Source organism: Frigoribacterium sp. AC759, from assembly GCF_979256015.1.
This window is the reverse complement of the sequence record NZ_CEEDMT010000005.1, coordinates 56,645-114,315: the sequence shown is the minus strand read 5'-3', so window position 1 is coordinate 114,315 and position 57,671 is coordinate 56,645. Positions and strand designations below refer to the sequence as shown.

Below are 57,671 nucleotides of genomic sequence, written 5' to 3'. Positions count from 1 at the left end.
TCGGGCGTCTACGGATCGCCCTGCGGCGCCTGGTCGCACTCGCAGGCCGTCAACTGGTACTGATCCCGTCCCCGTGCACCGGACGGGTCGTCCGGGGCACCAGGGCGGCACCGGCAGCGGCTCAGCCGCTGGAACCCGCGGCCGGACTCTGACGATGCCGACCGCCCCGCCGCGATACGGTGGTGGTCATGCCCCGAAGCAATCGACCGCGACGCCCTCGCGACACACGTCGACCTGACGAGCCCGCGAACGACATCACCAGGGCGATCCGGGGCGGCGCGGTGGTCGAGACCCGACACGGCAGGTCGTTCACCGTCCAGTCCATCGGTGCGTCGTCGTCCGTCAAAGAGTACGTCTGCCCCGGCTGCTCGCTGATCGTCGCCCCCGGCACGGCGCACGTCGTCGTCTGGCGTGCCGACGGGCTCTTCGGCGACGCCGACGACCTGGCGTCCCGTCGTCATTGGCACACCCACTGCTGGAGGATCTCGTGACCGACCCGACCCGTTCGACCGACGCGACCGACCCGACCGGGTCCATCGAGGTGCGGGGCGGCGTCCTGCTGCCCGCGCGCCGTCGCGACGTCGAACTCCGCACCGACGACGGTCTCCGCCTCGTCGGCGAGCTGTCCGTTCCCACCGACCGCCCACCGGTCGGCACGCTTGTCGCCCTGCATCCGCTGCCGACGGCGGGCGGGTTCATGGACTCTCACGTGATCCGCAAGGCCGCCGCGCGCCTCCCCGCCCTGGCCGACCTCGCGGTGCTGCGCTTCAACTTCCGTGGCGTGTCATCGCCGAGGGGGCGGTCCGAGGGCGAATTCGGCGAGGGGATCGCCGAGGCCGCCGATCTCGCGGCCGCAGTCGCGTTCGTGCACGGAGAGGGTCTGCCCACGCCGTGGCTGGTCGGCTGGTCGTTCGGCACCGAGGTCGCCCTGAAGCACGGGCGCGGCGTCGAGACGGCGGGTCTGCTGCTGCTGTCACCGCCCCTCCATCGCACCACCGACGCCGAGCTCGCCGCCTGGAACGACGTCGCGACCCCGATCGTCGCCGTCGTGCCCGAGTTCGACGACTACCTCCGACCCGAGGAGGCGCGGCGCCGCTTCGCCGTCGTGCCCCGCGCCGAGGTCGTCGCCGTCGAGGGCGGCAAGCACCTCTGGGTCGGCGAGAAGCAGACCACGCGCGTGCTGTCGGAGATCGTGCAGCGGGTCGCCCCGCAGGCGCTGCCGCTGCCCGCTACCTGGCCCTGAGCCGCTGCCCGAGCGGACGTGACCGCAGAGCGCGTGCGACCGCACGGCGCCTGGAGCGGCAGTGGCAGCGGCAGCGGCTTCGCCAGGGTCAGAGCGTGTTCTGCCGGGGGACGAGCACCTCGCGGATGATGAGCAGCACCGACGCGGCGAAGGGGATCGCGATCAGTGCCCCGAGGACTCCGAGCAGCGTGCCGCCGACGAGCGCCGCGATGACCACGATCACCCCGGGCACCCTGACCGCACGGCGCATGATGCGCGGGCTGAGGAGGTACGCCTCGATCTGCATGTAGACGAGGTAGTAGACGGCGGCGGTGATCCACGTCGAGGGCGAATCGGGCAGCAGGGCGACCTGGGCCAGCACGATGATCGCCGAGCCGCTGATGGTGCCGACCAGGGGGATGACCGACCCCACGAAGGCGATGGCCGCGAAGACCGCGGGCTGCTCGGCGCCGATGATGCTCAGGAAGATGAAGCTCAAGATGCCGTTGATCGCGGCGAGGGTGAACTGGCCGATCACGTAGCGACCGACGGAGTCGCCGATCTGCTCGGCGATGACGATGAACTTCGGGCGCTTCGAAGCCGGCACGAGCTGGTAGACCGCGCGCTTGACGCTGTTGATCGACGACGTGAAGTACAGCGTGAGGATCAGCACGACGATGGTCGCGAAGAGCCCGTTGCCGATCGCGACGCCGACCGCCAGGACCCCGCCGCCGATCGTGACCACGTTGTCGGGGTCGCCGAGGAACGCCACGACCGAGTCGAGGCCCTGCTGCACGTCGAAGACGTTCTGGGGCACCAGCTCTTGCAGGTTGTCGACGAACTGCTGCGTCGTGACGCTCTGCAGGTAGGTCACGAGGTTCGTGATCAGCGCCGTGGCCTGACTCACGATCACCGGGACGATGGCGAAGACGACGCCGACGACGGCGCCCAGCAGGGCGACCATGACGAGGGTGATCGCGAGGGTCCGAGGGACGCGCCGCTTCTCGAGCCACGACACGATCGGGTCGAGACCGAGGGCGATGAACAGCGCGGCGCCCACGTACGTGATGATCGTGGACAGCTCGCTGACGGCACCGCCGATCACCAGGGCGACGAGCACGCCGAGCCCGGCCAGGAGGCCCAGCCGGAACGGATTGTGGATCTTCACGCGGGCTTACTCCTCTTGGGCGGCGGAGTCGTTCAGCACGGGACCGCCGCGTGACTACTCTGGCGCAACCTTCGCGGCTTCGCTCAACATCGCGCGGAGGTTCTCGAGGTACGAGGCGACCGCGTCGCGCTCCTCCCGCAGCTCCGAGAGCCGGCGCTCGGCGTCGGAGACGAGGTCGCGGGCCCTGTTCTCGGCCTCCGTCACGATGTCGCGACTGCGCACCTCGGCGTTGGTCAGCACCTCGTGCGCGGTCGAGTCGGCCTCGCTGCGCACCGTCTTGGCGTGGTCGTGAGACGAGCGCTCGAGCTCGTCGGCCTCGCGGCGCACGTCGACGGCGCGCTGCCGGGCCTCGTCGAGCTGCGAGTGAGCGTCGTCCAGGTAGTTCTGCGTCTCGGCGACGGCCGCCTGATGTCGGGCGACGAGGTCGCGCTCGAGCTCGTCGAGTCGGGTCGTCCGTTCGAGCGCGAGAGCCGTCCGGGCCTCGTCCGTCTCGCGGGCGACGAGCGCCTCGGCGCGGTCGCGTTCGGCGGCGAGCCGGGCGCGGGTCGTCTCCGCCTCGTTCTCGAGTCGTGCGCGCTGCGCCTCCTCGTCGTCGAACAGCCGCGCCTGGCTCTCAGCCACCTCGGCGTCGAGGTCGGCACGGGCGTTCGCCGTCTCGGCCTCGACCTGCGCCCGGTGCTCGGCGGCGTCGCGCTCGAGTCGCTCGGCCTGCTGCTGGACGTCGCGGGCCAGGCGCTCACGGGTCTCGACGGTGGTGCGCTCGATCTCGTCGCGGGTCGTGGTGCGGTCGAGCTCGATCTCGTCGCGGGCGGCTCGGGCCTCGCGCTCGAGCTCCGCACGGGCGGTCTCGATCTCGAGCTGGAGCCCGGCTCGCATCTCGAGGGCCTCGGTCGCCAAGGAGGCGCGGGTCGTCTCGACCTCGCGGCTCAGGTCGTCGCGGCCGGCGTCCACCTCGCGCTCGAGCGCCGCGCGCGTCTCGGAGACGTGGCGGGCCAGCTCGGCGCGCTGCTCGGCGATGTCCCGGTCGAGTTCGGCGCGACGGTTCGCGACGTCGTCGTCGAGGTCGGCGCGAGCGCCGGTGATCTCACGCTCGAGATCGGCGCGACGGGTGGTCACCTCGACCTCGAGCTCGGCGCGGGTGGTCTCGTCGAGACGGGCGAGCTCGGCGCGGAGCGTGTCGCCCTCGCGGTCGAGGTCGGCGCGCTGGCGTTCGCTGTCGCTGATGAAGAGGGCGCGGGTCTCGGCCGTGGTGCGGGCCAGCTCGGCGGCGTCGGCACGGGCCTCGGCGACCTCGCGGCCGACGATGTCGCGCTGCTCGGCGACGTCCCGTTCGGCGTCGGCGCGGAGCGCGGCGGCCTCGTGGCGGGCGGTCGACACGTTCTCGGCGGCCTCGGTCGCCGCGGCGCCGCGCATGGCGGACGAGTCGCGCTGCGCCTCCTGGAGGAGCGAGCGGGCCTCGTTGCGGGCTCGGGCGACCATGCGGTCGGCGTCGGCACGGGACTCGTCGATCTGGGCGGCGGCGCGACCCCTGGCGTCGCCCAGCACGGCGTCGGCGCGCTCGGTGGCGTCGGCGACGAGTCGTTCGGCCTCGGTCGTCGACGAGCGTCGCAGCTCTTCGGCGTCGATGTCGGCCTGGCTGACGAGTCGGGTGGCCTGCTGCTCGGCGAGGCGCAGGGTCTGCTCGAGCTTGCTGCCGAGACCGGCGTAGGTCGGGGTGCCGGCCTCGTCGAGCTCGGACTGCAGCTCGTCGAGGCGACTCTGCAGACGCTTGAGGTCGTCGACCGTCTCGGCGCGGTCGGTGTTCGACTTGATCAGCTCGCGCCGCAGGTCGCCCAACGCGCGGTCGACCTCTTCTTTGCGGTACCCGCGGAGTTCCGTCCCGAATTCCGATTCGTCAGCGGCCACGGTGTCTCCTCTTGCTCGGCGGCGGGAACGAGATCGCTCGGCCCGGACCCGACGATTTTAGCGGGCGAGGGAGTGGTCGCCACCCGGCCTGAGATGACTTCTCGTCGGTCACGCGCCTCCCAGGTCTTTTCGGATACGCTGAGCCGTCTTAAAATCTGCTGCCGCGCCCGGCCATCCGGCCAGGCCCGCGCCGGCGTGGCCGTCCCGAGCGGTTCGTCGCGACCCGACCGGGATGGTGGCACGGAGGGAGAGAAACGTGCGTTTCATCGTCGCAGTGTTCGTCGTCGTCCTGGCGGCGCTCATGGTGGCCCTGGGCTTCGCTCAGCGGACCGTCTTCGCGCCACCTCCCAGCGTCTCGTCGACGGTCTCGACCTCCGACTCCGAGGCCCGCATCACCGTCGTGCCCTCCGAGGCGCTGCACGGTCACGACGGCCGCCAGACGGTGAGCATCTCGGGTGCCGACACGGCCTTCGCCGCCACGGGCCGCACCTCCGACGTCCTCGGCTGGGTCGGCGACTCGGCCTACAACGAGGTGTCGTTCGACGAGACGAGCGGCGAACTCGTCAGCACGGTGGTCGACGGCGACACCGCCGACGTCCCGAGCCCCGCCGACTCCGACCTCTGGAACGCCGAGTACGCCGGGGCCGACCCGACCTTCTCCCTCGACGCCCCCGACGACGTCTCCCTCGTCGTCGTGTCCGACGGCGCCGCGCCGGCACCCGACACGATCCGGGTGACCTGGCCGCTCTCGACGGCGACGCCCATGGCCGGTCCGCTGATCGCCGGTGGTCTCCTCATGCTGCTGATCGGCGTGCTGCTCTACATCTGGGCGATCGCCCACCACCGCCGCAACCGCGGTCCGCGCCGGCGCTCCGGTCAGGGCAAGCCCCTCCGTCCGACCCGTCGGACGCGGCGCGAACCGTCGAGCATCGGCGACGGCGGCGCGGGCGACCGTCGAGCGATCCGCCGTTCCGTGGCGATCGTGCCGGTCGTGCTGGTGGGGGCCCTGGCGCTCTCCGGCTGCACCCCCGACTACTGGCCGAGCGCCGTCGGGGGCACCGGGTCGGGTCCGTCCGCGACGCCCACCCCGACGAGCACCGGCGCCGCGTCCGACGACGAGCAGGACGACCTGCAGCCCCCGGTCGTCAGCGTGGCGCAGGCCGAGCGCATCGTGCAGCGCATCTCCGCCGTGGCCTCGCAGGCCGACGGGACCCTCGACGCCGAGCTCGCCGCCACCCGCTTCACCGGGCCGGCCCTGGCCCAGCGCGAGGCCAACTACGCCCTGCGCGACAAAGACGCGGCCGCCGCCGAGCCCATCGCCATCCCCGAGGGCGACGTCACCCTGACCCTGCCCCAGCAGGCCGACACCTGGCCCCGCAGCGTCTTCGCCATCGTCCAGTCCGACGACACGGCCGTGGCGCCCATCGCGCTCACCCTCGTGCAAGAGGAGGCGCGGGCCAACTACCAGGTCGAGTACCTGACCAGCCTCGAGGCCGGGGCCACGCCTCCCACGGTCGCGCCCGCCAGCATCGGCGCCGCCCGGCTCTCGCCCGACGTCAAGCTCCTGACCCTGCAGCCGGACCAGCTCGCCACCGCCTACGGCGACATCCTCGCCAACGGCGACGAGAGCGAGTACGCGCCGCTCTTCGAGCCGGAGGGCGACACCCTGCGCGAGAAGATCGGCAAGCCCTACAAAGACGCCAAACGTGAGGCCCTGCCCGAGACCGCGTCGATCGACTTCGCTTCGAACCCCGACGACGACCCGGCCGTCGCGTTCGCGACGAACGACGCCGGTGCCATCGTGTCCGTCGCCCTGAACGAGGTCGAGACCGTCAAGCCCACCGCCGAGGGGGCCGAGGTCAACCCGGCCGGTGCGGTCAAGACCCTCACCGGCATCGAGAAGACGACGAAGGGCATCGAGGCGACCTACGGCGTCGAGCTGCTCTTCTCGGTGCCCGCCGTGGGCAGCGACCAGAAGATCGTCCTCCTCGGATTCAGCCAGGCCCTCATCAGCGCTAAGGAGCTGCCATGACCAACGTCCCCCCTCTGCCCGCCGGTCTCCGCGGAGCCGTCGACCTGTCGTCGCTCGTCGAGCGGCCCTCCGCGGGCGGTGCCGGCCGACCGGCGCCCGCGACCGGGGGAGCACCCGGCGCCCCCGACGGCGGGGCCGCTGCCACCGTGGGCGTCCCGTCGCTCGTGATCGACGCGACCGACGAGACCTTCGCGCAGTTCCTCGAGCTGAGCAACACGGTGCCCGTCATCGTCGACCTCTGGGCCGAGTGGTGCGGGCCGTGCAAGCAGCTCTCGCCGGTGCTCGACAAGCTGGTGACCGAGTACGCCGGTCGTCTCGTGCTCGCCAAGGTCGACGTCGATGCGAACCCCCAGCTGACCCAGGCGTTCCAGGCGCAGTCCATCCCCGCGGTCGCCGCGGTGGTCGGCGGTCGACCCGTGCAGCTGTTCGTCGGGGCCCTCCCCGAGGCGCAGGTGCGCGACGCGTTCGAGCAGGTGCTCGAGCTCGCCGCTCAGAACGGCGTGACCGGCCGGGCGGTCGTCGACGGCGCCCCCGACGTGGAGGGCGAGGCGCCCGAGCCCGAGCCCGAGCCGCTGCCCCCGCACCACCAGGACGCCTACGACGCCATCGACCGCGGCGACTACGACGCGGCGATCGCGGCCTACAAGACGGCCATCGCGCAGGACCCCCGCGACCAGCTGGCCGTCGCCGGTCTCGCGCAGGTGTCGCTGATCGCCCGTCTGCAGGGGGTCACTCTGGCCGAGGTCCGCGAGGCGGCGGCGGCCGACCCGGCGGATCTCGACGCGCAGCTCGCCGTGGCCGATCTCGACGTGAGCGGCGGACATGTCGACGACGCGTTCGACCGGGTGCTCACCGTGTTCCCGACGCAGGACGCTGCGGGGCGTGATCGGGCCCGCGCGCGCCTCCTCGAGTACTTCGAGATCATCGGGGCCGACGACCCCCGGGTCGTCGCCGCACGCCGCCGCCTGACGATGCTGCTCTACTGAGCCGACCCCAGACGCCGACCCCAGACGCCGACCAGGGCGCCGGTGCCGTGAGAACGATGAAGGCCCCCGTCCGAGAACCGGACGGGGGCCTTCCGCTGTCGCGAGCGGTTCCGAGGAGGCGCGGGTCGTCACGACCCCGCCGCCTCGGGACTCAGGGGCGGCGCTTGAGCCAGAGCACCCCGAGCGGCGGCAGCAGGACGTCCGCCGAGGCGGGTCGCCCGGCCCAGGGACTGTCCGTCGCGACGACCGAGCCGTAGTTGCCGACCCCCGAGCCGCCGAACTCGACGGCGTCGGTGTTGAGCACCTCGTGCCAGGTGCCCGCCTCGGGGAACCCGAAGCGCATCTGCACGGGCTGACCCGACCAGTTGGCGAGCACGGCCACGCTCTCGCCGTCGCCGGACTTCCGCATGAAGGCGACGACGCTCTGCTGCGCCGCGCCTCCGTCGATCCACTCGAAGCCCTCGGTGTCGAAGTCGTGCGCCCAGAGCGCCTTCTCGGCGCGGTACACGCTGTTCAGCTTCGAGACGAGGTCGAAGATCTGCTGGTGCTCGTGGCGGTCGAGCACCGACCAGTCGAGACCGGCCTCCTGGCTCCACTCGGTGGGCTGACCGTACTCGGAGCCCATGAAGAGCAGCTGCTTGCCGGGGTGGCCCCACATGTAGGCGAGGTAGGCGCGCAGGTTGGCTCGCTTCTGCCAGTCGTCGCCGGGCATCTTCTCGATGAGCGAGCCCTTGCCGTAGACGACCTCGTCGTGCGAGATCGGCAGCATGAAGTTCTCGCTCCAGGCGTAGTGGAACGAGAAGGTGATCTCGCCGTGGTGGTACGAGCGGTGGATCGGGTCCTTCTCGACGTAGTCGAGGGTGTCGTGCATCCAGCCCATGTTCCACTTCAGACCGAAGCCGAGGCCGCCCTCGCTGGTCGGACGCGAGACGCCGGGCCAGCTGGTGCTCTCCTCCGCGATCATCACGATGCCGGGGTGGCGCTTGTAGGCGGTGGCGTTCGCCTCCTGCAGGAACGAGATCGCCTCGGTGGCCTCGCGGCCGCCGTGCTCGTTGGGCAGCCACTCGCCGTCGTTGCGGCTGTAGTCGAGGTACAGCATCGAGGCGACGGCGTCGACGCGCAGTCCGTCGATGTGGAACTCCTCGAGCCAGTACAGGGCGTTCGCGACCAGGAAGTTGCGCACCTGCGAGTCGCCGAAGTTGAAGACGAGCGTGCCCCAGTCGGGCTGCTCGCCGCGACGCGGGTCGGAGTGCTCGTAGACGGCGCGCCCGTCGAAGTTGCCCAGGGCCCATTCGTCTTTCGGGAAGTGCCCGGGCACCCAGTCCATGATCACGCCGATGCCCGCCTGGTGCAGGCGGTCGATCAGGTAGCGCAGGTCGTCGGGCGAGCCGTAGGTGCTCTGCGCCGCGTAGTAGCCGGTCACCTGGTAGCCCCACGAGCCGCCGAACGGGTGCTGCGCGAGCGGCATGAACTCGACGTGCGTGAAGCCGAGGGCCGTGACGTAGTCGACCAGCGGGTCGGCCAGCTCGCGGTAGCCGAGCCCCGGACGCCACGAGCCGACGTGCATCTCGTAGACGCTCATCGGGCCGGCGTGCTGGTCGCTCGCGGCGCGCTTCTCGAGCCACGCGTCGTCCGACCAGGTGTGCTCCGAGCGGGTGATGAGGGAGGCGGTGGCCGGGGGGACCTCCGACCGGCGCGCCATCGGGTCGGCGCGTTCGACCCAGACGCCGTCGGGCGTGAGGATCTCGTACTTGTACGCGCCCTCGGTCACACCGGGCACGAAGATCTCCCACACGCCGTTGCCGTCGAGGCGACGCAGAGCGTGCAGCGCGCCGTACCAGCCGTTGAGCTCGCCGATCACACGGACGGCGTGCGCGTGCGGGGCCCAGACGGCGAACGAGGTGCCGGTGACGCCGTCGTGCTCGCGGACGTGCGAGCCGAGCACGTTCCAGAGCTGCTCGTGGCGGCCCTCGCCGAACAGGTAGAGGTCGAGCTCGGAGACCGTGGGGGAGAAGCGGTACGGATCGTCGGCGACCCAGGGCGCGCCTCCTTCGTAGCTCGCCTCGATCTCGTAGCCGCCGAGCGGCGCGTCGGCGACGCCCTGCCAGAGTCCGTGGCCCACGTGCTCGAGGGTCACGACCTCCGAGGAGGCGCCGGTCACCGTGACCGTGGCGGCCAGCGGTCGGACTACGCGAACGACGGTCACCCCGTCGCGGGTGTGCTCGCCGAGCAGCGCGTGCGGGTGGCCGTGACGACCCTCCGCGGCGGCTGCGACCTCGGCGTCGTCGAGGTCGGGTGCGGTCGGCGCCACGGTGGGCTGCTCGACGGGCTCCTGCGCGGCGGGCTCCTGCGCGGCGGGCGTCTGCTCCGACGGCGTCTGCTCGACGGTCAGGTCGACCGGGACGTCGGCGGGCGTCGGGTCCTCCGCGGGCGCGGGGGTGAAGGGGGAGGTCATCTCGGGTGCTCCTACGGTGCGCGGTTGAGGTCGACGGTCAAGACGTGCACGGGCTCGACGAAGGCGTCGAGGCGGACGTAGTTGTCGTCGCCCCACGTCCACGACTGGCCGGTGATCAGGTCTCGGACCGTGTACGTGCCGCCGGGGGTCAGGCCGAACTTCGTCACGTCGAGGTGCACGGTGGTCTCGCGGGCCGAGTGCGGGTCGACGTTGGCGACGACGATCACGGCGTCGGCGCGACCGCTGCGGGTGTGGGCGCGTGACAGGTACTTCGAGTAGACGAGCACGGCGTCGTCGTCGCTCGAGTGGACCTCGAGGTTGCGCAGCTGACGCAGCGCGGGGTGCGACGCGCGGATGCGGTTCAGCTGGGTGAGGTACGGCGCGATCGAGGCGCCGGCCGCCTCGGCGGCGGCCCAGTCACGCGGCTTGAACTCGTACTTCTCGTTGTCGATGTTCTCTTCGCTGCCGGGGCGCGCGACGTCCTCGATGAGCTCGTAGCCCGAGTAGACGCCCCAGGTCGGCGACGCCGTCGCGGCGATCGCCGCACGGATCTTGTACGCCGACGGGCCGCCGTACTGCAGGTACGGGGTGAGGATGTCGTGGGTGTTGACGAAGAGGTTGGGTCGGAGCCAACCGCTCGTCTCCTTCGACAGCTCGGTGAGGTACTCCTCTAGCTCCCACTTCTCGTTGCGCCAGGTGAAGTACGTGTACGACTGGTGGAATCCGACCTGGGCGAGCGCCTGCATCATGGCGGGCTTGGTGAACGCCTCCGACAGGAACACCACCTCGGGGTTCGTGCCGCGGATCTCGTGCAGCAGCCACTCCCAGAAGCGGACCGGCTTCGTGTGCGGGTTGTCGACGCGGAAGATGGTCACGCCGAGGTCGATCCAGTAGCGGACGATGCGGAGCACCTCGCGGCTGAGACCGTCGTAGTCGTTGTCGAAGTTCAGGGGGTAGATGTCCTGGTACTTCTTCGGCGGGTTCTCGGCGTACGCGATCGTGCCGTCGGGCAGGGTCGTGAACCACTCGGGGTGCTCGGCGACCCAGGGGTGGTCGGGCGAGCACTGCAGCGCGAGGTCGAGGGCGAGCTCGAGGCCGCTGTTCTTCGCGGCCTCGACGAACCAGCGGAAGTCGGCGACCGTGCCGAGCTCGGGGTGGATGGCGTCGTGCCCGCCGTCGGGCGAGCCGATGGCGTAGGGCGATCCCGGGTCGTCGGGCCCGGCCGTCAGGGTGTTGTTCGGCCCCTTGCGGAACGTGGTGCCGATGGGGTGCACGGGCGGGATGTACACGACGTCGAAGCCCATGCGGCTGATCGCGGGCAGTCGGCGGGCCGCCGTGCGGAACGTGCCGCTCTTCCAGCTGCCGTCCTCCTGCTTCTTCGCGCCCTCGCTGCGGGGGAAGAACTCGTACCAGCTGCCGAGCCCGGCCCGGCTCCGCTCGACGCGCAGGGTCTCGGTGCCGCTGCGGGTGCGGAGGCTGGCGAGCGGCTTGCTCGCGAAGACGGCGGCGAGGCGCGGGTCGGTAGCCACCCGGAGGCGCGCGCCGGCCGAGAGGGAGGGGTTGCCGAGGGCCGTGGCCGCGTCGCGGACGAGGACCGTCTCGGGGTAGTCGTCGATCGCCGCGGTCAGCAGCTCGCTGCCCAGCGCGAAGGTGACGTCGACGTCGATCTCGGCGGGGATCTTGATCTCGGCCGTGTGCAGCCAGGTGGCCCAGTCGTCGGTGTAGGCCTCGACCTGCCAGGTCCAGTCGCCTTCGATCTCCAGCTGGACCTCGGTCGTCCAGCGGTCGGTGCCGGGGATGCCCGCGGTGAGCGGGTGCCTCGTCGTCGCACCGTTCGGATCGACCAGGAGGAGGTCGGCACCGATCAGATCGTGGCCTTCGCGGAACACGGTGGCGCCGAACGGCACCACCTCGCCCGAGAAGGCCTTCGTCGGGAACACCCGGTCAGGGGTGGTCGGGGTCAGTGCCGTGACGGGGATCCGTCCGACCTTGGGCTCGTATGCAGTCGACACGCCAGCGACGCTACCCGGTCTGAGGCGGGGTCGGCCCTGGTGATGGGCGGCGTCCCCCGAGATCACCTGAAGAGGACCTTTCGGGGTACAGAATCATGTCCGCACCGGTGGGGACAGACCGCCGCGTTCGTTTTGCCCCCCGTTCTGGGTCAGTGCATATGCATAAATCGCCGTGTCCGCACTTTGGGGGACCGCTAGTGTCGTACGAGTCAGCACGGCCTGCCCGCCCGGTCATCCCACCGAGAGCCCGGCGCCGCCGACACAGACTCCGGTCGTCACCGACCGGTTCCCCCTCTCACCCGCCCCGCTGGGCGCGTCCTCCCGACGGACGCCGCCCGCGGTGCTCGTCGCGCCCTCCCGAGGGCTGATCGGATCGTCATGAACAAGCTCGTCAAAGGCTCCATCGCCGCTGCCGCCGGTATCGCCCTCCTCCTCGGCGGCGCGGGCACCTTCGCGCTGTGGAACGCCAACACCGAGGTCGCCGCGGCGAGCGTCACCTCGGGCACGCTGGCGCTGACGCCGAGCGGGACGGGCACCTGGACGGACATCACGAACGGCCGGAACGCCGCGATCTCCGACGTGTCGCAGTTCAAGATCGTCCCCGGCAACAAGCTCCGCTTCACGCAGACCATGAAGATCGACGCGTCGGGCAACGACCTCGTCGCCGACCTCACCTACTCGGCCGCCTCCATCACCGGTTCGCTCAAGAACGTCGCCGTGACCACCATGGGCGTCTCGAGCGCCGCCGGCTCGTCGGCCCTGCCCGCCGGCGTCACCGCCGACACCGCGACCGCCGGCAGCTTCGTCGTCCGCCCCGTCGCGGCCGGGAGCACCACCGCCGTCGTCACCTTCGTCGTCGAGCTGCCGCAGGCCACCGACGGCGCCGCGAGCATGAACGGCACCCTCGACCTCAGCAAGCTGACCTTCACGCTCAAGCAGCGCGCCATCGCCTGATCCCATACGATCACGACCACCACCGAGACGGGAGCCGCGCGATGAGCCGACACGGGACGACGCAGCGTCGTCACCGCGCCGAGCCCGTCCGCGGCGCCCGCGGCCTCGGTGGTCTCGTGCGTCCGCTGTGGTCCGCGACCGGGATCGTCGTGATCGGACTGCTGGCGATCGTCGCGACCGCCGGCGGCACCTACGCCCTCTTCGGCACCTCGGCCACCACGTCGGCGTCGGTCGTGACCTCCGGCTCGGCCGGGGTCGCGGTGACCAGCGTGTCGGCCCTCGACGTCGCGAAGCTCGGCCCCGGGCGCTCGGTCTCGGGCACCTTCATCGCCAGGAACACCGGCACCGTCCCCCTCGCCCTGCGTCTCACGGGCACCGCGCCGACGTCGACCGACGCCGCGGTGGTCGGCGAGCTGCGTGCCACCGCCGCCGTGCTGCGGAGCGGCACCGCGTGCACGATCACGACGGCCGGCACCTCGGCCCGTGCGGCGAGCCTCGACACGGGCTCGTCCTGGACGACGCTGCCCGCCGGTCAGTCCCTCACGGGGTGCCTCGTCCTCACCCTCGACTCCGACGCTCCCGCCACCGTCCAGTCGAAGAGCGCCCCCGTCGGCTTCGTGCTGGCCGGTACGCAGGTCGCTCCGTGACCGGCCGTCGCGCTCAGCGCCGCCGTCGGCCCGTCGCCGCCGGTCGGCGTCTCGCGCTCGCCGTCGTGGCCGGCGTCGTCATCGGCTCGACCCTCGCCGCCGGGGGCGCCGCCGTCGCCCTCTGGACGACGAGCGCGCCGGTCTCCACGAAGGCGGCGACGGGGGCCGTGGCGCTCAGCACGACCGACCCGACCTCGCTGCAGCGCGACTACACGGCGTCGGTGCCGGCGATCACGGGAACCTGGTCGTTCACGAACACCGGCACCGTCGACGCCGACTACTCGACCACCGGGTCGCTCGCCTCGGGCAGCTCCGCCGACCTCGCCGCCTCCGTCTCCGTCGTCGCCTGGCCCGTGCCTCGCGGCTCGACCGCGGGCGCCTCGTGCACGGCGTCCGCCGCGGTCGGGTCGGGGTCGGTCTCGGGGACCTGGTCCGCGCCTCCTCGTCTGACGGGCTCGCTCGCCGCCGGCGCCTCGGCCGCCTGGTGCATCCGCTCGTCCACGTCGACGACCTCGCCCCTCGGTCGCGTCACCCCGGTGCTGCGGGCGACCCTCGCCACCGGTTCGTGGACCGCCTCCCCGCAGCAGCGGAGCTTCGTGCAGAACAACACGGTCGCGCCCCGCAAGACGGCGACCTGCTCGACCACCGACATCTACTACGCCCGCCTGCACTTCGACCCGTCCGATCGCCCTCTCGAGACGACGTACGGCTCGTTCGTCGGCTCGACCCGGGTCGGCACGGCGACCGAGACCGGGCACTACCCCGAGTTCGGCTTCACCCGCGAGACGCTGCCGAAGGACCCGTACGGCGACGGGCCGATCACCGTCGACATCCGCGTCGTCGTGAACGGTGCGCCGGGGGCGATCGCGGCCACCGGCGTGGTCGTGGGCGGTTACGACCCGAACGGCCTGAGGAACATCCAGTGCCCGTGATCGGGCGGCCCGCGCTCCGTAGGGCGACGATCGGGGCGGCCCTGCTGGTGTCGCTCACCGTCGCCGGCGCCGTCGCGCTGCCGTCTCTCGCCGCGGCACGCGCCACCGGGGCGGCATCCGCCTCGAGCACGGCCTCCGCGCCACGGCTGATGGTGAGCGACGACGGGCGGCTCTGGCAGGCCCGTCTCGACTCCGGGCTGTTCGCCGACGGCCTGCCGCTCGTGCCCGGCGGCTCGACCTCGGGCACCTTCTGGGTCAAGAACACGACCTCGGAGCCGGCCATGCTCGGCGCCCGCATCGTCGGGATCACCTCCTCGACGACCGAGTTCGCCCGGGACGTGTCCGTGACGGCGTGGGCCTCGGGGCTCGACGACGGCGATGCGGTCGACGGCGAGACGCTCGGCGGCGAGGCGGAGCCGGACGGCGTCGCGCTCGACGGCTCGCCGTCCGTGCTGCCGCTGGTCGAGGAGGCGCCCGTCGCCGCTGCCGCGCCCGTCGCGCAGGCCGTGCCGCTCGTCACCCTCGACTCCCCGTCGTGCTCGGTGGTCATGCCCTCGACCCTGCTGCCGGCCGGTGAGGAGGCGCCGATCACCGTGGCCCTGCGGCTCGCGGCGGACGCATCCGAGGCATCGGCGGCGCAGTCCGTCGGAGTCACCGTGCTCGTCACGCTCACCGGTCAGGGCGGCGAGACGCTGGATCCGTGCGTCTCGACCGGCGGTTCGGAGACCGGATCGGGCGGCGGGCCGGCCGGCGACCGGGTGGACGACCAGGAGGCGCGCTCCGCTGCGACCGGCGGCTCGACGTCAGCCGGATCCGCATCGTCGGGCTCCGTGACGAGTGCCGTGAGACCGGCGACCGGGGCGGTCTCGATCGAGGCCGCCTCCGGCGGGGAGGGCGGTGACGGCGGTGCGACGGCGGACGAGGGCTCGGATGCCGTCGCTGGAGCGATCCCGTTCGTCAGCGTCCCGCTGCCGGGGGAGTGGCTGCCGATCGCCGTGGGCGTGCTGGCCCTGCTCGGCGGCGGGTACGTCGCCCTCGGGCGTCGTCGTCGCCGCGACCGCGGCGACGCGGACGACGCCGGCGACCGGGCCGACTCGGGCGAGCACCCCGTCGAGGCGCCGAGCCTGCTCGTCGGAGGGCCCCGCATGACCGACCGGAGGCGTCTGTGACCGCGCGCCGCGCCTCCTCGGCGGAACGGGGGCTGCTGCACAGCATCGGCGTCGGGCTCAGCGCGGGGCTGCTGCTGGTCGTCGTCGCGCTCGCCGTGCTGCTCGTCATCGTGCCCAAGGCGACCGGGTCGACGCCTCTGACCGTGCTGACGAGCTCGATGGAGCCGAGCCTCCCGCCGGGGACGCTGCTCGTCGTCCGCCCGACGTCCACCGAGGATGTGCGGGTCGGCGATGTCATGACGTATCAGATCGAGTCCGGTCGGCCCGAGGTGATCAGCCACCGGGTGATCGAGATCGTGTCGGCGTCGGACGGCACCACGTCGTTCGTGACGAAGGGCGACAACAACTCCGCCGCCGACGAGAAGGCCGTGCTGCCCGTCCAGGTGCGCGGCACCCTCTGGTACAGCGTCCCGTGGCTCGGCTTCGTGAACCAGGCCGTCAACGGTCAGGCGCGGGCCTGGATCGTGCCCCTGCTGGCGGTCGCCCTCTTCGGCTACGCCGGGTACATGATCACCTCGGGTCTCGTCGCGCATCGCGCGGAGCGGCGGCGCGGGCGGGGTCGCGGGCGGCGGTCGGCCGGCCGGTCCGAGGACGCGTCCGAGGGTGCGTCCGAGGGGCGGTCCGCAGGGTCCTCCGAGGGTCGATCCGAGAGCTGATCCGACGGTCGATCGATGGTCGTCCGATGGTCGAGTCGGGGTCGTGCCACCGGTCGTCCGAGCTGTCTCGGGGTGACCCCCCGGATTGGGGTGCGAGTGCGCGACCGGACGTGCTTGTCGGCCGTTTGGGGGACCGCTACAGTCGGGGACGACGACGCGGCCTGCCCGCCCGGGGCGACATCCGCCCCGAGAGCCCGGCGCCCGTCGATCGGCGGTGTCGCACTGCTGACACCCCGCCGGATGCAACGACGGCCCGGACCCGAGGCCGTCGCGTGCGACGACGAACACGACGAGCGACGGCGCGCGCCCGGACCCGGCCCGAACCGGTCCGGTCGCCGCCGGTGCCCGTGCGTGCGGTGCTCCCGACCCGGCTGCCGTGACTCGGGCGCTCGCCGCGCTGGCCGCGCTCGCCGTTCTCGCTGCGTTGGCCGCTCTCGCCGCGTCGGCCGCGGCTCAGGCGATCGCTGTGAAGGCTGCGGCGACGGCCGCCACGGCGACGAGGTTCAGGGCGACGGTCGCGGCGAACACGCGCCGGAACGCGGGCTTGCCCGTCTTGTGCCGCAGCAGCTGCTGTGCGACGACGGCGGCCGGCCAGCCGCCGAGCAGACCGCAGAGCAGCAGGCTCCGCTCGGGGATCCGCCGGAGCCCCAGTCGGGCGGCCCGCTTGTCGACGGCGTAGGCGACGGCGGTCGCGAGGTTCAGCAGTGCGACGGTCCCGACGACGGCGAGGCGACCCGCCAGCGCCGGCGGACCGAGCGACCACACGTCGGCTGTCCCGGCCGGCGACCCGGTGGACCACACGCCGGCGATCGGCCACAGGGCGACGACGGTCAGGGCGAGCGCGACGACGACGGCCCCGGCGGCGGCGACACGACCCCGCGAGGAGGGGCGCGCGGGTCGGGCGCGCGGCGCCGACCAGGTCGTGCCCGAGGGAGCCACTCTCACCGCCTCGGGCCCGCGGTCGCCGTGGCGGTCGACCGCGTACGAGTACCGCTCGCCGACGCGCGGTCGCGCAGATCCGCCGCTGAAGGCCGTGATGTGGACGAAGACCCGGCCGTGGCCCGCGTCCGGGGTGAGGAACCCGAAGCCGCGGTCGTCGTTCCAGCTCGTCAGCGTGCCCTCGATGCGACGTTCCGACACGGCAGCCGCCCTAGCCGACGCGGTACACGACGACCGTCGGGCCCGAGATCGACACCGTCTCGCCCGGTCGGCCGGCGTCGGGCAGTCGGCGGTCGTCGCTCGACCAGAGGGGCTCGTAGCCCTCCACGCCGTCGACGGTCGGCAGGGTCACCTCGATGATCGTCTCGGCGCCGTGCACGACGACGAGCACGCTGTTCGGCGCCTCGTGCTCCGGGGTCGAGGTGGCCAGGTACTGGAGCGTGCGCACCGCCGCGTCGTTCCACTCGCCGGGCTGCATCTCGGCGCCCGAGGCCGAATGCCACGACATCTGGGTGGCGCTCAGGGTGCAGGCCCCGTCGACGCCGAACCGGACGGGCCGCAGCGCGGGGTTCTCGGCCCGCAGCCGGGCGAGCGCGGCGACGTCGTCGCGGAGCGCGACCTGCCACGGTTCGTCCGACCAGTCGACCCAGGTCAGCTCGCTGTCGATGCAGTAGCCGTTGTTGTTGCCGTGCTGGGTGCGTCCGCGCTCGTCGCCCGCCGTCAGCATCGGGATGCCCGCCGAGACGAAGAGCGTCGCGAGCAGGTTCCGCATCGAACGCCGGCGGGCGTCCGAGATCCAGGGGTTGTCGCTGTGGCCCTCGATGCCGTGGTTGAACGATCTGTTGTCGTCGGTGCCGTCGCGGTTGCCCTCTCCGTTGGTCAGGTTGTGCTTCGCGTCGTACGACACGAGGTCGAGCAGCGTGAACCCGTCGTGCGCCGTGACGAAGCCGACCCCGGCGAGCGGCCCCCGCTCGTGGGCGAAGATGTTGCTCGAGCCGCTGAGCTTCGAGGCGAAGCTGCCGAGACCCGAGGGCGGCAGGCCGTTCGCCCGCGCGGCCGCGACGTCGGTCAGCCAGAACTCGCGGGTGCGGTTGCGGAACCGGTCGTTCCACTCGATCCAGCCGTGGGGGAACGCGCCCGTCTGCCAGCCGCCCATCCCGACGTCCCACGGCTCGGCGATCATCTTCACGCCCTCGAGCGCCGGGTCGGACACGATCGCCGCGAGGAGGGGGTGCTCGGGATCGAAGACGTGATCGGCCCCGCGGCCGAGGGTCGCCGCCAGGTCGAACCGGAAGCCGTCGATCTGCACCTCGTTCGCCCAGTAGCGCAGCGAGTCGAGCACCAGTCGCGACGCGGCCGGGGTGCTCGTGTCGATCGAGTTGCCGCAGCCGGTGACGTCGACGGGTCGGCCGTCGGCGTCGTGCCGGTAGTAACCGGACCCGTCGAGCCCGCGGAGGCTCGTGATCGGGCCGTCGTCAGCCCCCTCCTCGGCCGTGTGGTTGTAGACGACGTCGAGGTAGACCTCGATGCCCGCCTCGTGCAGCAGCCGCACCATGCCCTTGAACTCGCGGAGGACGGCGGAGGCGCCGGCCAGCTGGGCGTCGCGACTCGCGTACGCCGTGTGGGGAGCGAAGTACGACAGGGTGTTGTAGCCCCAGTAGTTCTCGATTCCCTGGGCGACGAGACGCTGCTCGTCGACGTGCTGGTGCACCGGGAGCAGCTGCACGGCGGTGACGCCGATCGACTTCAGGTACTCGATCGTCGGCTCGGCGGCGAGCCCCGCGTAGCTGCCGCGCAGCTCTTCGGGGACGAACGGCGCCAGGCGGGTCAGCCCCCGCACGTGCGCCTCGTAGACGACCACCCGGTCGAGGGGCGTGCGCGGCTTGGCGACGCCGCCCCAGTCGAACGACTCGTCGACGACGGCCGACTGCCAGCCGCCGCGCCCCGTGCGGCCGAGCCCGCGGGCGTAGGGGTCGAGCAGCTCGAGCGACGGGTCGAAGGCGTCGCCGCCGCCCGAGGGGCCGTCGGCCTGGAGCCAGTACCGGCGGCCGGGCGTAAGTGAGGGGTCGGTCGCGCTCCACACGTCGCCGTCGCCTCGGGTCAGCGGCACGACGCGGTCGTGCGGCGCGTCGTCGATCACGAGGTCGATGCGGGTGGCCGAGGCGGACCACACCCGGAGGGTCGGCCCCTCGGGGCCCTGGGGCAGGCCGAGGTCGCGCAGGGGGTCGATGTCGGACACGGCACTTACAGTAGATGACGGGTCGGCACCGGCTCGACCCGCGCCTCCTGCCTGCGCCCTCCCGCGCCGACCCTCGCCCGCCCTCGATGCTCGAAGAACCGACATGACCGTCTACCTCGACCACGCCGCCACCACGCCGATGCACCCGGCCGCCATCGCGGCGTACACCGAGGCCCTCGGCGCGGTCGGCAACCCCTCGTCGATCCACAGCGCGGGCCAGAACGCCAAGCGCGTGCTCGAAGAGGCCCGCGAGCGCGTCGCGGCGACCCTCGGCTGCGAACCCATCGAGGTCGTCTTCACCTCGGGCGGCACCGAGTCGGTCAACCTCGCCGTCAAGGGCCTCTGGTGGGCGCGGCAGTCCGATCGACCCCGCCCGCGCCTCCTCGTCGCCGCCGGCGAGCACCATGCCACGGTCGACACCGTCGAATGGCTCGAGCGCTATGAGGGCGCCGTCGTCACGTGGATCCCGCTCGACGCCGTCGGCCGGGTGCGCCTCGACGCGCTCGCCGAGGCGCTCGACGCCCACGACGACGTGGCGCTCGTCAGCCTGCTCTGGGCCAACAACGAGGTCGGCACGATGCAGCCGGTATCCGAGGTGGTGGCGCTCGCCGGGGCGCACGGGGTGCCGGTGCACTCCGACGCCGTGGCCGCGTACGGGCAGGTGCCGATCGACTTCGGCGCGTCGGGGCTCGCCGCACTCAGCGTCAGCGCCCACAAGATCGGCGGCCCGATCGGCATCGGCGCGCTCGTGCTGTCACGGGCGGCGACGGTCGTCCCCCTGATCCACGGCGGCGGGCAGCAGCGGCAGGTGCGTTCGGGCACACAGGACGCCCCGGCGGCCGTGGCCTTCGCCGTCGCGGCCGAGCAGCCGCATGTCGACTACGCGCCGCTGCGCGACCGGCTGATCGACGGGGTGCGCAAGGCGGTGCCGGGGGCGGTGCTGCGCGGCGATCCCGTCGACCGGCTGCCCGGCAACGCGCACTTCACGTTCGAGGGGTGCGAGGGCGACTCGCTGCTGTTCCTGCTCGACGCCGCCGGGGTGAGCGTGTCGACCGGGTCGGCGTGCCAGGCGGGGATCCCCGAGCCGTCGCACGTGCTGCTGGCGATGGGGCTGAGCGACGACGAAGCACGCGGCGCCCTGCGCATGACCGTGGGGCACACGTCGACCGCGGCCGACGTCGACGCTCTGCTCGCGGCGCTGCCGGACGCGGTCGCGCGGGCCGGACGCGCGGGCTACGCCGACCGCGCGCCCGCCCTCGGCGCGCGGTAGCGCTGCGCTGCGCCGCTTCATCGAGGTGACGCGAAGCGGGCCTCTCACGGCTCGGAGGGCGCGTTTCGCGTCACCTCGACGTGGTGTGCGGGGTGCGCGCGGTGCCGCATCGCCGCGGGCTCCATCGAAATGACGCGAAGAGGGCCCTGTGCGGCTCGGAGGGCCCGTTTCGCGTCACTTCGATGTGGTGTGCGGGGTTCGCTGTACGGCGTCGCCGCGCCCCGTTCATCGATGTGACGCGAAGCGGGCCTTCTGCGGCTCGAAAGGCGCGTTTCGAGTCACATGGACGTAGCGCTCGGGGTGCGGAGAGGGTCGTCTTTTTGCGCCGTTCGTCGAGGTGACGCTGAGCGGGCCTTGTGCGTCTGAAAACGCGCGTTTCGCGTCACCTGGACGTGGCGCGCGTGGGGAGCGGATCGCGGCGTCGCCGCGCGTTCAATCGAGGTGACGCGAAGCGGGCCTTCTGCGGTGCGGAGGGCGCGTTTCGGGTCACCTCGACGTGGTGTGCGGGGTTAGCGGTACGGCTTCGCCGCGCCCCGTTCATCGAGGTGACGCAAAGCGGGGCCTGTGCGGCTCGGAGGGCCCGCTTCGCGTCACTTCGATGCGGCGGGGGCGGCGCGGGCAGCCGACGCGCGTCCTCCACAGGGGGCGCGATGCTCGGGCCATCCACAGCACCGGGCCCCACCCCCCGAGACGCCGCGGGGCGGGAGCGAGCATGGCCCCATGCACCCACGTCCTCTGCCTCCGCCACTGGCCCGGGGCCCGTTCTCGACGGCGACGGCGCTGTCGCACGGCGTCGCGCCCCACCGCCTCCGGGCCCACGATCTCCGCTCGCCCTTCCACGGTGTCCGGTCGCCGTCGCAGGCCGAGGGGCTGGTCGGCCGGTGTCGCGAGTTCGCACCCCTGCTGCGCCTCGACGAGTACTTCGCCCATGAGACGGCGCTCGCGCTCGCCGGGCTGCCGACTCCCCGCCGCTCCGAGCCCGGGCCTCTGCACATCGGCACGACTCGATCCCGCCAGCGTCGTCGGGCCGGTGTCGTCGGCCACCGCCTCGTCCCCGCCACGCTCCACGACATCGGCGGTCTCCCGGTGGCCGACCCGGTCGACGCGCTCGTGCAGGCGGCGAACGACATCGGCCTCGACGACCTGGTCCGTCTCGGTGACGCGATGGCCGGGTCGTGGTCGAGCCACGCGTTCGCGCGTGAGCTCCCCGTCACGACTCTGCAGGCGGCGGCGTCGGTGCGGGGTCGCCCTGGCATCCGGCGGCTCAGGGAGGCGCTCGAGCTCGTGCGGCCGGGGGTCGACTCGCCGCAGGAGACGGACCTCCGGCTGCTGATCGTGCGGGCGGGGCTGCCCGAGCCCGAGGTCAACGTCAAGCGGTACGCGGCGGACGGGTCGTATCTCGGCAAGCCCGATCTCAGCTACGGGTGCTGCCGACTCGCACTCGAGTACCAGGGCGATCACCATCGCACCGATCTGGAGACATGGCGCTACGACCTGGCCCGCCGCGAGCGCTTCGAGGACGAGGGCTGGCGCGTCGTGCTGGTCAGTCGTGACGACCTGTACGGCGCAGCCGCGGCCGTCCTCACGGCCCGGATCCGTCGATACCTCGCTCGCTGCGAATCGAGGTGACCCGTCGGAACCCCTGCGGGGCGTCGGATGGCCCGGTCGGGTCACTTCGATGGTGGTGTGGTGCCGGGGAGGTGCGGGGCAGTGCGAAGGCGGGGAGGTGCGGTGCGGGGAGGTGCGGTGCGGTGCCGGGCGGTGCGGTGCCGGGCGGTGCGGTGCGGCGCGTATCGCGGCTACCTCGCTCGCCGCGAATCGAGGTGACCCGTCGGGACCCCTGCGGGGCAGCGGATGCCCCGGACGGGTCACTTCGATGCGGGGGTGGCTCGCCGCGGGGCGCGGGGCGCGCGGCGCGCGGCGCGCGGAGCGCGAGAGCGCGCGCACGCGCAGGGCGGGCAGACTGGGGCGATGCAGCTCTATTCGGCGTCGACGGCGGTCCGTGCGCGTCAGATCACCTCCGACGTCGTGGCGCTCGCGCTCCTGGTCGCGGCGGTCGTGGCCGGTCTCACGGCGGCGGCGTTCGTCCGGACGTTCGCCGAGCTGGGGCGTCGGGTCGAAGACGCGGGGCTGGGCTTCCAGCAGTCGATGGGCGATGCGGCCGAGTCGATCTCGGGTCTGCCGCTCGTGGGCGAGGCCGCGGGGCGCCCGTTCATCGGTGCGAGCGACGCGGCGTCGACGCTGGTGGCTGCAGGGCGGGACCAGCAGGAGGCGGTGGGCACCGCCTCCCTCGTGGTCGGCCTCCTGGTCGCGGGTCTGCCCGTCGTGGTGATCCTGCTGACGTGGCTGAGGCGACGGATCGCGTTCGTGCGCCGCGCCTCCTCGGTGTCGGCCCTGCTGCGCGGCCCTGGCGGCGACGACCTGCTCGCCCTGCGGGCGCTGTCGACGCTCGACGCGCGCGAACTCGCGGCCGTGACCTCGAACCCGGTCGCCGCCTGGCGGGCGGGCGACGTCGACGCGGTGAGGCGACTGGCCGACCTGGCCCTGCGAGACGCGGGTGTCGGCCGCGCCCGGTAAGCTCGGTCACCATGATCGCACTGGATTTCTCTGAGCAGATTGCCGCCCTCCGGGCCACGTTCGAAGACATCCGCGCGGTGATCGGGCAAGACCGTCTGGTGGCCGAGATCGCCGAGCTCAGCGAGAAGGCGTCCGCCCCCGACCTGTGGGACGACACGGAGAACGCGCAGAAGGTCACGAGCGCGCTCAGCCACCGCCAGGCCGAGCTGGAGAAGCTCGAGACGACCGAGCAGCGCCTCGACGACCTCGGGGTGCTGGTCGAGATGGCCAACGACGGCGACGATCAAGAGAGCGCCGACGAGGCGCAGGTCGAGCTCAAGGCCCTGCAGAAGATGATGGACACCCTCGAGGTGCAGACCCTGCTCGACGGCGAGTACGACCCGCGGCCCGCCGTCATCACGATCCGCGCCGGCGCCGGCGGGGTCGACGCCGCCGACTTCGCCGAGATGCTGCTGCGCATGTACCTCCGCTACGCCGAGAAGCACGGCATGTCGGCGACCGTGATGGACACCAGCTACGCCGAAGAGGCCGGCATCAAGAGCGCCACCTTCGAGATCGACGCGCCCTACGCCTTCGGCACCCTCAGCGTCGAGGCGGGCACGCACCGGCTCGTCCGCATGAGCCCGTTCGGGGCCGCGGGCAAGCGTCAGACGAGCTTCGCCGCGGTCGAGGTCATCCCTCTGATGGAGGAGACCGAGTCGATCGAGATCCCCGAGAACGACATCCGCGTCGACGTCTTCCGGTCGTCCGGGCCCGGTGGTCAGTCCGTCAACACGACCGACTCGGCCGTCCGCCTGACGCACATCCCCACGGGCACGGTCGTCTCGATGCAGAACGAGAAGAGCCAGATCCAGAACCGGGCCGCCGCCATGCGCGTGCTGCAGTCCCGACTCTTGCTCCTCCAGAAGGAGGCGGAGAACGCGAAGAAGAAAGAGCTCGCCGGCAACATCACCGCCAGCTGGGGCGACCAGATCCGCAGCTACGTGCTCGCGCCGTACCAGATGGTCAAAGACCTGCGCAGCGAGCACGAGGTCAACAACCCGTCGAACGTCTTCGACGGCGACCTCGACGGCTTCATCTCGGCGGGCATCCGCTGGCGCAAGCGCGACGACTCCTGACGCACGCTCCTGAGCCGCCGCCGCTGCCCGCCGACCGGCACCGCGCCTCCTCGGCATCCCAGGGGATTCATAGCCCCCGGGCGTGCGCGTCGCTGCGGTGATCACCGGGGCTGGCGCTTAGGGTAGCCACCGTCATGATTCGGTTTGATGAAGTCACCAAGGTCTACGTCGGCAATCCCCGACCGGCGCTCAACGCGGTCACCCTCGAGATCCTCAAGGGCGAGTTCGTCTTTCTGGTCGGGGCCAGCGGCTCTGGCAAGTCGAGCTTCCTCCGGCTCGTGCTGAAGGAGGAGAAGCCGTCGGCGGGGCAGATCCACGTGCTCGGGCAGCGTCTCAGCACGCTCTCGAGCCGCAAGGTGCCGTACTTCCGTCGCAACATCGGCGTGGTCTTCCAGGACTTCCGGCTGCTGCCGCAGAAGAACGTGTTCGACAACGTCGCGTTCAGCCTGCAGGTGATCGGCAAGAGCAAGGGCTTCATCCAGGAGGCCGTCCCCGACGTGCTGAAGATGGTCGGTCTGGTCGGCAAGCAGCACCGTCTGCCGCACGAGCTCTCCGGTGGCGAGCAGCAGCGCGTGGCCATCGCCCGGGCGATCGTCAACAAGCCCGCCGTCCTCCTCGCCGACGAGCCGACCGGTAACCTCGACCCCTCGACCAGCGCCGGCATCATGACTCTGCTCGAGCGGATCAACTCCGGCGGCACCACCGTCATCATGGCCACCCACGACGCCGGCATCGTCGACCAGATGCAGCGTCGCGTCATCGAGCTCAGCGCTGGCAACATCCTGCGCGACGAGCGCGAGGGCGGCTACCAGACGCAGGCGGTGCCCATCCAAGCCATCGGGGTCGAAGACCTGAGCCTGAGAGGGGCCGACGAATGAGACTCGGACTCGTCCTCAGCGAAGTCGGCAGCGGCCTGCGGCGCAACGTCTCGATGGTCGTCGCCGTCGTGCTCGTGACCTTCATCTCGCTGACTTTCGTCGGTACGGCGGCGCTGCTGCAGATGCAGATCAATCAGATGAAGGGCTACTGGTACGACAAGGCCCAGGTGGCGGTGTACCTCTGCACCGACACCGACACGACCGGCAACTGCACGGGCGCGAAGGCCACGCAAGACCAGATCGACGCGGTGCAGGCGCAGCTCGACTCCGAGGTGCTGCAGCCGTTCGTCGACCGTTCGTACTTCGAGACGCAGCAAGACGCCTACGACCGCTTTACGACGCAGTTCGCCGACAGCCCCGCGACCGAGTTCGTGCAGCCGTCGTACCTGAACGAGACCTTCTGGGTCAACCTGAAGGACCCGACCCAGTCGGACGTCCTCACCGAGAGCCTCTCGAGTCTCGCCGGGGTGCAGAGCGTCGTCGACCAGCGGGCCTACCTCGACCCGATCTTCTCGGTGCTGAACGCCGCCAGCTACACGGCCATCGGCATCGCCGTGCTGATGCTGATCGCCGCCGTCCTGCTGATCGCGACGACCATCCGGCTGAGCGCCTTCAGCAGGCGGCGAGAGCTCGGCATCATGCGGCTGGTGGGTGCGTCGAACACGTTCATCCAGACGCCGTTCATCCTCGAGGGGGTGATCGCCGCGCTGATCGGATCCCTGCTCGCGGGCGGTGCGATCGTCGCGATCGTCAACTTCTTCGTGAAGGGCTATCTGGCGGTGAACTTCGTGGGCACCCCGTTCGTCGGCCTGCGCGACACCGCACTGGTCGTCCCGCTGGTCATCCTGGTCGGCATCGTGCTCGCGGCCCTCTCGGCCAACATCGCCATCCGCCGGTACCTCAAGGTCTGATCCGCTAGCGGAGCCCCAGAAGCAGATGCCTGCAGGAGGCACCTGTGGCGAAAGAACGCGGCGAGAAGGTCGTGGCCACCAACCGCCGCGCGCGCCACGACTACACGATCGAAGACACCTACGAGGCCGGCATCGTGCTGAGCGGCACCGAGGTGAAGTCGCTCCGGCAGGGCAGGGCGTCGCTGGTCGACGGCTACGCGTTCGTCGATGCGAACGAGGCCTGGCTCGACGCGGTGCATATCCCCGAGTACACCGAGGGCACCTGGAACAATCACGCGCCGCGGCGCAAGCGCAAGCTGCTGCTGCACCGCCAGGAGATCGACAAGATCGGCCAGAAGACCAAAGAGGGCGGGTTCACGATCGTGCCGCTCAAGATCTACTTCAGCGACGGCCGGGCCAAGGTCGAGATCGCCGTGGCCAAGGGCAAGCGCGAGTACGACAAGCGTCAGACGCTGCGCGAGCGCACGGCGACGCGTGAGGCGCAGGCCGCGATCTCGGCGCGCAAGCACCTGGGGGAGTAGCCGAGGAGGCATGGCGTGCCTTACACTGGAAGGCCGCAGAACACCGCGGTCGGCTCCATCACGACAACTCCACAGAGTGTGACAACGGCCCCTCATGGGGATGATCGGTTTCGACATCGCCTGTGTGCGAACGAGAAGCGGGCCGAGGATCCAGGGTTATCTCGTAAACGATCTCTGGAAAACAATAAGTGCCAATAACAAGCGCACTGACTTCGCTCTCGCTGCGTAAGCAGTAGAGCCACATGGAGTCCGTCAGTCTGGTGACCGCCTTCTAACCAGAGCCTGACGTCATCTAGAGGGCTTGCTGCGTGACTACGCCTGAGGGTCACGCGGGACTTTCACTCGGGCTGGGCCCGTCGACCTAGAAGCCAGTAGCAAAGGTCGGGGCCGAGCAGAACGTCTCATCTGGCTACGCCCGTAGAATGCGTGCAATCTCAGCGATGGACGGGGGTTCAATTCCCCCCATCTCCACCATCGGCCGCTGTCACACTCCGTCGGATCACGAACGCCCCGCCTGACTCAGGCGGGGCGTTCGTCGTCCCGTCTTCGAAGATCAGTCGCCCTCACGTTATAGTCGTGAGAGCTCGGGCCGAGATCCGTGACCACGAGCCAGGGGAGCCGTAAGTATGAGCGACATCTTCACGCTGACGTCGAACGACGAGAACGATCCCGCTCCCGTCGGCAAGCGCAAGCGCAAGCGTCGGCTGTCGAAGGTCGCGGTCTTCTTCATCGTGGTGGCGGCGGTGCTCGTCGCCGCTCTGGTGGCCGTCGGTGTCGTCGGAGGCGTGTACGCCTCCCGCCTCGCCGACTCGTTCAACGACAACGCGACGAAGATCCCCCAGGCGTTCCCGGAGGAGTCCACGCGGCCCGAGGCGACGACCGACGGCGCCATGAACATCCTGCTGATGGGTTCGGACTCCCGGGCAGACCCTACGACGATCGATGACGACACTGGATCGAACCAGCGGACTGATTCCATGATGCTGCTCCATGTCGACGCCGACCGCGAGAATGTATACGTCATGTCGATAATGCGCGATTTGTACGTTGACATCCCTGGCTATGGTCCAAATAAAATTAACGCTGCCTTCGCGTATGGCGGTTCCCCGTTGACAGTTCAAACGGTCGAGCAGCTCCTGGGTGTGCGAATCGACCATGTGGCCATCATCGATTTCGAAGGATTCAAGGGCATGACGACGGCCTTGGGCGGAGTCGACGTCGTCTCGGAGCAGGCATTTAGTTCTGGCGAATTCTCCTACCCCGCTGGTTCCACGAGACTTGAGGGTGATGCAGCGCTCGCCTTCGTTCGTGAAAGACACGCCTTCGCTGACTCTGACTTCACGAGGGTCAAGAACCAGCAGGCGTTCGTCCGAGGTCTGGCAAATACCATCCTCAACCGCTCGACCCTGACCGACCCAGGTAAGGTTTCGGACTTCGTTACTGCAATGTCGCCGTACCTGACAGTCGATAGAGAGTTCGACGTCGGAACGATCGCCTCGCTGGCGCTCAGCCTTAGATCGATGGATCGGGCGAACATGCACTTCTTCACCGTGCCAACTGCTGGAACAGGGTCCGTCGGGGGCCAGTCGATCGTCAACGTCGACCAGGCTGGCCTAGACGCTCTCAAGGCGGGGCTCGCAGATGACTCGTTGGCTGATCTGCCGATAGCGCAGTAACCAGTTACCTCCACCGTACCTACACCACAACCCGTATAAGGTGCGTCGCCGTCGCGCGGCCACCTCTACAGAGAGCAATAATATGAAGACAGTTGTCGTCGGCCAAGGTTATGTCGGGTTGCCAGTCGCCATGAGGGCGGTCGAGGTCGGCCACGATGTCGTCGGCATCGATCTCGACAAAAACCGTATTGACCTGTTGCAAACCGGATTCTCCTACGTTGACGACATTTCAGACGCGACTCTCGCTTCCGCGTCCGCGAGTGGGCGCTATCTCGCGACGACGGACTACGCCGATGTGGAGGGCTTCGACATAGCGGTCATCACCGTCCCGACTCCTCTCCGCGACTCACTTCCCGACTTGAGCTTCATTGAGCAGTCAGCTGCGTCATTGGCGCCATTCCTGCGTCAGGGTGCCACCGTCGTTCTTGAATCGACCACCTACCCGGGAACGACGGTCGAGTTGCTTGTTCCTATTCTTGAAGACGGATCTGGCCTTGTTGCGGGTTCTGATTTCTTCGTCGGATACAGCCCCGAACGGATCGACCCTGGCAACAAGGTTTGGGGTTTCCGAGAGACACCGAAGGTGGTCTCTGGCATCAACCCAGTCTCGCTGAAGTATGTGCAGGCTTTCTACGATCAGCTTGTTGACACGACTGTTCCTGTGTCGGGCACCAAGGAAGCAGAGCTGACGAAACTACTCGAGAACACCTTCCGGCATGTCAACATCGCACTGGTCAACGAGCTGGCCATCTTCGCGCACCAACTGGGTGTCGATGTCTGGGAGAGCATCGAGGCTGCTTCCTCCAAGCCCTTCGGGTTCATGAAGTTCACTCCTGGCCCCGGCGTGGGTGGCCACTGCCTTCCCGTCGACCCCAGCTACCTCTCGTGGCAGGTGCGCAAGCAGCTCGGTAAGAGCTTCCGCTTTGTCGAGTTGGCGAACGATGTTAACGACCATATGCCCGACTATGTCGTGCAGCGCATTATGACGATGCTGAATGAGCGATCCAAGTCGGTTCGTGGAGCAGAGATCAGCCTGATCGGTCTGGCTTACAAACCGAATACCGGTGACATCAGAGAAGCTCCGTCTATGCGGGTTATCGAACTTCTTCTGGAGCTTGGAGCAAAAGTGACAGCAGTGGATTCACATGTGGAGGATCATCGCTGGCCCGCCCTTGTAGGGAGACCGCTGTCGGTCGGCGACGCGGTAAGCGGCGCGGACCTAGTCGTGATTTTGACGAACCACGACGATGTCGACTTGGAGGTCGTTTCGGGTTCGGGAATTCCGGTCTTTGACGCTCGAAATGTTACCTCCGGCGGCAACGTGGAGAGATTGTAACCGTGTTCGTGGCGGCTGAGACGACGTCGGCAGGGATAACTGCATGAATAACAACGTGGTCCGTGAGGTGTCCGGCTCGGTCTTGCCGCGCCAGAACAACTTCGACTTTTTACGACTACTGGCCGCGATAACGGTTGTCGTTCATCATGTCGTCTACTACTTGGACACAACGTTTCTATGGGTTACTCGCGATAATAACTTCTGGTTTTCAGGGGGCGTGCCGCTCTTCTTCATTCTCAGCGGGATGTTGGTCTACGCATCTGGCGAGAAAGCAGCGTCTACCGGACGTCGATGGAGGGAATTTTACCTCAATCGGTTCTTGAGGATCGCGCCGGCCCTTTATCTCTGCCTCGCTGGTACTTTTATCATTCTTGCAGTTCTAGGGGTTCTCACTGACTGGACGCCAGCAGATTTTCTAGCCGTCACTGCGTCTTATGCGATATTTGCTCCAGTTTACAATCCTTCAGCCGTAGGGGATTTCGGCTCTGGTATTATCAATAGCAGTTTGTGGACAATACCAGTGGAAGTCTCCTTCTACGTGATAGTGCCTCTTCTTGTCAGGCTAAGTAAGAAGATTGGCTGGACGAGGATGATGATCATCGTTATAGTCCTAGCCTTTTGCAGCCTATTTGCATATTCGGCGGCGGGTGGCAATGCGGCAGGCTCTCGTGTCTGGCTTTTGTTTGGTTTGACATTTGCGCCGTATCTCATCTATTTCGCTATTGGAATGCTTCTATTGCGTGTAGCTGATCGTTTTGTCTGGCGAGGTGACGTCGCATTGCTGGCTGTCGCACTTTATTTTGTAATCACTGTCAACGGACTGGGGGATTCGCCTCGGCTGGATCTGCTCGTCAACGCAGCATCGGCGATTCCCCTCGCATATGCGGCTATGTGGCTGGGAATTAAGGGCCCCAAAGTGCTGAGCCGTTTTACAAGCAGGCTCGGTGACTTGAGTTTCAGTGCCTACCTTTGGCATCAAGTTTTGATTAATACAGTAATTTTCTTGGGTGTAGATTCACTACTAAGCGGGGAGGCGGCAGTGGGGCTGCTGCTGTCTGGCACTGTAGCCGTAGCACTTGGTTCATGGTGGCTTGTTGAGCGACCAGCCCTGAAGCTAAAAAGGTACTCACTTCGAACAGCCGATATTCCCATTTAGGGAAGCAAACTCAATTACGGTAACTCTCTACCGTGTAAATATGCCTTGACGAAGATGTGGTCACCGTGGGCTGCGGCGATCGTGCCACCCGAGGGGCTTCTCTCTTCGGTGCAGGTGATGGTTACAGAGTGTTCGTAATTCCAGACCATCCATACGAAGTCCTCACTGAGGACAGCGGAGCTACTAGTTGGTATGTAACCGCGGCGCGGTAAGCAACCCGGCTCAGTCACGTACCGGCAATTCGGGAACGACGAGGCTGAATCGGCCGATGAAACTCCTTCTCGTTCTCTGAGTGTTCGGCTTATGCCGGACCCGGGTTAATTAGCTGCACCAGCCAGGCCCCCATCCCACGCAGAAACATCCCCGACTGCGAGAACGAACTCATAGCGACATCGCCTTCTCGGCCTGCCGACCAATTGGATTGCAACCTAATTCCGGCAAGTTGCTTGCTCTGCTGCCAACGGAGAATAGTCGTGCGGTTGATACGGTTGAGGACGACTCTGAGGTCGTCATCTACGTGGTCCGAGGACGGATGATGGCGTTGCCCGCTATTTGCCCCCGACGTTCGGATTGCAAGAGCGATTGTGACTGCCTCAGGTCTTCTAACGTTTTTGTCCTTGGCGTTGACTATTTCGGGGCCCTAGAGCGACCGGCCGCATGTCCAGCAGCGATGTCGGTCTGGAGCAGATCACGTCATCGCTGGCTACGCCTGCTCGCTGCCCACGCCCGCACCAGGGTGTCAACGAAGACATGGACCGACCCATTCCGGGTCACCACGGCGACACGACAAAAATCAAGGATTAAGTCGAGACCATGAGGCCCGTCCGCGTGAACCTGGAACTGCTGGGACCTCGCAGACCACAACACCGCGGTCACGGTGCACACGGAGGGAATCCATACCTTACGAGGCTTGCAATCAAGCAGGTCCAGTTTCCTGCCCGAACGCCTCGGGCAGCCCCCAGGCGACGCAGTCGAGTGTCCCGCCGAGCAAGGCTCGCGGGGCCAGCTGTTCGGTCAGGCATTCGCTCCACGGTCTTGGAGCAAGAAGTGGCGCCCGAGACACGCCGGGTCAAAACCGAGCGTCCGACTCCTCTCCCGCAAGACCCTGAGAGACATCGCCGTTGATGCGCAGCCGGCGTTAGATCTCTCCGAAGCTTGCAAGCATGGAGCGCAATTCTTGAGCTCGAACCAGCCCTTCGCTAAGTGGTTCAACGTATCCTGAAACTAGGTTACATCGGCCGTGCGGATCGATTGAAACGTTGACCACAACCATGTGATCACCCCCACCCGGGTTCGATTGACCAGATTATGAAACATCGGACCGGATCGTAGGCCGAGTCGACACGCAACTAAGGACATGGGGTCCGGAGAGCTGTTCAGATGCAAGCCCGTTCGAAGGAATGTATCTCTAACAGTCACGAACTGGGCAAGTCGGAGAATAGGTTCTAGACGACTGATGACGAAGGGGAAATGCGCAGACTCGCCGAGCTTCGAGAGTTATGGGCATTGGAGTCGTCTGCATCGCTCTGCCGACTCAAGAGGCCCTGTCCGAGGACTATCGAGAACAGCAGGACCTTGGCAAGGCCCACATAAAAGCCATCGGGTTCCAACAATGAAGTCAGCAACATGATGATCGCCATGCACCTGACAGCAAAGACACGCTCCATGCCGGGTCGAGAACGTCTGAAGAGCACGATCAAGAGAGCACAAGTCAAGACAGTCGTGACAAGAAGACCCAGTATCCCTGCTTCGATGGCGAATGTCAGAAACGGGGTATGAGGGTTGAGAGAGGCTAGTTGCTCAGGCGTCGCGCCAAAAATAGGCTGCGATAGGAAAGCTTGCCAAGCTGAAGCGTTAAGTTGGCCCCTTCCAGTCGTCACGTCCGACGAATCCGACCTAAGTATTAGGATCTCCAAGTCAGCCCTGAACCGCACGAGTATAGCTACAGATACCACTGCCAATAGGACCACTCGTAGGCGACTCTTTCTACTCTTGTGGATGAGCATAGCTACCAGAGCAACAGCCAGGGAGAGAACGCCCCCGCGCCCCTGACTCTCATAGAGACCAGCCAGAAGCAAACCGAAGACAACAAGTCTCAGCAAAAAAAATAAAGCCCACGCCTTACTGCTGCGGCTAGGCCACAGCCAAGATGAGAGCGTCAGGACTGCCGCCGTAGCAAGAAGAGGGGCAAGCGTCGTGCTATTAAAGCTAAAACCGGAGTAACGGAACCCGAATGCGCTGGGCATCCCGAGGAAGGGTAGCCCGGATACTTGCAACATAATGTCTACAGCGCTTGCAGTCATGCCGATCACGAAGCCCCGCAAAAAGTCAACGTGCAGAGCTTGCCGTTGGGCGAGCATGAGGCCGGCGATGGCGGACAGAATACCAATCACGCCTCGTACAAGTTGTTCCCCGTTCCCATCCGTGCCCTTGAGAACGGATACAAGACCAACGAAGACGAGGCCAGCAAAACACGCGTACAGAAGTTCTCGACGGTGTCTATTGGTATCTCGTCGCGACCGGATAAAGAGTGCAAATAGAAGACCATATCGGAGGCCATCAAGAGCGAGTGGATCCACTCCTGTGATGTAATCAATAGGCAGAACTAGGCCCAAGACCAGGACGACAACACGTCTTGGTAGCAGAAAAGCCGCCACGATTCCAACTGCGGCGAGTGGTATTGCGAACATGTTAGTTCTTCTCTATCGATACAGGCTTACGTTCTCGGTGCATACTTCGTGACGATACTCGGATCACGGCAGATACGAGGTGGCATCCCATACGAGCCCGAGTCGCAAGAACAGGACCCATGCCGCGCCGACTTCTGGGCGAAAGATTAGTCGCATGTATTCTACGAAGGAGAGTGGCCTTCGGAGCATGGACGAGATCAGTGCTTACGTTGCCTAGAATTGCCAGCCAATGATCGTGTGCTCGTGTCTTAGCGGGGAATGGCAAAGCAAGTTGAACGAATCGTTTTGAGAATGCCATCGTGCAGCCGTAGTACGGGACTTTTCCAAGTCCTAAACCAATAAGATTTTGCAGGCCACTCGACTGTCCGGAGAGTCGGAGCTCCTTGCCGACCTGATGAGCCGGGGGTAATAGATCAAAGTTGGATGCCACCATTTGTCCCGACTTCAGTGCATCGAGTAGGTAATCAACGCGTCCGGCAACCCAGATATCGTCCTGATCGCTAAGCATGACAACGTCTCCCGACGCGGATCTCATGGCTCGTTCAAACGATAGGACATGTCCGAGGTTGCTTGAGTTTCTTAGGATGATTATCCGTGCATCTCTAAACGACTCGAGCACTTCAATAGTGTTGTCTTCAGACATGTCATCGACAACGACGACCTCATCTCCAGACTCAAGTTGCTGCAGAATAGATTCAACTTGTGCTCTAAGGTATCGCGACCCATTGTAGGTGGCCATACAAACACTGACGCGGACACGGTCGCTCATAGCTCTTTTCCCCCCAAGTTTGCCGACGCTTTGGCTCGTTGCAATGTCAAAATTACCAGAACGGCCGCTTGCGTGATGTATGCGAAGCTGAGGCCCGTAGATGCACCAATGGCATCGAATGTCGAGGCCCCGACGAGAACTGCAGTAAGGCACAGAAGAGTGAATCCAGCGGCGACAAAAGCAGCAATGTTTGCCTGGCCCCAGCCTTGGAGAGCAGATGTCAGTAGAGCTGAGAGTGAGGCAAAGGGTAGACCAACAAGGATGATCTGAATGACGCCTATGGAGGGCCTGTAGGCGTTACCAAGGACTAGTGGCACCACCGCCGGCACAACGAGTGCCAAACAGATGTAAATTATGCTAGACGCAACGAGAAAGAACAGTGATGCATGAACAACGCGAAGTCGAGCCTGACTTCGCGTTGCGAAAGGCAAAAGAACTGTCGCTGCGGCGCTTGCTACAAGCTGTAGGGGTCCGGTGAGACGGGTAGCAGACGCATAAAATCCAGCCTGGGTTGTTCCCGTAGCAGCCGAGACTATTACTACGTCAAAGTTGCGTGCCTGAACAGCCAGGGAGTTAGACCAGAAGGGCAGACCTACCCGAGCCACTTGAGAGAACCTGACCGTGGGGGGTGCGCTAACTGCGCCTGCCACGTATCGGCGCGCAAGTACGGCGCCAACGAGGGCTGCTAGGAGTTCGCTGGCGGCAAACGCGAGCAGCGCGTCGATGTCTAGGGCCAACATCACTAGGAATGATATAAGTGACAGACCGCGTCGCGTGATTAGATTGACTGTATTGATCAGGGCGCGCTCATTGGCGATAGCAACACTCAGAAATGTATCTGCATTTTTCTCTGCCGCCGCGGCGATCGACAATGGTAGGAGTGCGTAGAAACGGGGATCTACCACCGTCCCGGCAGTGAATAGGATTAGGAATGATGTTATGGCTAAGACAATTGACAGCCGCGTATTGATTCGGAGAGCAGAAGAGACAATTTTCGCCCCGTCTAGTTTGCTCTGCTCTCGAAGTATGAGTTTGGCCAGTCCAAGATCACAAACTGCCTGCAGTATGACTATTGCTGCTGCTACGGCGGCATAGAATCCGAAGTTCGCTGGCAACGCTGACCGAGCGAGTAGGACCAGACTTATTGCACGTATAACCGAACTGGCAGCGTAGCCACCCAGGACTGATGTGAATTGCTGGGCGAATTTATTGGATAAGAATCGAGAAATGTTCATCTGACGGGTTTTAGTTCTCGAGCGTCGTACTCCATACGTATTCCACTGAGTATGCGCTCGGCTTGCGAGACCGCTGTCCAGCGCGCTTCCACTTCGGCAAAGCAACGGGCAGATACGTCTTCGGGGCTGGTCTGTACCGCGTCGAGAACATCTTGCAGGGCTGTAGCGAGCGACGAGACCTCTCCGTGCTGAAAAACAGCGCCAGTCTTCTCTGTGATCGCTTCCCATTCTGGACCTTGGCCGTAGATATCATCATCGGTGACGACAGGCACGCCATGACTGAGGCTTTGAATAATACTGAGGCCGGCATAGGTAGGAATTACAGTGGCGCTAAGGGTGGAGTAAAAGTCTAACGTTGCCTCGTGGCCGTAGATTGGACCCTTAAGATCTAGGTCCACATCAAGTTCACGAGCGAGATTGGCTAAGCGCTTGTAGTCTTCCCCATCTCCTCCCAGTTTTATGCGGATCGGCCGCCCATTCTCCTTCAGAAGTGCCGCAGCCCGGATCAGAAGATCAAACCGTTTGGCGGCTTTGAGGCGGGCAATTGCCCCTACGGTGACTGGAAAACCGTCTTTCTCCTCTGATCGCTTCTCGATCTCGAGTCGATCCATAAACCCGACACTGTTATAGATGACCGTGATGCGGTCATTCGGGTATCCAGCCGCTGTGCCCAAATCCTTTGCAGTGTTGCCGTAGACGAGGAGGCGTGACGCCAGCCGATAAAACATCTTGCGAGTGATGGACTTAGCACCGCTCTCTGGGCGGTGCCATCCAATAGTCCAATATAGGACGGGCTTTCGCCGAAGTCGAACAATCGCTGACGCTAGCCACGTTGTTAGGACTGACGCATCGCCAGTGAATATAAATACATCAAATTTACTTGAGAAGGCGAGCGGTAGGACGCCCGATTGCCAGGTCGCACGGCCTAAGTACTTGTTTTTCAGCGGGATGTGCTCGCGCAATGCGGACGGTGACATCGTCTCGAGTCCGTAGTGGCTGCCATCCAGATCAGACGCAAAGACGAAATCAAAGTCTTCGCTGTCATCAAGCGTCGTGTGCACGGCTTCCCGGTAGTGAGCCATGACCTGACCGATGACTGCAACACGGGGCCGACGCAGCTGTCCGGTCATTTGCGTCATTAGAGCCCCAGCTCGAGGATCCGAATCCCCGAGCGCTGGTGGTGTGTGGGGACCGTCGAGAACATGAAAGAGACGACTCGTGCAGACGTGTCCCTGATCTCGTAGTCAGAAGGCGGCTCGCTCGGAGTGTGACCACCGTGAAGAGTCATCAAGACATACTCGGCAGTCAAAGATATTGAGCCTTGGCTAGTGCCGGCCAGCACGATAGAACCTGTGTCTTCCGCTTCCGGGCGTTCAATTGCGTCACGGAGTGTGACGGCAGGGAAACGCAGCAAAGAAGACTCTTCGGCGATGGTTCCGCTATCGGAGAGCACCAGGCGCGCTGATTTCTGAAGGGCCAGGTAGTCGTGGAAACCGAACGGCTTGTGGAAGACAAGACGGTCGAATGAGGCATTCAGTGCTTCCAGGCGCTTACGGGTCCGAGGATGTGTCGAAACCAGGACGGGGAGGTCGTACTTAGCGCCCAGGTCGTTCAGACCGCGAAGTATCGATTCGAGGCGCCCCGGGTGGTCCACATTCTCTTCCCGGTGAAGACTCACGAGGAAGTACCCGTCTCGAGCGATGCCTTCATCTTCCAAAACTGTGCTCGCGGCTACTCCTTCGGCGTTCTGGAGCAGTACTTCCTTCATGGGCGAACCGGTTAGACGAATACGCGAGGGGTGGATGCCTTCAGCCAGGAGATTCCGTCGGGCGTGTTCGGTATAGACGAGGTTGTAGTCGGCCACGTGGTCGACCAACCTGCGGTTAGTCTCTTCAGGCACGTTCTCGTCGAACGAACGGTTGCCGGCCTCCATGTGGAAGACCGGGATCTTCATGCGCTTGGCGATGACGGCCGAGATGCTGCTGTTCGTATCCCCGAGGATGAGCATGGCATCGGGCTTCTCGGACAGAAGCACCTGCTCGGTCTTGATCAGGATCGATCCCAGGACGGCGCCGAGGCTGCTCGTGTCAGCCTCGAGGAAATGATCGGGTCGGCGGAGTCCGAGGTCTTCGAAGAACACCTCGTTCAACTCGTAGTCGTAGTTCTGACCCGTGTGGACCAGAACGTGGTCCACATGCTCGTCGAGTCGTTTTATGACGGCGGAGAGGCGAATGATCTCCGGTCGCGTACCGACGATCGTCAGCACCTTGAGCCGGGGGGCGGTGGTGGTCATACTGTCTCCGAAATGGTGTCGGGGGCTGCCGGGTCGAAGATCTCATTCGACCAGAACATCGTGAAGAGGGGTGCGTCACCGGTGTTGGTGATCGCGTGGGCCCAGAAGGTCGGCATATCGACTGAGCAAGGTGCATCGCCGCTCACGCTGACCGTGACGACCTGATCGGAGAAGAGGCGTCTCAGGGTGATGTCGGCCTTGCCCGCCACCACCGTGAAGCGTTCCATCTTGCGGCGATGGTAGTGCTGCCCGCGTGTGACTCCTGGCACGGTCGTCGAGAACGACGTCTGCCCGGATCCTCCGTGGGATCGAATGACCTCGGTGAAGCTCCCACGAGCATCGGTGTTCTGCTTCAGGGGTATCGAGTGGGCTGCCTCGAATGCGAACGAGCGGTACGTGTTGAACAGGTCTCGTTCGAAGTCCGTCGAGAGAAGAGGGACATCGCCTCTCGAATAGTCGGCAGCGAACGTGGACAACGTAGACAGAAGGCCAGTCACGGTTGACGTGGTCGCGATGGACGCGAGGTCTTCAGTGCTTATCGTCCCGATCAACGCCTCCGCGGCATGCTGTGCGTGCAGCAGGCTCAGCTCACGGTCGACATCGACCGAAGGCCGGTCCCCGCGACTCAGGAGATGGCAGAACGTGGCCGTGACCGAGTTGTAGAACGGGCGGCCGTGCTCACCGAACAGGTTGGGCAGATGCACATCGACGAACTGAGCGCCGACCGCTTCCGCCGCCTCGTGGACGATCCGTGCGGCTTCCTCCTTCGCTCGACCGTACGTGGACCCGTTTCCGACCTGAGTGGAGTTGGCGAAGGCGACCGAGGCAGGTGGCACGTCGGCCTCCCGCAATGCGTGCGCGGCCTGCTGGGCAAAGACGATGTTGCCGGCTTCGACCTCGTCGTCCGTACCCCGGTTCACCCCCGCAAGGAGGACGAGGCGGTCGCTGTCCGAGACGGCGTCTGCGGCAGCGCTGGCGTCGAAACGGTCGCCCACGGCGAACGAACGCACGTCCGTCTCGCCGAGGAAGTGCAGAAAGGCGCGGGTGTGCCAGCCCAAGAAGCCGCCGGCCCCCGTCATCGTGATTCTCATGCCGTGCGCTCGGATGATCGGATGCCCGCCAGGGCCAGCTCGGAACGGACCTCGGGCAGCGCCAGGAGCATCTGCTCGACCTCGGTGATCGTCATCCGATCGACCGTGTGCGAGTCGTAGTCGGTGTATTCCACCTGCTCGGGGTCGCCTTCTTCGAAGAACGCGCTGTAATTGAGATCGCGCTTGTCGGCCGTGATGCGGAAGTAGTCGCCCATGTCTTCGGCCCGCGCCAGCTCTTCACGGTTGGCCAGAGCCTCCGACACCTTCTCCGCGTGGCGGGTGCCGATGACGGTCACGCGCTGCTTGCTCTCGAAGATGTTGATGATGGCCTGCGCCAGGTCGCCCATCGTGCAGGCCTCGGCCTTGCGGATGAAGAGATCGCCCTGTCGCGCATTGCGGAACGCGTGTTCGACGAGATCGACCGACGACGGCAACGACATCATGAACCGTGTCATCGAGGGATCCGTGACCGTGAGGTCCTTACCGGCCTTGAGCTGCGAGATGAACAGCGGGATCACGGATCCGCGCGAGTACATGACGTTTCCGTACCGGACGCACGAGACCGTGGTGACGGCGTTGGGGTTGTTCAGCCCGTGCGACTGAGCGACCTTCTCCATCATCGCCTTGCTCATGCCCATCGCGTTCACGGGATACACGGCTTTATCGGTGCTGAGACAGACCAGCGATTCGACGCCGGCGGCCTCGCTGGCCCGAACGACGTTCTCGCTGCCGAGCACGTTGGTCTTCACCGCTTCGATCGGGAAGAACTCGCACGACGGCACCTGCTTCAGCGCCGCGGCGTGGAACACGTAGTCGACGTCGCGAGCGGCCCGCTCGACGCTCAAGTAGTCGCGGACGTCTCCGACGTAGAACCGGACGCGAGCATCACCGAGGTCGTGTCGCATCTGGTCCTGTTTGGCCTCGTCCCGGCTGAGCACTCGGATCTCTCCGGCCCCCTGGCTGAGCAGCTTCTGCGTCACCGTGCGCCCGAAAGAACCGGTGCCGCCCGTGATGAGGATGCGCTTGTCTGCGTACGAATCTAGGGTGGGGGTGCTCATGAGCGGTCCTTGTCGGCTTTCGAGGGGTGCGATGAGGTTGTCATCGCTTGAAGAATGGTGGCAGCGGCTCGCCGAGCTGAAAAATTGGCCTCGTAGTACTCGCGGCCTGACCGCCCGTGCTGGCGAAGGTCGCTCGTCGAGAGTCGGACCAGCGACAACAGGGCGGCTTCGAGTTCTCCGCTGTCGCCGGGGGTAACGACGAGACCCGCACCGGAGGCTCGGATGACGTTCGCGCCGTCCCCTCTGATCACTCCGAGTACGACGGCTCCCGAAGCGAGCAGTGAGGGGATCTTGCTGGGCGTCGTATGCGCCAGGAAGTCCGAACTGGCCAGCGACACGAGGTGCGCGTGCGCTTGACGCATGAGGGCCGGCACGCGGCTCTTGTCCACGCGGCCCATGAACTCGATGCGTTGCTCCCTGTCGATGCGACTTGCGAGATCTCTCAGTCGCTCCAGGGCGATCCCGTCCCCGACCACGATGAAGCGCAGAGAGACGTCGGACGGCAGCGATGCCACGGCCTCGACCACGTTCTCGAGGCCTTGGACATCGCCCACGGCACCCGAGTACATGAGCACGAAAGGGTCGCTCTCATGGCGTTCGGGCACTTCTTCGAAGCGGAACAGGGATTCGTCCGTCGGATTCGGAACGTAGACGATGTCGTCCGGAGCGATGGCCGGGTTGCGAGACTGGATCAGCTCCGTCACGCTCGGCGAGATGACGCCGATCCGCCGGGCCAGGCGTTCCATGATCGAGACGACCTTGGAGACCCCCGCCAGAGCCACCCGGCCGAGACGACCGTCGGGGAACATGCCGCTGTGCACGAGGGAATCCGGCCACAGGTCCTGAACGTGCAAGAAGTAGGGCTTGCGTCCGCCTCGGGTGTGGACGACGAGCGGAAGCGCGACGGTCGCCGGCGAGTTGTAGACCCAGACGACGTCGCATCCCCGCAGAGCCCCGACCCCCAAGACCGTTGCGGACACTGCGAAGCTCAGGTAGTTGAGCACACGACCACGGGCGGATGAATCGTGGCTGGCATAGAGCGGAACTCGCGTGACGGTCACCCCATCGATCCGGCTCGTCATCCGCAGGCGTTGACGATGACCCGGGTAGATCCGCCCGGAAGGGTAGTTCGGGAATCCGGTCAGTACTCGGACCTCGTGCCCAGCCGCTACGAACTCGCGGGCCAGTACGCCGGGTATGGCGGCCGGTCCGGGTTCCGGGTCGTACCACTGCGACAGGATCCCGATCCTCATGCGGCCTCGTTCTTGAGGACCTCGAGCACATGGGGCGTGGCCCTGAGTCCGACCTGCGCCGCCCATCCATCCACTTGACCCTGGCCGAACCACATGAGCTCGACTCGCCGGATGGCGCCAGTGAGGCGGCCGCCGAGAAGACGCGAGAGCAGCCGGGCGGAACGGACGGCCAGACGGCAGAACGTCCGCGGCAACCGCAGGGGACGTCGTCCTCCCGCGGCTTCGAGCACGCTGGTCACTGTCAGTCCCTCCCATGGCTGCAACACGACACCCGGCACCTCTCCGTCGAATTCAGCCACTGCGATGACGAAGTCGGCAAGCGCCGACACGCTCGTCACGGGCGTGTGGGCATCGCCCGGTGCGGCCACGGAAGCCAAGGGCGAAGCGGCGAGGCGGCGGAGTCTCTGCGTCGTCGGTCGCCCGGCACCCTGAACGGATGTCGCACGGACGACGACGACGCTCGGCGATGGCGAGGACGCACCGATCGCAGGGGGTTCGAGCAGCAGCGCCTCACCCCACGACTTGCTCTGCGAGTAAGGGGAGAATGGCATCGTCCGCGTCGATTCGTCCAGCACGCCGACGGCACCTTGGACGGCTGCGGAGCTCAGGTGGACGAACCTCGTGACGCCGCTTCTCCGGGCGGCGGAGAGGAGGAGGAGAGGCAGCGCCGAGTTCGCTCCGACGAGGGCGGGCGTCATCTCGGAATCCGGGGTCGCGAGACCTGCAGCGTTGATGACCACTCGTGCCGACTCGAATACGGCCACGAGTGCGTCCTCGTCTGTGCCTCCTCGGCTGCCGGCATCTCGAGCGGATGCGAGAGTCGAGTCGATGACCGCGAGTCGAGGGGCCGCCAGCTCGACGACGTCGATGCCCTGGGACCGTGCATGGGCTGCGATCTGGCTGCCGACGAAGCCACTGGCTCCGACGACGACCCACGTCGCCTTCTCTCGGGGATCAGACATGCTCGGAACGCTCCTTTCGATCGGTGATCCGGGTGCCCAGACGGGGCAGTGCGAGGTACGCCACAGCGACCACGACGAAGACGACCACGGCTGAGACCGTGCCCGATGTTCCCCGGAACGACAGAGTCCCCGCTGCGGCACACACAAGAGCGGCGAAGTTCACGAGAAGGGAAGTCGACACGTGGCCGAGTCGACGAGCCATCTGCTGGTACACATGCGTGTTATGAGCCTCGAACCAGCGCTCACCGCGGGCTACACGACGGACGAGCGTGCTCGACGTGTCGATCAAGTACGGGATCAGCGGGCCCAGTACGGCGACGAACGGGACACCCACGGCGACCGCTGCGACCGCTGCCACCGCGATCGTTCCGCCGAGCAGGTAGCTGCCTACATCACCGAGGAACATGCGCTGACCGAGGACGTTCCAGGGCAGGAAGGCGAGGAACGCGGCCGCGAGGCAGAAGCCCAGGCCGATCAGCCACGGTTGATCCGCCAAAGATCCCGTGACGACGAAGGAGGCTCCCGCTACTACACCGTGGAGGCCTGAGATCGTGTTGATCCCGTCCATGAAGTTCGCGACGTTCACATACCCTGCGATGGCGAGAGGGCCGGCGATGTAGAGCCATGCCGGGCCGTCTACGAGAGTCACGATGACAGTGCAGACGACTGCGGCGAGGATGACCTGGACGGCCGCCCTGCTCCGCGAGCTGAGGCTTCGGACGTCGTCCACGAGTCCGAGCGCAGCGAAGGCTGTGCTGGCGACGGCCACCACCACGAGCAGCCGGTCACTCACTCCGGAGGCGTCGGTGGCGAGGAACAACGTCCCGACGAGGATGGCGATGGCGGGGGCGACCCCTCCTCCGCGGAGGGTGGGACGAACATGAGACGACCGGGCCACTGGAACATCCATCACCGCGAAACGACGGAGCAGTGGTCGGATGACCAAGGGGAGCAGCGCCGACAGGGCCAGCGTGAGGAGGGCCGCAGCCCACAGACTGCCGGTCACCCGGAGCCCTCGGCTCGGATCGCCGTGTCCGTGCTCGCGTTCTCGATCGTGAGCTCGGCCGTCCACGGGCCGGTCTCGGCGTGCACGCCGATCAGCTGCGCCGGGTGCAGGGGAGGCACCGAGGTGTGCGAGATCTTCGGGTGCACAGGCCGGTTGTCGCTCTCGCCGTCGCCCACGAGCTCTTCATGCATCTTCTCGCCCTCGCGGAGGCCGGTGTAGACGATGCCGATGTCTCGACCCGACATGGCGATCATGCGCTCGGCGATGTCGAGGATGCGCACAGGCTCGCCCATGTCGAGGATTAGCACCTCGCTCGGCGCACCGATGCCACCCGCCTGCACCACGAGATGGCACGCCTCGGGGATGGTCATGAAGAAGCGCGTCACGTCGGGGTGGGTGATCGTCAACGGGCCACCCGCCTCGATCAACGACGTGAAGACGGGGAGCATCGACCCGCGGCTGCCCAGCACGTTGCCGAACCGCACGGAGAGATAGCGCGCACCCGTCTCATCGGCCGCCCAGGCGGTCAGTCGCTCGGCAAGGCGCTTCGAATGCCCGAGAACGCTGGTCGGATTCGCCGCCTTGTCGGTCGAGATGTTGACGAACGTCGTGACCCCGACCGCTTTGGCCGCATCGAGCACGTTCTGCGTGCCGAGCACGTTGGTCTTCCAAGCCTCGTCGGGGTACTGCTCGAGCATCGGCAGGTGCTTCAGCGCGGCGGCGTGGAAGACCACCTCGGGCCGACGCTCCGCGAAGATCGCTCGCAGCGCCTCCGGGTCGCGGATGTCGGCCAGCACGACCTCCTTCGTGTCGAGCAGGCCGTTGCCCGAGATCGACAGCTGCGACTGCTGCAGGCCCGTCTCGTCGCGGTCGAGCATGATCAGCTCGGCCGGGCCGAACTTGGCGATCTGACGGCACAGCTCGCTGCCGATCGAACCGCCGGCGCCGGTGACCAGCACGCGCTTGCCCGCGAGGTAGCCCGCGATCGACTCGACCTGCGTGTCGACGGGGTGACGACCGATGATGTCCTCGATGGCGATGTCGCGGACGTCGCCGAGGCGCGACTTGCCCTCGAGGATCTCGTCGAGCAGCGGCAGCACCATGACGCGCAGACCGGCCTCGGCGGCGAGGTCGGTGACCTCCTGCAGCAGGGACGCGTCGGCCTTGGCGATGCCGACGATGATCGCCTCGGCCCCGCTCCGCTGGACCGCTGCGACGAGGTCGTAGCGCGTGCCGAGAACGGGAACACCCTCGATCCTCAGACCGGCGCGAGTCCGATCGTCGTCGATCAGACCGACGGGGAGGTACGGCGAGGCCGGATCGGTCAGCATCCGCCGCACGAGGTGATTGGCCAGACGGCCCGCACCGAAGATCAGCGTGCGCTGCGCACTCTCTCCGGGGCGATGCTGACTCTCGACGTACAGACGGGCCATGTAACGCAAGGCGCCCATGAACACGAAGGCGACCGGCATGGCGATGAGGATCGTGCTCCGCGCCAGCGAGATGTCGGTGCCGATGATCAGCACGGGCAGACCGACGAGCACACCGGTGGAGAGGACCACGACCACGATCGCCCGCACCTCGGCGAAGCTGCCCGGGACGAAGCGGCGACGATAGAGCCCTGTGAGGAAGCCGAGGGCGGCGCTCACGAGCATGGTGACGACGGTGACGAAGAACACGGCGCGCCACGTGACGTCGACGTACGAGAAGTCGTAGCGCAGCGACACGGAGAAGAAGATCGCGACGGCCCAGGCGAGGGCATCGAGCACGACCTGGAGAGCCGTGCGGCGGAGGGGCGTGGAGAGGATGCGGTCGATCACCAGCTCACCCCGCCATCGGTCGAGACGACGACATCGTCCCCGGCCCAGAGCCACACGCTGCCCGAGGCGGCGGAGACAGCGACCGAACCCGGCTCGTCCGTGGTGGTCGTCGAGCACCCGACAGGCGTCATGACGTCATCGGCAGCGGACGAGGAGGTCGCGATCTGCGTGCCGTCGCAGCCGGCAACTCCAGTGGACGCGACGTAGAACGTCCCCGATGCCGCCGCGATGGCGACGGCACCCTCGACCGGTACACCCGCATCCCACGACGTCGCCGCATCGGCGGTCCGGTATACGGTGCGGTCGGAGCAGAGCACCGCGGCCTGGGTGTCACTCACGACGGCGAGATCGACGACCGATGCGCAGGGCGCGGGGTTCTCGCTGAACGGCGCATGAACGACCGCGCGGTCGCTGCGCGCCACGTACCACGAGGCGTCGAGTCGGTCGGGGTACTCGCCGAAGGCGGCGCCGGAGGTGAACGTCTGGGCGAAGGCCGTCTCGCAGGACGGACCGGCGGGGCCGACGACGAACACCGTCGCGGCTTCGCTGGCCTGCACGCGATCGACGCCGGCGAAGCCGACCGCCGTCGTGATGGCCGAGCTCGTCCAGTCGGTGCCGGCGGTGTCGGTCGTCTGCAGAGTCGCCGGGACGATCTCGGCGTCGGACGTGCAGGCACCGGCCTCGGCACGCCAGGCGGTCGTGCCGTCGACCGCGGAGATCATCCGATTGAGAGGGGCCGCCTCGGCCACGGGTGCCGGGGTGGCTGTCGCGGTCGGTGTCGTGGTCGGGGCGGTCGACGATGCAGCCGGCGCCGAGGGCGCCGACGTGTCGGCGTCGGCCGCGAGTCCGTCGGGCTCGCGGGTCAGCGCGAAGGCGACGAGCGCGAGGTCGACGACGACGAAGAGGCTGAGACCGACGATCGCGAGTCGACGACGGATGCGCGCGCGTTGGCCGCGCTTGCGGCGTGCATCGGTCATCAGGCGACACCTCCAGCTCGACGCAGCAGATCGGCGACGACGTCGGCGGCGGGCACGAGCTGCCTCCCTGACTCGGCGAACGTCTCGTCGGAGCGGCGGTAGGGGTCGACGACGTCGTCGTCGAGAGGGTCCTCGGGGGCCTCGACGGTTCCACGACGCGATGCGAGCAGCTCGACGACGGCTCGCAGCCGGTCGGCCTCGCTCGCGTCGTCGGCGAGGGTGGACAGCGCCGCGGCGATCTCGTCGTCGGTCACGTCGCGCGCCAGACGTGCCGCCTCGCGCAGGGTGAAGGTGTAGCGGCTCGCTCGGGGGTGCATCGCGACCACGGCGCGACGGTGCTCGCGTGCCAGCGCGATGACCAGGTCGGCATCACGCACGTCTCGTTCGAAGAGGAACCGCGCGCGGTGCTCGTCGGGCTCCAGCTCGAACGAGCGGGCCAGGGCGCGGGCCTGCTCGGGCATGACGTCGTCGTCGACGGCCATCGTGCCGGCGCTGGAGACCGACACCGAGGTGAGGTCGGCGAGCCCACGGGCGAGGTGCAGCTCGGCGAGCGGCGACCGGCAGATGTTGCCCGTGCAGACGGTCAGCAGCGAGAAACCGGGGGAGGGGGCGTCGGCCCCGTCGAATGACACTTGTGCTCTACCGGCCCATCCGCGTCTTGGTCTTGGGGGTGGCCGGCAGGTCGCCCACGCCGGCCTCGGGGGTGTCCTGCTCCATGCCGTAGTACGCGCCGTAGTTGCCGTAGCCGTAGGCGTCGGGGCCCTTGGTGGGCAGCATGGTCAGCACGATGCCGAGCACCCGGCTGCCGATGTGCTCGAGGTTGCGCAGGGCGGACTGCAGCTCGTTGCGGGTGGTGCGCCCGGCGGCTGAGACGACCAGGGCTCCGCCGGTCAGCTTGCTGAGGATGGCGGCGTCGGTGACGGGCAGCAGCGGCGGCGCGTCGATCAGCACGTAGTCGAACGAGGCCGAGAGCGACTCGAGCAGGGCGCTCATCGCCTTCGAGCCGAGCAGCTCGCTGGGGTTCGGGGGAACGCGGCCGGCCGGCAGCACGAACATCGTGCCGCGGCCCCAGGGCTGCAGGACGTCCTGCAGCTCGGCGCGCCCGATCAGCACGTCGGTCAGACCGACGACGCCCTCGAGCCCCAGGGTGTCGGCCAGGCGCGGCAGACGAAGGTCGCCGTCGACGACGGCGACGGTGGCGCCCGTCTCGGCCAGGGCCACCGCGAGGTTCGCCGTCGTGGTCGTCTTGCCCTCGCCGGGCAGCGACGACGTGACGACGAAGCAGCGGTTGCCCGACTCGACGTTGACGAACTGGAGGTTGGTGCGCAGGGTGCGGAACGACTCGGCGCGGGGGTTGCGCGGGTCTTTATGGACGATCAGGGGGTTCTTCTTCGCGCCCGGGTCGAAGCTGATGCCGCCGACGATGGCCGCGTCGGTGACGAGCTCGACGTCGTGCGAACCGTGGATGCGCGTGTCGAGCGTGCTGCGCAGCACGGCCGCGCCCACACCGAGCGCCAGGCCGATCAGCAGACCCAGGCCCAGGTTCAGTGCGGTGCGCGGGGTCGCGGGCGCGGAGGCGACCGACCCGGGGACGATCGTGGCGATCTTGACGAGGCTCGCGCCTCCGTCGGCCGGTGTCTCCAGGTCGTTGACCACGACCTCGTTCAGCGACGTGCCGACCGCGTTGGCGATGTCGGCGGCGCGCTGGGCGTCGGTGTCCGTCACGGTGATGTTGATCAGCACCGTGTTCAGCGGCGACTCCGCCGTGATCTGCGAGGCGAGACCCGCGGGCGTGGTGTCGAGCCCGAGGTCGGCGATGACCGGGGCGAGCACGGCGTCGCTCGAGACGACGTCGACATAAGAGCGCACCTTCTGCTGCGCGGCGCTGCTGCCCTGCACGGCGTCGATCGTGGTCGACGAGTCCTGCGACTGCACCGACACGAACAGTCGCGTCGACGAGACGTAGGTCGGTGTCGCCAGTACGGACGACAACGCGCCGGCGGCGATGCCCGCAAGGGTCAAGGCGGCGATGAAGACCCACCCTTTACGGAGAATGCGGATGTAGTCACGGAGTTCCACGTGGCTGGGGTCCTGTCCTGATCGAGAGCAGGCATCTCGTCGGACACCTGGGCGGCCGCCGTGTGGGCCGCGCCTCCCGGCACCCTGATTGCTCCCCACGGCATCACGCCGTGACCAATACTCACACATGCTGTGCCCTGCCTGTGATCACAGGCGCAGAAAGTTACTTCACAGTGACTTCAGCAGCGGCCTCTCGATCGTCGGGGTCGGGGTGTCGAGCAGCGGGTCGGCGAGCGACCAGGCGTCGTCGCCGACAGCTGTCGCCAACAGTGCCGGGTGCAGCGGAGGCACCGAGGCGTGCGAGATCTTCGGGTGCACGGGGCGGTCGTCGGTCTCGCCGTCGCCCACCAGCTCTTCGTGCAGCTTCTCGCCGTCACGCAGTCCCGTGTAGACGATCTCGACGTCACGACCCGACAACGCGATCATGCGCTGGGCGATGTCGAGGATGCGCACGGGCTCGCCCATGTCGAGGATGAGCACCTCGGCAGGCGACCCGATGCCGCCGGCCTGCACCACCAGGTTGCACGCCTCGGGGATGGTCATGAAGAACCGCGTCACATCGGGGTGGGTGATGGTGAGAGGGCCGCCCGCCTCGATGAGCGACGAGAAGACGGGCAGCATCGACCCGCGGCTGCCCAGCACGTTTCCGAACCGGACCGACAGGTAGCGGGCACCGGTCTCGTCGGCCGCCGAGGCGGTGAGGCGTTCGGCCAGGCGCTTCGAGCGGCCGAGGGCGCTGGTCGGGTTCGCCGCCTTGTCGGTCGAGATGTTGACGAACGTCGTCACGCCGACCGACCGACTCGCGTCGAGCACGTTGCGGGTGCCGAGCACGTTGGTCTTCCAGGCCTCGTCGGGGTACTGCTCGAGCATCGGCAGGTGCTTGAGGGCGGCGGCGTGGAAGACGACGTCGGGGCGACGGTCGGCGAAGATGCGGTGCAGGCTCGCGGCGTCGCGGATGTCGGCCAGCACGACCTCCTTCGTGTCGAGCAGGCCGTTGCCCGAGATGGACAGCTGGGCCTGCTGCAGCCCGGTCTCGTCGCGGTCGAGCATGATCAGCTCGGCCGGCGCGTAGCGGGCGATCTGCCGGCAGAGCTCGCTGCCGATCGAGCCGCCCGCCCCGGTGACGAGCACCCGGGAGCCCGACAGGTAGCCCGCGATCGACTCGACGTCGGTGTCGACCGGGTGGCGGCCGATGATGTCCTCGATGGCGATGTCCCGGACGTCACGGAGGCGCGACCGACCGTCGAGGACGTCGGCGAGGGGCGGCAGCACCAGCACCCGGAGGCCCGCGGTCGCCGCCAGATCGGTGACCTCCTGCAGCAGGGCGGCGTCGGCCCGGGCGATGCCGACGATGAGCGCCTCGGCGCCGGAGTCCGCCGCGGCCCGGACGAGATCGCTCCGCGTGCCGAGCACGCGGACGCCCTCGATGCGCAGACCCGCCCGCGTCGGATCGTCGTCGATGAGGCCGACGGGCACGTACGCCGAGTCGGGGTCGGTCAGCATACGGCGGACGAGGTGGTTCGCGAGTCGCCCGGCGCCGAAGATCAGGGTGCGCTGCGCGTCGTCGCGCGGTCGGCTGCGATGTTCGATCAGGAGGCGCGCGAGGTACCGCAGGGACCCCATCAGCACGAACGCCACGGGCGTGGCGATGACGGCGGTGCTGCGGGCCAGGTGGATCTCGGTGCCGACGAGCAGCACGGGGATGCCGACGACGAGACCCGTGAGGACGACGGTGCCCGCGACCGCACGGACCTCGAGCGCACTGCCCGACACGAAGCGCCGACGGTAGACGCCGGTGGCGAAGCCGGCGGCGGCGTGGACCAGCACGGCCACGGCGACGGCGACGGCGGTCGAACCCCAGGCGATCTGGTGCGCCGCGAAGTCGTAGCGCACGAGCACGGCGAAGACGAGCGCCGCGGCCCAGGCGCTGGCATCGGCCGCCATCAGCAGCGACGTGCGCCGGGCCGGCGACCGCATGAACCTGGCCGCTGCCGCGTCGGCGGCAGCGGGGGAGTCCCGTCGGGTCGGGCGGCGGCGGTCGTCGTTGCGTGATTCCACGGGAGTCCTCGTCTCGATCGGGGTCGGCGCCGGGCGCGGCATCGAGCGCCGGAGGGAGGCCGTGCCGTCAGCACCCTGATCGACCTCCTGCCACGACGCCGACTGCGATTCTCTCATATTCAACATGTGAAACATAAGGTGACATGCGAAGGGCGGTATTGGAAGGCGACGGGTGATCTTGCTGATGAGCGGCTGCGAAACGCGACCCGCGCCTCCTCGGCGTCCTAGCGTGTGATCACGGGCACGATCCCGTGCCCCGAGTGATCAAGGAGGATCACCATGGCAACGAATCACGCGGTCGCTTACAAGGGTCCGGGCCAGGTCGAGGTCATCGACGTCGACTACCCGACCTTCGAGCTGAAGGACGGGCCGGGCGTCAACCCGGCGAACATCGGTCGCAAGGTCAACCACGGGGCGATCCTCCGCACCGTGGCCACGAACATCTGCGGCTCCGACCAGCACATGGTGCGCGGCCGCACCACCGCCCCCACCGACCTCGTGCTCGGCCACGAGATCACGGGCGAGGTCGTCGAGGTCGGCCCCGACGTCGAGTTCATCAAGGTCGGCGACATCGTCTCCGTCCCGTTCAACATCGCGTGCGGCCGCTGTCGCAACTGCAAGGAGCGCAAGACGGGCATCTGCCTGAACGTCAACCCCGACCGCCCCGGCAGCGCCTACGGCTACGTCGACATGGGCGGCTGGGTGGGCGGCCAGGCCGAGTACGTGCTCGTGCCCTACGCCGACTGGAACCTGCTGAAGTTCCCCGACCGCGACCAGGCCCTCGAGAAGGTGCTCGACCTGGCGATGCTCTCCGACATCTTCCCGACCGGGTTCCACGGCGCCGTGACGGCCGGGGTCGAGGTCGGCTCGACCGTCTACGTCGCCGGTGCGGGCCCCGTCGGTCTCGCCGCCGCGACCAGTGCGCTGCTGCTCGGCGCGAGCGTCGTCATCGTCGGCGACATGAACGCCGACCGCCTCGCCCAGGCCCGGAGCTTCGGCTGCGAGACCGTCGACCTGACCAAGGGCGAGCCCGGCGAGCAGATCGATCAGATCCTCGGCGAGCCGCTGGTCGACTGCGCGATCGACGCCGTCGGCTTCGAGGCCAAGGGGCACGGCGGCGGTTCGGGCGAGGAGGCGCCGGCCACCGTGCTCAACTCGCTGATGGACATCACGGCGGCGGGCGGGGCCATGGGCATCCCCGGGCTGTACGTCACCGGCGACCCGGGCGGGATCGACGCGGCCGCGCAGAAGGGCTCGCTGTCGCTGAGCCTCGGCACGGGCTGGGCGAAGTCGCTCTCGTTCACCACGGGTCAGTGCCCGGTGATGAAGTACAACCGCGGTCTGATGATGGCGATCCTCCACGACCGCACGAGCATCGCCAAGAACGTCCACGCCGAGGCGATCAGCCTCACGGACGCCCCGCGCGGCTACGAGATGTTCGACAAGGGAGCGGCGACGAAGTACGTGCTGAACCCGAACGACTACATCAAGGCCTGACGAGGAGGCGCGGGTCGGCCCGAGAGGGTCGGCCCGCCGCCCCTGCCGGTCGGCCCGCCGCCCCGGGGCGGGTGTATGACTGAACGACCCCATGACGAAGCCACGCGAAGCCCCGAGCCCCGAGCGTCAGAAGTGGCAGGCGTTCGCCGTGTGCGTCGCGGTCGCGGCCCTCACCATCCTCGACCTGTCGAAGGTCAACGTCGGGCTGCCGAGCATCGAGGCGTCGCTCGGCGCCGGCCCGACCGCGCTGCAGCTGATCGTCGCCGGCTACGCGCTCGCCTTCGGCCTCTCGCTAGTCCCCTCGGGGCGTCTCGGCGACCTCAAGTCGCGCCGCCTGATGTTCGTCGTCGGCCTGACCGCGTTCACCGTCGCGAGTCTGCTCTGCGCCCTCGCCCCGTCGATCGAGCTGCTGGTCGCCGCGCGCATCCTCCAGGGCGTCGCCGCGGGCATCCAGATGCCGCAGGTGCTCGGGCTGATCCAGCAGCTCTTCCAGGGGAAGGAACGTGCGCGAGCCTTCGGCTTCTTCGGCGCCATCATCGGCGTCAGCACCGCCTTCGGCCCCACCCTCGGCGGTCTGCTCATCGCGATCGGCGGCCCGGAGGACGGCTGGCGGCTGCTCTTCTGGATGAACATCCCGCTCGGTCTCGCCGCGATCGTCTTCGCGCTGCGTCTGCTGCCGAAGGCGTCGACGGCTCCGAGCGGTCACAACGAGCTCGACCTCTTCGGCATCGTGCTGCTCGGTCTGACGATCTTCACCCTGATGCTGCCGTTCGTGCTGACGACGGGGCAGGGCGACGACCCCCTGCGCTGGCTGTTCCTGATCGGCTTCGTCGTCTTCGGCGCTGCGTTCATCCGGTGGGAGCAGCGCTACAAGGCGAGCGGCAGGTCGCCCGTCGTGCACTTCAGCCTGTTCTCGCTCGCGTCGTACCGCAACGGCACCCTGATCGCGACGGTCTACTTCTGCGCGCTGCCCGCGACGTTCCTGCTGACGACGCTCTACCTGCAGCAGGGGCTGGGGCTCGAGCCCGTCTACGCGGGCATGGTCACCATCCCGTTCGCGCTGACCAGCGCCGTGGCCGCGTTCTACGGCGGACGGCTCGTCGAGCGGTACGGGCGCAGCCTCGTCGTGCTCGGGCTGCTGCTCGTCGCCGTCGGCTTCGTCGCGCTGCTGCTCGCCGCGATCCTCACCCCGCCCGAGATCACGCCGTACGCGATGGGCGTCGGGATGCTGCTCGCGGGCACCGGCGGCGGCTTCGTGATCTCGCCGAACCAGACGTTGACCCTGGCGGAGGTGCCCGTCGAGATGGGCGGCGTGGCGGGCTCGATGGGTCAGGTCGGTCAGCGGGCCGGCACGGCCATCGGCACGGCGGCCGCGGTGTCGACGTTCTACTCGGTGATCGCCGGTGCCGGGGGAGCGGACGGTGCGGGCCTCGTCGAATACCACGAGGCGTACCGCAACGGGTTCCTGGTCGTGCTGGCGCTCATCTCGGTCGCCCTCGTGCTCGGCCTACTCGACCTCCGCGGGCGCAAGACCGGCAAGGTGACGAGCTACTCGGCCGACTGAGCGGTCACGTCGGTCGAGTCGGCCACGTCGCCCGTTTCGCCGGGCCGTTCGGCCCCGTCGCTCGGCCGTTCGGCGACGATCGCGAGCACCTCGTCGTGCAGCAGGCCGTTCGTGACGATCGCCGTGCCGTGCCAGGGGCCGTCACGTCCGTCGGCGCTCGTGAACCGCCCGCCCGCCTCCTCGACGATGGGCACGAGCGCCGCCATGTCGTAGGGCTGCAGGTCGAACTCGCCGGCCATGTCGAGTGCGCCCTCGGCGAGCAGCATGTACGACCAGAAGTCGCCGTAGGCGCGGGTGCGCCAGACCCGGCCGGTCAGATCGAGCAGCTGGGGCAGACGCCCGGCGTCGATCCAGTACTCGAGCCCGTTGAAGCTGATCGACGCGTCGGCGAGGTCGGCGACGCCCGAGACGCGCAACGGCCCTTCGTGCTCGGTCGAGAAGGCGCCGCCGCCCTGCGTGGCCCACCACCGGCGGGCGAGCATCGGGGCGCTGACGACGCCGACCACGGGCACGCCGTCGACCACGAGCGAGATGAGCGACGCCCAGACCGGCACCCCGCGGAGGAAGTTGGCGGTGCCGTCGATCGGATCGACGACCCACTGCCGATGCGACGGGGCGTCGTGCCCGTACTCCTCGCCGTAGAAGGTGTCACCGGGGCGGGCGGACGCGACGCGCTCGCGGATCGCCCGCTCGACCGCCTGATCGGCGTCCGTCACGTGACTGCGGTCGGGCTTCAGCGACACGTGCAGGTCGGCCGACCGGTACCGCTCGGTGCTGATCGAGTCGGCCAGATCGGCCAGCTCGAGCGCGAGCGCCAGATCGTCGGCCCAGGGGGAGGAGGCGGGGGTGGGGTCGGTCACGGTGCCAGCGTACCCAGCGGGGCGGTGCCGACCCGCGCCTCCTCGGCTCGGCCTCGGGGGTCAGCCGCGTTCGTCGTCGCGGGCGTCGTCGGCGGCGGCCGCCTGGTCGCGCGCGGTGACGCCGCCCTTCGACGCGAGCAGCGACTGCAGCGAGGCGAGACGCTCGCGACCGACGTCGCCGAGCTCGCCCGCCTCGACCCGGTCGACGATCTCCCAGTCGTGGGCCTCGGCGAGCGGGATGCCGTCGGCGGGTTCGCCGGCGGCGGGGATGGCGTGCGCGGCGAACGACCGGAGGATGTTCTCGGGGTCGACGTGACCGAGGCCGAACGAGCGCACGCCGGGGGTGTCGACGATCCAACCGCCGGTCGGCACCTTGAACGACACCGTCGACGACGACGTGTGACGCCCGCGGCCCGTGACCGCGTTGACGACGCCGACCTCGCGCTGCGACCCCGTGAGGGCGTTGACGAGCGTCGACTTGCCGACCCCCGAGTGCCCGACGGTGACGGTCACGTGCCCGTCGAGGATCTCGCGCAGCTCGTCGAGCACGGCCGACGGTTCGCCGTCGGGCCCCGCATCGAAGGCCGAGGAGGTGCTGGTCACGATCCGCAGATCGAGGCACGAGAAGTGCGCGGCGAACGGCGCGGGGTCGGCGAGGTCGGTCTTGGTGATGCAGAGGATGGGCTCGACGCCCGCGTCGAACGCGGCGACCAGGTAGCGGTCGACGAGACGGGGGCGGGGTTCGGGGTCGGCGGCCGCGACGACGATCAGCATCTGGTCGGCGTTCGCCACGATCACGCGCTCGACGGCGTCGCTGTCGTCGGCGCTGCGTCGCAGCAGCGTCGTGCGCTCGCGCACCCGGACGATGCGGGCCAGCGAGCCCTCCGCACCGGAGGTGTCGCCGACCACGTCGACGCGGTCGCCGGTGACGACCGACTTCTTGCCCAGCTCGCGGGCGCGTGCCGTCGTGATCTCACGCTCGTCGGGCGTGCCGGCGTCCATCAGCACGCCGTAGCGGCCGCGGTCGACCGTCCACACGACGCCCTCGTCGGCGTTAGCGTAGGCCGGGCGCTGCTTCGTGCGCGGCTTGTTGCCCTTCGGGTTCGGGCGCACCCGCACCGAGCTCTCGTCGTACTGGGCGTAGTCGCCCTCGTCGGCGTCGTCGCCGTCCGTCCACCAGCTCATGCCGCGTGCCTCACAGGAATCCGAGCAGGTCGATGTCGGCCGGGCGCGCAGGCGACCGCCGACCGAGGAGGTCGTCCCAGAGCTCGACGAACTGGGGCAGCGTCTTCGACGTCACGCCGACGTCGTCGATCTCGACGCCGTCGACCGCGAGACCGATGATCGCGCCGGCTGTGGCCATGCGGTGGTCTTCGTAGCTGCGCCACTGGCCCGCGTGCAGCGGCGACGGCTCGAGGTGCAGACCGTCGTCGAGCTCTTCGACCGACCCGCCGAGCGCCGTGATCTCGGCCGCGAGGGCCGCGAGGCGATCCGTCTCGTGCCCACGGAGGTGACCGATGCCCGTGATCGTGCTGGGCCCGGACGCGAGGGCGGCCAGGGCGACGAGCGCGGGCGCCAGCTCGCCGCCGCGCGAGAGGTCGACGTCGACGCCGGGCAGCGAGCCCCCGCCGATCAGGCCGACGCCGCCGTCGACGGTGAGCGTGTCGCCGTCGAGGGTGACGGTCGCGCCCCAGAGGGGCAGCAGCTCGATCAGGTCGGCGCCCACCTGCGTGGTCTCGGTGGGCCAGTGACGGATCGACACGGTGCCCCCGGCGACCAGGGCCGCGACCAGGAACGGCGCGGCGTTCGACAGGTCGGGTTCGATCGTGACGTCGCGGCCCGAGATCGGGCCGGGTGCGACCCGCCAGACGCCGAGCTCGGGCGACTCGACCTCGACGCCGCGTCGGGCCAGGGTCTCGATGGTCATCTCGATGTGCGGCAGGCTCGGCAGCCGCTCGCCGGTGTGCCGGAGGCTCAGGCCGCGGCTGAAGCGCGGTGCCGAGAGCAGCAGGCCCGAGACGAACTGGCTCGAGGCGGAGGCGTCGATCTCGACCTCGCCGCCCTCGACCTCGCCGGTGCCGTACAGGCTGAAGGGCAGGGCGCCGCGACCGTCGTCGGACACGTCGACGCCCAGGGCGCGCAGCGAGTCGACGGTGGTCGTCATGGGGCGGCGTCGTGCGCTGGCGTCGCCGTCGAATGAGACGGGCCCCAGGGCGAGTGCGGCGACCGGCGGCAGGAACCTCATGACCGTGCCGGCGAGCCCGCAGTCGACGCTCGTACCGCCGGTCAGCTCGGACGGGGTGATCAGGTAGTCGGGGCCGAACGGCTCGTCGTTCGCGACCTCGTCGATGCGCACACCGAGACCCCGCAGGGCCTGCACCATGAGATCGGTGTCGCGCGAGTGCAGCGGCAGTCGCAGCGTGGAGGGCTCGGAGGCGAGCGCCGAGAGCACGAGCTCGCGGTTGGTCAGCGACTTCGACCCCGGCAGCGACAAGGAGGCGCGGAGCGGCCCGGTCGCCCGGGGCGCGACCCAGCGACCGTCGTCCACCTCGGGGGCGCGGCCCTCGTCGTAGGGACTGAACTCGGGGCCGGAATACCTGAAGACCTGCATCGGTTCACCACCGTAATGCAACGAACAGCGGGAGGACCTGTGCCGACAGCACTTGCACCGAGAGAGATCACCGTGGCCGAACTAGAATCGGCCGTGATGATCACCCTCGAGGGCGACGAGCCCACTTCAGAGCCCACCGGCGCGACGGCACGGCCCGCCGTGACGAGCGAGTCGACCGGCGCGACGGCTCCGGCCGCCGAGACCGTCGACGCCGTCGTCGAGGCGGTCGACGAGGCCTCCGTCGGCGAACCCGATCTGCGGGCGCTCTTCGAAGAGCAGGCTCTGCCGTTCATGGATCAGCTCTACGCCGCGGGAATGCGGATGACCCGCAACCCGGCCGACGCCGCCGACCTCGTCCAAGAGACGTTCGTCAAGGCCTTCGCCGCGTTCTCGCAGTTCACGCAGGGCACCAACCTCAAGGCCTGGCTGTACCGCATCCAGACCAACACGTTCATCAACACCTACCGCAAGAAGCAGCGCGACCCCTACCAGGGCACGATCGACGAGCTCGAAGACTGGCAGATGGGCGGCGCCGAATCGGCGACCCGCGCCTCCGGCAGCACCCGCTCGGCGGAGGCCGAGGCGATCGACCACCTGCCCGACAGCGCCGTGAAGGACGCCCTGCAGAAGGTCCCCGAGGACTTCCGCATGGCCGTCTACTTCGCCGACGTCGAGGGGTTCTCGTATCAGGAGATCGCCGACATCATGAAGACCCCCGTGGGCACGGTCATGAGCCGTCTCCACCGCGGTCGCCGTCTGCTCCGCGAGCTGCTGGCCGACTACGCGCGCGGTCGCGGTATCGAGGTGCCGGTGGGCACGACATCGAAGGGCAGCAAGAAATGACCGACTGCGGTTGCGACAAGGCCAAGGCCGAACTCGAAGAATATCTGCACGACGAGCTGTGCCGCGAAGACGCGGCCGACATCCGTGAGCACATGGCGACCTGCGGCGACTGCGCGGGCGAGCACGAGGTCGGGGTGGTCCTGACCGAGGCCGTGCAGCGGGCCTGCCGCGAGACGGCGCCCGAAGACCTGCGTTCTACGGTGCTCGCGCGACTGCGCGAGCTGCAGTCGGCTCACCGCTAGAACC

Annotated in this window: 48 protein-coding genes and 1 other RNA gene (1 of these 49 cut by a window edge); 25 read left to right on the top strand and 24 right to left on the bottom strand. The window is 67.9% G+C overall.

From position 1 onward, the window contains the following. The 3 genes from ACZ6JE_RS06915 to ACZ6JE_RS06905 all read left to right on the top strand — a co-directional run. A protein-coding gene (locus ACZ6JE_RS06915) for an aggregation-promoting factor C-terminal-like domain-containing protein (protein ID WP_464318540.1) crosses the window boundary here: on the top strand, nt 1-63 show its final stretch. Its footprint begins 615 nt before the window's first position; 63 of the gene's 678 nt are visible here — the last part of the coding sequence; its start codon lies beyond the left edge, outside the window; it ends in the stop codon at nt 61-63. A 125-nt stretch (nt 64-188) separates the two neighbouring features. Then, nucleotides 189-491 (top strand): hypothetical protein, encoded by a 303-nt coding sequence (locus tag ACZ6JE_RS06910; protein ID WP_192058295.1) that lies wholly within the window; start codon nt 189-191, stop codon nt 489-491. Between the two features lie 44 nt (nt 492-535). Continuing rightward, nucleotides 536-1,243 (top strand): alpha/beta hydrolase, encoded by a 708-nt coding sequence (locus ACZ6JE_RS06905; RefSeq protein WP_464318550.1) that lies wholly within the window; start codon nt 536-538, stop codon nt 1,241-1,243. Between the two features lie 88 nt (nt 1,244-1,331). Here ACZ6JE_RS06905 and ACZ6JE_RS06900 read toward each other — a convergent pair whose 3' ends face one another. Beyond that, the gene (locus ACZ6JE_RS06900) at nt 1,332-2,390 is read right to left on the bottom strand and encodes an AI-2E family transporter (RefSeq protein WP_243214606.1); all 1,059 of its coding nucleotides are present in this window, start codon (nt 2,388-2,390) and stop codon (nt 1,332-1,334) included. Between the two features lie 54 nt (nt 2,391-2,444). Next, the gene (locus ACZ6JE_RS06895) at nt 2,445-4,295 is read right to left on the bottom strand and encodes a DivIVA domain-containing protein (RefSeq protein ID WP_464318539.1); all 1,851 of its coding nucleotides are present in this window, start codon (nt 4,293-4,295) and stop codon (nt 2,445-2,447) included. 256 nt (nt 4,296-4,551) lie between these two features. Here ACZ6JE_RS06895 and ACZ6JE_RS06890 point away from each other — a divergent pair, with 256 nt between their 5' ends. Together ACZ6JE_RS06890 and ACZ6JE_RS06885 are read left to right on the top strand one after the other, a co-directional pair. Beyond that, entirely contained in the window at nt 4,552-6,327 is a 1,776-nt protein-coding gene (locus ACZ6JE_RS06890) for a DUF8094 domain-containing protein (protein ID WP_464318538.1), read from the top strand. Then, complete coding sequence (locus ACZ6JE_RS06885) at nt 6,324-7,313, top strand: tetratricopeptide repeat protein (protein WP_464318537.1); 990 nt, start codon at nt 6,324-6,326, stop codon at nt 7,311-7,313. Before ACZ6JE_RS06890 ends, ACZ6JE_RS06885 begins: the two co-directional genes overlap by 4 nt. A gap of 151 nt (nt 7,314-7,464) precedes the next feature. Here ACZ6JE_RS06885 and glgB read toward each other — a convergent pair whose 3' ends face one another. Both glgB and ACZ6JE_RS06875 read right to left on the bottom strand, forming a co-directional pair. Further along, a complete protein-coding gene (gene glgB / locus ACZ6JE_RS06880; RefSeq protein ID WP_464318536.1) occupies nt 7,465-9,768 on the bottom strand; it encodes a 1,4-alpha-glucan branching protein GlgB in 2,304 nt (767 codons plus the stop codon). Nucleotides 9,769-9,779: 11 nt separating this feature from the next. Then, on the bottom strand, nt 9,780-11,780 hold the full coding sequence (locus ACZ6JE_RS06875) for a maltotransferase domain-containing protein (protein WP_192058282.1): 2,001 nt from the start codon (nt 11,778-11,780) through the stop codon (nt 9,780-9,782). Nucleotides 11,781-12,158: 378 nt separating this feature from the next. Between ACZ6JE_RS06875 and ACZ6JE_RS06870 the strand changes: the two genes are divergently transcribed. The 5 genes from ACZ6JE_RS06870 to ACZ6JE_RS06850 are packed head-to-tail and all read left to right on the top strand — an operon-like array spanning nt 12,159 to nt 16,138. Beyond that, on the top strand, nt 12,159-12,734 hold the full coding sequence (locus ACZ6JE_RS06870) for an alternate-type signal peptide domain-containing protein (protein ID WP_192058280.1): 576 nt from the start codon (nt 12,159-12,161) through the stop codon (nt 12,732-12,734). A 41-nt stretch (nt 12,735-12,775) separates the two neighbouring features. Beyond that, on the top strand, nt 12,776-13,381 hold the full coding sequence (locus ACZ6JE_RS06865; protein WP_320478163.1) for a TasA family protein: 606 nt from the start codon (nt 12,776-12,778) through the stop codon (nt 13,379-13,381). After that, entirely contained in the window at nt 13,378-14,313 is a 936-nt protein-coding gene (locus ACZ6JE_RS06860) for a hypothetical protein (RefSeq protein ID WP_464318535.1), read from the top strand. The genes ACZ6JE_RS06865 and ACZ6JE_RS06860 overlap by 4 nt, the downstream gene beginning before the upstream one ends. Then, nucleotides 14,304-15,482: a hypothetical protein gene (locus ACZ6JE_RS06855; RefSeq protein ID WP_464318534.1), complete on the top strand. Its 1,179-nt coding sequence runs from the start codon at nt 14,304-14,306 to the stop codon at nt 15,480-15,482. The genes ACZ6JE_RS06860 and ACZ6JE_RS06855 overlap by 10 nt, the downstream gene beginning before the upstream one ends. Next, nucleotides 15,479-16,138, top strand: coding sequence for a signal peptidase I (locus tag ACZ6JE_RS06850; protein WP_320479064.1), 660 nt, complete (start codon nt 15,479-15,481; stop codon nt 16,136-16,138). Before ACZ6JE_RS06855 ends, ACZ6JE_RS06850 begins: the two co-directional genes overlap by 4 nt. Nucleotides 16,139-16,591: 453 nt before the next feature. Here ACZ6JE_RS06850 and ACZ6JE_RS06845 read toward each other — a convergent pair whose 3' ends face one another. Together ACZ6JE_RS06845 and glgX are read right to left on the bottom strand one after the other, a co-directional pair. Next, complete coding sequence (locus ACZ6JE_RS06845) at nt 16,592-17,278, bottom strand: DUF1294 domain-containing protein (RefSeq protein ID WP_464318533.1); 687 nt, start codon at nt 17,276-17,278, stop codon at nt 16,592-16,594. Nucleotides 17,279-17,288: 10 nt separating this feature from the next. After that, the gene (gene glgX, locus ACZ6JE_RS06840; RefSeq protein ID WP_464318532.1) at nt 17,289-19,316 is read right to left on the bottom strand and encodes a glycogen debranching protein GlgX; all 2,028 of its coding nucleotides are present in this window, start codon (nt 19,314-19,316) and stop codon (nt 17,289-17,291) included. Between the two features lie 103 nt (nt 19,317-19,419). Here glgX and ACZ6JE_RS06835 point away from each other — a divergent pair, with 103 nt between their 5' ends. The 11 genes from ACZ6JE_RS06835 (at nt 19,420) to ACZ6JE_RS06785 (ending at nt 30,759) form a co-directional block, all read left to right on the top strand. Continuing rightward, entirely contained in the window at nt 19,420-20,586 is a 1,167-nt protein-coding gene (locus ACZ6JE_RS06835; RefSeq protein ID WP_464318531.1) for a cysteine desulfurase family protein, read from the top strand. A 720-nt stretch (nt 20,587-21,306) separates the two neighbouring features. Beyond that, the gene (locus ACZ6JE_RS06830; protein WP_243216417.1) at nt 21,307-22,215 is read left to right on the top strand and encodes an SH2 domain-containing protein; all 909 of its coding nucleotides are present in this window, start codon (nt 21,307-21,309) and stop codon (nt 22,213-22,215) included. Between the two features lie 342 nt (nt 22,216-22,557). After that, nucleotides 22,558-23,163: a hypothetical protein gene (locus tag ACZ6JE_RS06825; RefSeq protein ID WP_464318530.1), complete on the top strand. Its 606-nt coding sequence runs from the start codon at nt 22,558-22,560 to the stop codon at nt 23,161-23,163. An 11-nt stretch (nt 23,164-23,174) separates the two neighbouring features. Continuing rightward, nucleotides 23,175-24,281 carry a peptide chain release factor 2 gene (gene prfB, locus ACZ6JE_RS06820; RefSeq protein ID WP_243215107.1) on the top strand — a complete coding sequence of 369 codons (1,107 nt, stop codon included), beginning with the start codon at nt 23,175-23,177 and terminating at the stop codon, nt 24,279-24,281. Between the two features lie 134 nt (nt 24,282-24,415). Next, nucleotides 24,416-25,159 carry a cell division ATP-binding protein FtsE gene (gene ftsE, locus ACZ6JE_RS06815; protein ID WP_192058259.1) on the top strand — a complete coding sequence of 248 codons (744 nt, stop codon included), beginning with the start codon at nt 24,416-24,418 and terminating at the stop codon, nt 25,157-25,159. After that, complete coding sequence (gene ftsX, locus ACZ6JE_RS06810; protein ID WP_192058257.1) at nt 25,156-26,070, top strand: permease-like cell division protein FtsX; 915 nt, start codon at nt 25,156-25,158, stop codon at nt 26,068-26,070. Before ftsE ends, ftsX begins: the two co-directional genes overlap by 4 nt. 44 nt (nt 26,071-26,114) lie before the next feature. Continuing rightward, the gene (smpB, locus tag ACZ6JE_RS06805; protein ID WP_192058255.1) at nt 26,115-26,591 is read left to right on the top strand and encodes an SsrA-binding protein SmpB; all 477 of its coding nucleotides are present in this window, start codon (nt 26,115-26,117) and stop codon (nt 26,589-26,591) included. Between the two features lie 96 nt (nt 26,592-26,687). Beyond that, nucleotides 26,688-27,065, top strand: a transfer-messenger RNA (tmRNA) gene (ssrA, locus tag ACZ6JE_RS06800). Between the two features lie 152 nt (nt 27,066-27,217). Next, nucleotides 27,218-28,267 (top strand): LCP family protein, encoded by a 1,050-nt coding sequence (locus ACZ6JE_RS06795; protein WP_464318529.1) that lies wholly within the window; start codon nt 27,218-27,220, stop codon nt 28,265-28,267. Nucleotides 28,268-28,349: 82 nt separating this feature from the next. Beyond that, a complete protein-coding gene (locus ACZ6JE_RS06790; protein ID WP_464318528.1) occupies nt 28,350-29,603 on the top strand; it encodes a nucleotide sugar dehydrogenase in 1,254 nt (417 codons plus the stop codon). 43 nt (nt 29,604-29,646) lie between these two features. Further along, nucleotides 29,647-30,759, top strand: a complete 1,113-nt coding sequence (locus ACZ6JE_RS06785) for an acyltransferase family protein (RefSeq protein WP_464318527.1) — start codon at nt 29,647-29,649, stop codon at nt 30,757-30,759. A 1,445-nt stretch (nt 30,760-32,204) separates the two neighbouring features. On the opposite strand, the gene ACZ6JE_RS06780 is transcribed toward ACZ6JE_RS06785, so the two are convergent. The 15 genes from ACZ6JE_RS06780 to ACZ6JE_RS06710 form a co-directional block, all read right to left on the bottom strand. Beyond that, on the bottom strand, nt 32,205-33,005 hold the full coding sequence (locus ACZ6JE_RS06780) for an O-antigen ligase family protein (RefSeq protein WP_464318549.1): 801 nt from the start codon (nt 33,003-33,005) through the stop codon (nt 32,205-32,207). Between the two features lie 445 nt (nt 33,006-33,450). After that, nucleotides 33,451-34,188: a glycosyltransferase gene (locus ACZ6JE_RS06775; RefSeq protein ID WP_464318526.1), complete on the bottom strand. Its 738-nt coding sequence runs from the start codon at nt 34,186-34,188 to the stop codon at nt 33,451-33,453. A 26-nt stretch (nt 34,189-34,214) separates the two neighbouring features. After that, nucleotides 34,215-35,453: a lipopolysaccharide biosynthesis protein gene (locus ACZ6JE_RS06770; RefSeq protein ID WP_464318525.1), complete on the bottom strand. Its 1,239-nt coding sequence runs from the start codon at nt 35,451-35,453 to the stop codon at nt 34,215-34,217. Continuing rightward, complete coding sequence (locus ACZ6JE_RS06765) at nt 35,450-36,583, bottom strand: glycosyltransferase family 4 protein (protein WP_464318524.1); 1,134 nt, start codon at nt 36,581-36,583, stop codon at nt 35,450-35,452. Before ACZ6JE_RS06765 ends, ACZ6JE_RS06770 begins: the two co-directional genes overlap by 4 nt. An 8-nt stretch (nt 36,584-36,591) precedes the next feature. Further along, the gene (gene wecB / locus ACZ6JE_RS06760) at nt 36,592-37,746 is read right to left on the bottom strand and encodes a non-hydrolyzing UDP-N-acetylglucosamine 2-epimerase (RefSeq protein ID WP_464318523.1); all 1,155 of its coding nucleotides are present in this window, start codon (nt 37,744-37,746) and stop codon (nt 36,592-36,594) included. After that, a complete protein-coding gene (locus tag ACZ6JE_RS06755; protein WP_464318522.1) occupies nt 37,743-38,837 on the bottom strand; it encodes a polysaccharide biosynthesis C-terminal domain-containing protein in 1,095 nt (364 codons plus the stop codon). Before ACZ6JE_RS06755 ends, wecB begins: the two co-directional genes overlap by 4 nt. Further along, nucleotides 38,834-39,895 (bottom strand): polysaccharide biosynthesis protein, encoded by a 1,062-nt coding sequence (locus ACZ6JE_RS06750; RefSeq protein WP_464318521.1) that lies wholly within the window; start codon nt 39,893-39,895, stop codon nt 38,834-38,836. The genes ACZ6JE_RS06755 and ACZ6JE_RS06750 overlap by 4 nt, the downstream gene beginning before the upstream one ends. Next, nucleotides 39,892-41,148, bottom strand: a complete 1,257-nt coding sequence (locus tag ACZ6JE_RS06745) for a glycosyltransferase family 4 protein (RefSeq protein ID WP_464318520.1) — start codon at nt 41,146-41,148, stop codon at nt 39,892-39,894. Before ACZ6JE_RS06745 ends, ACZ6JE_RS06750 begins: the two co-directional genes overlap by 4 nt. Continuing rightward, a complete protein-coding gene (locus ACZ6JE_RS06740; RefSeq protein WP_464318519.1) occupies nt 41,145-42,110 on the bottom strand; it encodes an NAD-dependent epimerase/dehydratase family protein in 966 nt (321 codons plus the stop codon). Before ACZ6JE_RS06740 ends, ACZ6JE_RS06745 begins: the two co-directional genes overlap by 4 nt. Next, nucleotides 42,103-43,116, bottom strand: a complete 1,014-nt coding sequence (locus ACZ6JE_RS06735; protein WP_464318518.1) for an MraY family glycosyltransferase — start codon at nt 43,114-43,116, stop codon at nt 42,103-42,105. Before ACZ6JE_RS06735 ends, ACZ6JE_RS06740 begins: the two co-directional genes overlap by 8 nt. Then, the gene (locus tag ACZ6JE_RS06730; RefSeq protein ID WP_464318517.1) at nt 43,113-44,936 is read right to left on the bottom strand and encodes a polysaccharide biosynthesis protein; all 1,824 of its coding nucleotides are present in this window, start codon (nt 44,934-44,936) and stop codon (nt 43,113-43,115) included. Before ACZ6JE_RS06730 ends, ACZ6JE_RS06735 begins: the two co-directional genes overlap by 4 nt. Further along, the gene (locus ACZ6JE_RS06725; RefSeq protein WP_464318516.1) at nt 44,933-45,913 is read right to left on the bottom strand and encodes a hypothetical protein; all 981 of its coding nucleotides are present in this window, start codon (nt 45,911-45,913) and stop codon (nt 44,933-44,935) included. The genes ACZ6JE_RS06730 and ACZ6JE_RS06725 overlap by 4 nt, the downstream gene beginning before the upstream one ends. Then, nucleotides 45,913-46,545, bottom strand: coding sequence for an arsenate reductase/protein-tyrosine-phosphatase family protein (locus ACZ6JE_RS06720; RefSeq protein ID WP_464318515.1), 633 nt, complete (start codon nt 46,543-46,545; stop codon nt 45,913-45,915). Before ACZ6JE_RS06720 ends, ACZ6JE_RS06725 begins: the two co-directional genes overlap by 1 nt. A 7-nt stretch (nt 46,546-46,552) precedes the next feature. Next, nucleotides 46,553-47,992 carry a tyrosine-protein kinase domain-containing protein gene (locus ACZ6JE_RS06715; RefSeq protein WP_464318514.1) on the bottom strand — a complete coding sequence of 480 codons (1,440 nt, stop codon included), beginning with the start codon at nt 47,990-47,992 and terminating at the stop codon, nt 46,553-46,555. A 168-nt stretch (nt 47,993-48,160) separates the two neighbouring features. Continuing rightward, nucleotides 48,161-50,167 (bottom strand): polysaccharide biosynthesis protein, encoded by a 2,007-nt coding sequence (locus ACZ6JE_RS06710; RefSeq protein ID WP_464318513.1) that lies wholly within the window; start codon nt 50,165-50,167, stop codon nt 48,161-48,163. A gap of 162 nt (nt 50,168-50,329) precedes the next feature. Here ACZ6JE_RS06710 and fdhA point away from each other — a divergent pair, with 162 nt between their 5' ends. After that, a complete protein-coding gene (gene fdhA / locus ACZ6JE_RS06705; protein ID WP_192058253.1) occupies nt 50,330-51,547 on the top strand; it encodes a formaldehyde dehydrogenase, glutathione-independent in 1,218 nt (405 codons plus the stop codon). A 91-nt stretch (nt 51,548-51,638) separates the two neighbouring features. Then, the gene (locus tag ACZ6JE_RS06700; RefSeq protein ID WP_464318512.1) at nt 51,639-53,111 is read left to right on the top strand and encodes an MFS transporter; all 1,473 of its coding nucleotides are present in this window, start codon (nt 51,639-51,641) and stop codon (nt 53,109-53,111) included. Here ACZ6JE_RS06700 and ACZ6JE_RS06695 read toward each other — a convergent pair. The 3 genes from ACZ6JE_RS06695 to aroA are packed head-to-tail and all read right to left on the bottom strand — an operon-like array spanning nt 53,096 to nt 56,582. Beyond that, complete coding sequence (locus tag ACZ6JE_RS06695) at nt 53,096-53,971, bottom strand: inositol monophosphatase family protein (protein ID WP_464318511.1); 876 nt, start codon at nt 53,969-53,971, stop codon at nt 53,096-53,098. The genes ACZ6JE_RS06700 and ACZ6JE_RS06695 overlap by 16 nt on opposite strands. 60 nt (nt 53,972-54,031) lie before the next feature. Then, complete coding sequence (gene rsgA / locus ACZ6JE_RS06690; protein ID WP_243215103.1) at nt 54,032-55,156, bottom strand: ribosome small subunit-dependent GTPase A; 1,125 nt, start codon at nt 55,154-55,156, stop codon at nt 54,032-54,034. 10 nt (nt 55,157-55,166) lie between these two features. Further along, complete coding sequence (aroA, locus tag ACZ6JE_RS06685; RefSeq protein WP_320478194.1) at nt 55,167-56,582, bottom strand: 3-phosphoshikimate 1-carboxyvinyltransferase; 1,416 nt, start codon at nt 56,580-56,582, stop codon at nt 55,167-55,169. Between the two features lie 72 nt (nt 56,583-56,654). Between aroA and ACZ6JE_RS06680 the strand changes: the two genes are divergently transcribed. Together ACZ6JE_RS06680 and ACZ6JE_RS06675 are read left to right on the top strand one after the other, a co-directional pair. Beyond that, on the top strand, nt 56,655-57,425 hold the full coding sequence (locus ACZ6JE_RS06680) for a sigma-70 family RNA polymerase sigma factor (RefSeq protein WP_243215101.1): 771 nt from the start codon (nt 56,655-56,657) through the stop codon (nt 57,423-57,425). Next, nucleotides 57,422-57,667: a zf-HC2 domain-containing protein gene (locus ACZ6JE_RS06675; protein WP_055796555.1), complete on the top strand. Its 246-nt coding sequence runs from the start codon at nt 57,422-57,424 to the stop codon at nt 57,665-57,667. The genes ACZ6JE_RS06680 and ACZ6JE_RS06675 overlap by 4 nt, the downstream gene beginning before the upstream one ends. The last annotated feature ends 4 nt before the right edge of the window (nt 57,668-57,671 follow it).

Coding starts and splice junctions, on each gene's coding strand:
- ACZ6JE_RS06910 (WP_192058295.1), top strand. CDS start 189: ATGCCCCGAAGCAATCGACCGCGACGCCCTCGCGACACACGTCGACCT.
- ACZ6JE_RS06885 (WP_464318537.1), top strand. CDS start 6,324: ATGACCAACGTCCCCCCTCTGCCCGCCGGTCTCCGCGGAGCCGTCGAC.
- glgB (WP_464318536.1), bottom strand. CDS start 9,768: ATGACCTCCCCCTTCACCCCCGCGCCCGCGGAGGACCCGACGCCCGCC.
- ACZ6JE_RS06870 (WP_192058280.1), top strand. CDS start 12,159: ATGAACAAGCTCGTCAAAGGCTCCATCGCCGCTGCCGCCGGTATCGCC.
- ACZ6JE_RS06865 (WP_320478163.1), top strand. CDS start 12,776: ATGAGCCGACACGGGACGACGCAGCGTCGTCACCGCGCCGAGCCCGTC.
- ACZ6JE_RS06835 (WP_464318531.1), top strand. CDS start 19,420: ATGACCGTCTACCTCGACCACGCCGCCACCACGCCGATGCACCCGGCC.
- ACZ6JE_RS06830 (WP_243216417.1), top strand. CDS start 21,307: ATGCACCCACGTCCTCTGCCTCCGCCACTGGCCCGGGGCCCGTTCTCG.
- ACZ6JE_RS06825 (WP_464318530.1), top strand. CDS start 22,558: ATGCAGCTCTATTCGGCGTCGACGGCGGTCCGTGCGCGTCAGATCACC.
- prfB (WP_243215107.1), top strand. CDS start 23,175: ATGATCGCACTGGATTTCTCTGAGCAGATTGCCGCCCTCCGGGCCACG.
- ftsE (WP_192058259.1), top strand. CDS start 24,416: ATGATTCGGTTTGATGAAGTCACCAAGGTCTACGTCGGCAATCCCCGA.
- ftsX (WP_192058257.1), top strand. CDS start 25,156: ATGAGACTCGGACTCGTCCTCAGCGAAGTCGGCAGCGGCCTGCGGCGC.
- ACZ6JE_RS06795 (WP_464318529.1), top strand. CDS start 27,218: ATGAGCGACATCTTCACGCTGACGTCGAACGACGAGAACGATCCCGCT.
- ACZ6JE_RS06790 (WP_464318528.1), top strand. CDS start 28,350: ATGAAGACAGTTGTCGTCGGCCAAGGTTATGTCGGGTTGCCAGTCGCC.
- ACZ6JE_RS06785 (WP_464318527.1), top strand. CDS start 29,647: ATGAATAACAACGTGGTCCGTGAGGTGTCCGGCTCGGTCTTGCCGCGC.
- ACZ6JE_RS06780 (WP_464318549.1), bottom strand. CDS start 33,005: ATGCCCAGCGCATTCGGGTTCCGTTACTCCGGTTTTAGCTTTAATAGC.
- ACZ6JE_RS06775 (WP_464318526.1), bottom strand. CDS start 34,188: ATGGCCACCTACAATGGGTCGCGATACCTTAGAGCACAAGTTGAATCT.
- ACZ6JE_RS06770 (WP_464318525.1), bottom strand. CDS start 35,453: ATGAACATTTCTCGATTCTTATCCAATAAATTCGCCCAGCAATTCACA.
- ACZ6JE_RS06765 (WP_464318524.1), bottom strand. CDS start 36,583: ATGACCGGACAGCTGCGTCGGCCCCGTGTTGCAGTCATCGGTCAGGTC.
- wecB (WP_464318523.1), bottom strand. CDS start 37,746: ATGACCACCACCGCCCCCCGGCTCAAGGTGCTGACGATCGTCGGTACG.
- ACZ6JE_RS06755 (WP_464318522.1), bottom strand. CDS start 38,837: ATGAGAATCACGATGACGGGGGCCGGCGGCTTCTTGGGCTGGCACACC.
- ACZ6JE_RS06750 (WP_464318521.1), bottom strand. CDS start 39,895: ATGAGCACCCCCACCCTAGATTCGTACGCAGACAAGCGCATCCTCATC.
- ACZ6JE_RS06745 (WP_464318520.1), bottom strand. CDS start 41,148: ATGAGGATCGGGATCCTGTCGCAGTGGTACGACCCGGAACCCGGACCG.
- ACZ6JE_RS06740 (WP_464318519.1), bottom strand. CDS start 42,110: ATGTCTGATCCCCGAGAGAAGGCGACGTGGGTCGTCGTCGGAGCCAGT.
- ACZ6JE_RS06725 (WP_464318516.1), bottom strand. CDS start 45,913: ATGACCGATGCACGCCGCAAGCGCGGCCAACGCGCGCGCATCCGTCGT.
- ACZ6JE_RS06710 (WP_464318513.1), bottom strand. CDS start 50,167: ATGAGAGAATCGCAGTCGGCGTCGTGGCAGGAGGTCGATCAGGGTGCT.
- fdhA (WP_192058253.1), top strand. CDS start 50,330: ATGGCAACGAATCACGCGGTCGCTTACAAGGGTCCGGGCCAGGTCGAG.
- ACZ6JE_RS06700 (WP_464318512.1), top strand. CDS start 51,639: ATGACGAAGCCACGCGAAGCCCCGAGCCCCGAGCGTCAGAAGTGGCAG.
- rsgA (WP_243215103.1), bottom strand. CDS start 55,156: ATGAGCTGGTGGACGGACGGCGACGACGCCGACGAGGGCGACTACGCC.
- aroA (WP_320478194.1), bottom strand. CDS start 56,582: ATGCAGGTCTTCAGGTATTCCGGCCCCGAGTTCAGTCCCTACGACGAG.
- ACZ6JE_RS06675 (WP_055796555.1), top strand. CDS start 57,422: ATGACCGACTGCGGTTGCGACAAGGCCAAGGCCGAACTCGAAGAATAT.